General features: G+C 59.7%; 51 protein-coding genes and 3 pseudogenes (2 of these 54 only partly in view). 24 read left to right on the top strand and 30 right to left on the bottom strand.

The features are described 5' to 3' along the window. Positions 1 to 364 carry the final stretch of an SfnB family sulfur acquisition oxidoreductase gene (locus tag WM94_RS22565; RefSeq protein WP_061552141.1) on the top strand. It extends 875 nt beyond the left edge of the window, so 364 of the gene's 1,239 nt are visible here — the last part of the coding sequence; its start codon lies beyond the left edge, outside the window; its stop codon occupies positions 362 to 364. A gap of 89 nt (positions 365 to 453) precedes the next feature. Here WM94_RS22565 and WM94_RS22560 read toward each other — a convergent pair whose 3' ends face one another. The 4 genes from WM94_RS22560 to WM94_RS22545 form a co-directional block, all read right to left on the bottom strand. Further along, positions 454 to 1,230 (bottom strand): ABC transporter ATP-binding protein, encoded by a 777-nt coding sequence (locus WM94_RS22560; protein WP_061552140.1) that lies wholly within the window; start codon positions 1,228 to 1,230, stop codon positions 454 to 456. Positions 1,231 to 1,356: 126 nt separating this feature from the next. After that, positions 1,357 to 2,277: a homocysteine S-methyltransferase family protein gene (locus tag WM94_RS22555; protein ID WP_061552139.1), complete on the bottom strand. Its 921-nt coding sequence runs from the start codon at positions 2,275 to 2,277 to the stop codon at positions 1,357 to 1,359. Beyond that, on the bottom strand, positions 2,274 to 3,320 hold the full coding sequence (locus WM94_RS22550; RefSeq protein WP_061552138.1) for a glycine betaine ABC transporter substrate-binding protein: 1,047 nt from the start codon (positions 3,318 to 3,320) through the stop codon (positions 2,274 to 2,276). Before WM94_RS22550 ends, WM94_RS22555 begins: the two co-directional genes overlap by 4 nt. Before the next feature lie 8 nt (positions 3,321 to 3,328). After that, entirely contained in the window at positions 3,329 to 5,359 is a 2,031-nt protein-coding gene (locus WM94_RS22545; protein ID WP_371264041.1) for an ATP-binding cassette domain-containing protein, read from the bottom strand. Positions 5,360 to 5,990: 631 nt separating this feature from the next. Here WM94_RS22545 and WM94_RS22540 point away from each other — a divergent pair. Both WM94_RS22540 and WM94_RS22535 read left to right on the top strand, forming a co-directional pair. Beyond that, the gene (locus tag WM94_RS22540) at positions 5,991 to 7,409 is read left to right on the top strand and encodes a DUF2252 domain-containing protein (RefSeq protein WP_082810614.1); all 1,419 of its coding nucleotides are present in this window, start codon (positions 5,991 to 5,993) and stop codon (positions 7,407 to 7,409) included. A 58-nt stretch (positions 7,410 to 7,467) separates the two neighbouring features. Beyond that, positions 7,468 to 8,577 (top strand): hypothetical protein, encoded by a 1,110-nt coding sequence (locus WM94_RS22535; RefSeq protein ID WP_061552137.1) that lies wholly within the window; start codon positions 7,468 to 7,470, stop codon positions 8,575 to 8,577. On the opposite strand, the gene WM94_RS22530 is transcribed toward WM94_RS22535, so the two are convergent. The 3 genes from WM94_RS22530 to WM94_RS22520 are packed head-to-tail and all read right to left on the bottom strand — an operon-like array spanning position 8,574 to position 12,049. Then, the gene (locus WM94_RS22530) at positions 8,574 to 9,488 is read right to left on the bottom strand and encodes a transporter substrate-binding domain-containing protein (RefSeq protein WP_082810613.1); all 915 of its coding nucleotides are present in this window, start codon (positions 9,486 to 9,488) and stop codon (positions 8,574 to 8,576) included. The genes WM94_RS22535 and WM94_RS22530 overlap by 4 nt on opposite strands. Then, a complete protein-coding gene (gene potE, locus WM94_RS22525) occupies positions 9,485 to 10,816 on the bottom strand; it encodes a putrescine-ornithine antiporter (RefSeq protein WP_039612910.1) in 1,332 nt (443 codons plus the stop codon). The genes WM94_RS22530 and potE overlap by 4 nt, the downstream gene beginning before the upstream one ends. A 39-nt stretch (positions 10,817 to 10,855) precedes the next feature. Next, a complete protein-coding gene (locus WM94_RS22520) occupies positions 10,856 to 12,049 on the bottom strand; it encodes a sodium:proton antiporter (RefSeq protein ID WP_023662718.1) in 1,194 nt (397 codons plus the stop codon). A 271-nt stretch (positions 12,050 to 12,320) separates the two neighbouring features. On the opposite strand from WM94_RS22520, the gene WM94_RS22515 reads away from it, so the two are divergent. After that, the gene (locus tag WM94_RS22515) at positions 12,321 to 12,896 is read left to right on the top strand and encodes a phosphoribosyltransferase family protein (protein ID WP_061552136.1); all 576 of its coding nucleotides are present in this window, start codon (positions 12,321 to 12,323) and stop codon (positions 12,894 to 12,896) included. Between the two features lies 1 nt (position 12,897). On the opposite strand, the gene WM94_RS22510 is transcribed toward WM94_RS22515, so the two are convergent. Continuing rightward, the gene (locus tag WM94_RS22510) at positions 12,898 to 13,788 is read right to left on the bottom strand and encodes a universal stress protein (RefSeq protein ID WP_061552135.1); all 891 of its coding nucleotides are present in this window, start codon (positions 13,786 to 13,788) and stop codon (positions 12,898 to 12,900) included. A gap of 69 nt (positions 13,789 to 13,857) precedes the next feature. Between WM94_RS22510 and WM94_RS22505 the strand changes: the two genes are divergently transcribed. Next, on the top strand, positions 13,858 to 14,847 hold the full coding sequence (locus WM94_RS22505) for a universal stress protein (RefSeq protein WP_061552215.1): 990 nt from the start codon (positions 13,858 to 13,860) through the stop codon (positions 14,845 to 14,847). 218 nt (positions 14,848 to 15,065) lie between these two features. Beyond that, the gene (locus tag WM94_RS22500) at positions 15,066 to 16,025 is read left to right on the top strand and encodes a ribose-phosphate pyrophosphokinase (protein WP_061552134.1); all 960 of its coding nucleotides are present in this window, start codon (positions 15,066 to 15,068) and stop codon (positions 16,023 to 16,025) included. A 15-nt stretch (positions 16,026 to 16,040) separates the two neighbouring features. Here the strand turns inward: WM94_RS22500 and WM94_RS22495 are convergent, their stop codons facing one another. From WM94_RS22495 to WM94_RS22485, 3 genes are all read right to left on the bottom strand, one after another. Further along, a complete protein-coding gene (locus WM94_RS22495) occupies positions 16,041 to 16,931 on the bottom strand; it encodes a universal stress protein (RefSeq protein ID WP_061305639.1) in 891 nt (296 codons plus the stop codon). A gap of 128 nt (positions 16,932 to 17,059) precedes the next feature. Next, positions 17,060 to 19,336, bottom strand: a complete 2,277-nt coding sequence (locus tag WM94_RS22490; protein WP_061552214.1) for a heavy metal translocating P-type ATPase — start codon at positions 19,334 to 19,336, stop codon at positions 17,060 to 17,062. A 5-nt stretch (positions 19,337 to 19,341) separates the two neighbouring features. Next, positions 19,342 to 19,596, bottom strand: a complete 255-nt coding sequence (locus WM94_RS22485) for a hypothetical protein (RefSeq protein ID WP_024086880.1) — start codon at positions 19,594 to 19,596, stop codon at positions 19,342 to 19,344. Positions 19,597 to 19,953: 357 nt separating this feature from the next. Here WM94_RS22485 and ftsH point away from each other — a divergent pair, with 357 nt between their 5' ends. Beyond that, on the top strand, positions 19,954 to 21,795 hold the full coding sequence (gene ftsH, locus WM94_RS22480; RefSeq protein ID WP_061552133.1) for an ATP-dependent zinc metalloprotease FtsH: 1,842 nt from the start codon (positions 19,954 to 19,956) through the stop codon (positions 21,793 to 21,795). A gap of 27 nt (positions 21,796 to 21,822) precedes the next feature. Then, positions 21,823 to 22,248, top strand: a complete 426-nt coding sequence (locus WM94_RS22475) for a potassium channel family protein (RefSeq protein ID WP_003256841.1) — start codon at positions 21,823 to 21,825, stop codon at positions 22,246 to 22,248. Positions 22,249 to 22,388: 140 nt separating this feature from the next. Here the strand turns inward: WM94_RS22475 and WM94_RS22470 are convergent, their stop codons facing one another. Beyond that, a complete protein-coding gene (locus WM94_RS22470; RefSeq protein ID WP_061552132.1) occupies positions 22,389 to 22,943 on the bottom strand; it encodes an Hsp20/alpha crystallin family protein in 555 nt (184 codons plus the stop codon). 194 nt (positions 22,944 to 23,137) lie between these two features. On the opposite strand from WM94_RS22470, the gene WM94_RS22465 reads away from it, so the two are divergent. Beyond that, complete coding sequence (locus WM94_RS22465; RefSeq protein WP_061552131.1) at positions 23,138 to 23,863, top strand: hypothetical protein; 726 nt, start codon at positions 23,138 to 23,140, stop codon at positions 23,861 to 23,863. On the opposite strand, the gene WM94_RS22460 is transcribed toward WM94_RS22465, so the two are convergent. Beyond that, positions 23,838 to 24,569: a helix-turn-helix domain-containing protein gene (locus WM94_RS22460; RefSeq protein ID WP_061552130.1), complete on the bottom strand. Its 732-nt coding sequence runs from the start codon at positions 24,567 to 24,569 to the stop codon at positions 23,838 to 23,840. The genes WM94_RS22465 and WM94_RS22460 overlap by 26 nt on opposite strands. A gap of 234 nt (positions 24,570 to 24,803) precedes the next feature. On the opposite strand from WM94_RS22460, the gene WM94_RS22455 reads away from it, so the two are divergent. The 3 genes from WM94_RS22455 (at position 24,804) to WM94_RS22445 (ending at position 27,352) form a co-directional block, all read left to right on the top strand. Then, positions 24,804 to 25,262: a hemerythrin domain-containing protein gene (locus tag WM94_RS22455; RefSeq protein ID WP_023663333.1), complete on the top strand. Its 459-nt coding sequence runs from the start codon at positions 24,804 to 24,806 to the stop codon at positions 25,260 to 25,262. Between the two features lie 57 nt (positions 25,263 to 25,319). Beyond that, positions 25,320 to 25,889 carry a GNAT family N-acetyltransferase gene (locus WM94_RS22450; protein WP_061552129.1) on the top strand — a complete coding sequence of 190 codons (570 nt, stop codon included), beginning with the start codon at positions 25,320 to 25,322 and terminating at the stop codon, positions 25,887 to 25,889. 95 nt (positions 25,890 to 25,984) lie between these two features. Further along, positions 25,985 to 27,352: an erythromycin esterase family protein gene (locus WM94_RS22445; RefSeq protein ID WP_061552128.1), complete on the top strand. Its 1,368-nt coding sequence runs from the start codon at positions 25,985 to 25,987 to the stop codon at positions 27,350 to 27,352. Positions 27,353 to 27,397: 45 nt separating this feature from the next. On the opposite strand, the gene WM94_RS22440 is transcribed toward WM94_RS22445, so the two are convergent. The 4 genes from WM94_RS22440 to WM94_RS22425 all read right to left on the bottom strand — a co-directional run bounded on the left by WM94_RS22440 (position 27,398) and on the right by WM94_RS22425 (position 31,122). Continuing rightward, a complete protein-coding gene (locus WM94_RS22440) occupies positions 27,398 to 28,111 on the bottom strand; it encodes a phosphoribosyltransferase (RefSeq protein WP_003256832.1) in 714 nt (237 codons plus the stop codon). A 62-nt stretch (positions 28,112 to 28,173) separates the two neighbouring features. Further along, entirely contained in the window at positions 28,174 to 28,782 is a 609-nt protein-coding gene (locus WM94_RS22435; protein ID WP_023661505.1) for a hypothetical protein, read from the bottom strand. 55 nt (positions 28,783 to 28,837) lie between these two features. Continuing rightward, the gene (locus WM94_RS22430) at positions 28,838 to 30,205 is read right to left on the bottom strand and encodes an MBL fold metallo-hydrolase RNA specificity domain-containing protein (protein WP_023661504.1); all 1,368 of its coding nucleotides are present in this window, start codon (positions 30,203 to 30,205) and stop codon (positions 28,838 to 28,840) included. Between the two features lie 2 nt (positions 30,206 to 30,207). After that, positions 30,208 to 31,122: a universal stress protein gene (locus WM94_RS22425; protein WP_061552127.1), complete on the bottom strand. Its 915-nt coding sequence runs from the start codon at positions 31,120 to 31,122 to the stop codon at positions 30,208 to 30,210. Between the two features lie 186 nt (positions 31,123 to 31,308). Between WM94_RS22425 and WM94_RS22420 the strand changes: the two genes are divergently transcribed. Then, the gene (locus tag WM94_RS22420; RefSeq protein WP_061552126.1) at positions 31,309 to 31,857 is read left to right on the top strand and encodes a GNAT family N-acetyltransferase; all 549 of its coding nucleotides are present in this window, start codon (positions 31,309 to 31,311) and stop codon (positions 31,855 to 31,857) included. A gap of 27 nt (positions 31,858 to 31,884) precedes the next feature. Here the strand turns inward: WM94_RS22420 and WM94_RS22415 are convergent, their stop codons facing one another. Continuing rightward, positions 31,885 to 32,811 carry a universal stress protein gene (locus WM94_RS22415; protein WP_039612897.1) on the bottom strand — a complete coding sequence of 309 codons (927 nt, stop codon included), beginning with the start codon at positions 32,809 to 32,811 and terminating at the stop codon, positions 31,885 to 31,887. A 372-nt stretch (positions 32,812 to 33,183) separates the two neighbouring features. Here WM94_RS22415 and WM94_RS22410 point away from each other — a divergent pair, with 372 nt between their 5' ends. Genes WM94_RS22410 through WM94_RS22400 form a run of 3 tightly spaced genes read left to right on the top strand, consistent with a single transcriptional unit; the run spans position 33,184 to position 35,479 of the window. After that, positions 33,184 to 33,432 carry a hypothetical protein gene (locus WM94_RS22410; protein WP_031324572.1) on the top strand — a complete coding sequence of 83 codons (249 nt, stop codon included), beginning with the start codon at positions 33,184 to 33,186 and terminating at the stop codon, positions 33,430 to 33,432. 2 nt (positions 33,433 to 33,434) lie between these two features. Next, positions 33,435 to 34,256 (top strand): helix-turn-helix domain-containing protein, encoded by an 822-nt coding sequence (locus WM94_RS22405; protein ID WP_015270120.1) that lies wholly within the window; start codon positions 33,435 to 33,437, stop codon positions 34,254 to 34,256. Further along, entirely contained in the window at positions 34,241 to 35,479 is a 1,239-nt protein-coding gene (locus WM94_RS22400; protein ID WP_061552125.1) for a DUF4010 domain-containing protein, read from the top strand. Before WM94_RS22405 ends, WM94_RS22400 begins: the two co-directional genes overlap by 16 nt. Before the next feature lie 124 nt (positions 35,480 to 35,603). Here the strand turns inward: WM94_RS22400 and WM94_RS22395 are convergent, their stop codons facing one another. Further along, a complete protein-coding gene (locus WM94_RS22395) occupies positions 35,604 to 37,232 on the bottom strand; it encodes a mechanosensitive ion channel family protein (protein ID WP_082810612.1) in 1,629 nt (542 codons plus the stop codon). 361 nt (positions 37,233 to 37,593) lie between these two features. Here WM94_RS22395 and WM94_RS22390 point away from each other — a divergent pair. Next, a pseudogene (locus WM94_RS22390) lies at positions 37,594 to 38,918 on the top strand (SDR family oxidoreductase). Between the two features lie 200 nt (positions 38,919 to 39,118). Next, positions 39,119 to 39,337 (top strand): general stress protein, encoded by a 219-nt coding sequence (locus WM94_RS29570; protein ID WP_003256807.1) that lies wholly within the window; start codon positions 39,119 to 39,121, stop codon positions 39,335 to 39,337. Between the two features lie 301 nt (positions 39,338 to 39,638). On the opposite strand, the gene WM94_RS22385 is transcribed toward WM94_RS29570, so the two are convergent. From WM94_RS22385 to WM94_RS22365, 5 genes are all read right to left on the bottom strand, one after another. Next, positions 39,639 to 41,159, bottom strand: coding sequence for an FAD-dependent monooxygenase (locus WM94_RS22385; RefSeq protein WP_061552124.1), 1,521 nt, complete (start codon positions 41,157 to 41,159; stop codon positions 39,639 to 39,641). A 161-nt stretch (positions 41,160 to 41,320) separates the two neighbouring features. Continuing rightward, positions 41,321 to 42,844 (bottom strand): histidine ammonia-lyase, encoded by a 1,524-nt coding sequence (hutH, locus tag WM94_RS22380; RefSeq protein ID WP_061552123.1) that lies wholly within the window; start codon positions 42,842 to 42,844, stop codon positions 41,321 to 41,323. Between the two features lie 12 nt (positions 42,845 to 42,856). Continuing rightward, positions 42,857 to 43,690: a glycine betaine/L-proline ABC transporter ATP-binding protein gene (locus tag WM94_RS22375; protein ID WP_003256804.1), complete on the bottom strand. Its 834-nt coding sequence runs from the start codon at positions 43,688 to 43,690 to the stop codon at positions 42,857 to 42,859. Continuing rightward, positions 43,687 to 44,538 (bottom strand): proline/glycine betaine ABC transporter permease, encoded by an 852-nt coding sequence (locus WM94_RS22370; RefSeq protein WP_038409409.1) that lies wholly within the window; start codon positions 44,536 to 44,538, stop codon positions 43,687 to 43,689. The genes WM94_RS22375 and WM94_RS22370 overlap by 4 nt, the downstream gene beginning before the upstream one ends. A gap of 75 nt (positions 44,539 to 44,613) precedes the next feature. Then, on the bottom strand, positions 44,614 to 45,582 hold the full coding sequence (locus WM94_RS22365) for an ABC transporter substrate-binding protein (protein WP_061552122.1): 969 nt from the start codon (positions 45,580 to 45,582) through the stop codon (positions 44,614 to 44,616). A gap of 199 nt (positions 45,583 to 45,781) precedes the next feature. Here WM94_RS22365 and WM94_RS22360 point away from each other — a divergent pair, with 199 nt between their 5' ends. Next, complete coding sequence (locus WM94_RS22360; protein ID WP_015270113.1) at positions 45,782 to 46,696, top strand: LysR family transcriptional regulator; 915 nt, start codon at positions 45,782 to 45,784, stop codon at positions 46,694 to 46,696. Positions 46,697 to 46,718: 22 nt separating this feature from the next. On the opposite strand, the pseudogene WM94_RS22355 reads toward WM94_RS22360, so the two are convergent. From WM94_RS22355 to WM94_RS22340, 5 genes and pseudogenes are all read right to left on the bottom strand, one after another. Further along, a pseudogene (locus WM94_RS22355) lies at positions 46,719 to 46,883 on the bottom strand (EAL domain-containing protein); the annotation flags it as partial. A gap of 300 nt (positions 46,884 to 47,183) precedes the next feature. Beyond that, entirely contained in the window at positions 47,184 to 47,543 is a 360-nt protein-coding gene (locus WM94_RS22350; protein ID WP_039612879.1) for a cupin domain-containing protein, read from the bottom strand. Beyond that, positions 47,540 to 48,133 (bottom strand): GNAT family N-acetyltransferase, encoded by a 594-nt coding sequence (locus WM94_RS22345; protein WP_061552120.1) that lies wholly within the window; start codon positions 48,131 to 48,133, stop codon positions 47,540 to 47,542. Before WM94_RS22345 ends, WM94_RS22350 begins: the two co-directional genes overlap by 4 nt. A 567-nt stretch (positions 48,134 to 48,700) precedes the next feature. Then, a pseudogene (locus tag WM94_RS29565) lies at positions 48,701 to 49,082 on the bottom strand (Rid family detoxifying hydrolase). Positions 49,083 to 49,107: 25 nt separating this feature from the next. Beyond that, positions 49,108 to 49,719, bottom strand: a complete 612-nt coding sequence (locus WM94_RS22340) for a trimeric intracellular cation channel family protein (RefSeq protein ID WP_061552119.1) — start codon at positions 49,717 to 49,719, stop codon at positions 49,108 to 49,110. Between the two features lie 161 nt (positions 49,720 to 49,880). Between WM94_RS22340 and WM94_RS22335 the strand changes: the two genes are divergently transcribed. After that, positions 49,881 to 50,999 (top strand): PLP-dependent aspartate aminotransferase family protein, encoded by a 1,119-nt coding sequence (locus WM94_RS22335; protein ID WP_218188725.1) that lies wholly within the window; start codon positions 49,881 to 49,883, stop codon positions 50,997 to 50,999. A 57-nt stretch (positions 51,000 to 51,056) separates the two neighbouring features. Further along, complete coding sequence (locus tag WM94_RS22330) at positions 51,057 to 52,358, top strand: hypothetical protein (protein ID WP_061552117.1); 1,302 nt, start codon at positions 51,057 to 51,059, stop codon at positions 52,356 to 52,358. A gap of 28 nt (positions 52,359 to 52,386) precedes the next feature. Here the strand turns inward: WM94_RS22330 and WM94_RS22325 are convergent, their stop codons facing one another. Next, positions 52,387 to 53,319 (bottom strand): LysR family transcriptional regulator, encoded by a 933-nt coding sequence (locus WM94_RS22325; protein WP_061552116.1) that lies wholly within the window; start codon positions 53,317 to 53,319, stop codon positions 52,387 to 52,389. A gap of 547 nt (positions 53,320 to 53,866) precedes the next feature. On the opposite strand from WM94_RS22325, the gene WM94_RS22320 reads away from it, so the two are divergent. From WM94_RS22320 to WM94_RS22310, 3 genes are all read left to right on the top strand, one after another. Continuing rightward, a complete protein-coding gene (locus WM94_RS22320) occupies positions 53,867 to 55,372 on the top strand; it encodes a PLP-dependent aminotransferase family protein (protein WP_061552115.1) in 1,506 nt (501 codons plus the stop codon). 111 nt (positions 55,373 to 55,483) lie between these two features. Then, on the top strand, positions 55,484 to 56,554 hold the full coding sequence (locus WM94_RS22315) for a sugar phosphate isomerase/epimerase (protein ID WP_061552114.1): 1,071 nt from the start codon (positions 55,484 to 55,486) through the stop codon (positions 56,552 to 56,554). Positions 56,555 to 56,587: 33 nt separating this feature from the next. Then, a protein-coding gene (locus WM94_RS22310; RefSeq protein ID WP_023660577.1) for an MFS transporter crosses the window boundary here: on the top strand, positions 56,588 to 56,882 show its start. 971 nt of this gene lie beyond the right edge of the window; only the first 295 of its 1,266 coding nucleotides appear in the window; its start codon is at positions 56,588 to 56,590; the stop codon falls past the right edge of the window.

Below are 56,882 nucleotides of genomic sequence, written 5' to 3'. Positions count from 1 at the left end.
TGACCCTTACATACTCCAGCAACTGGGCGATCTGCAGATTCGTCTGCGCGCTGCCGAGGCAGTGCTGGACCTGGCGGCGGATGCCATCGACCAGGCGCTACGCGAGCCCAGCGAGGAGAGCGTGGCCGAGGCCTCCATCCGCACGGCGGAAGCAAAGGTGCTGACCACCGAGGTGGCCATACTCGCCAGCAACCGCCTGTTCGAGCTGGCCGGCACCCGCTCGACCCTGGAGGAATACGCCCTCGACCGTCACTGGCGCAATGCCCGGGTACACACCCTACACGACCCCGTGCGCTGGAAATACCACATCATCGGCAACTACCTGCTTAACGGCATCAAGCCGCCGCGCCATCCCTGGAACTGAAGCCGCCCCTGGCCGCGCTCAGGCGCGGCCAGGGCAACCTCTTGGCCACAGGGATGGATACTGCGTGGTCGGCAAGGTGTCGGCGCCAATCAGCCAGCCTTGCCACCGAGGTAGAAATGCTGAATGTCCTCCCGCGCCGCCAACTCGGCGGCAGGGCCCTCACCCACCACCCGGCCGTTTTCCAGGATGTAGGCGTAACGGGCATGGCGCAGGGCAACGTTGATGTTCTGCTCGGCGACCAGAAAGCTCATACCTTCTTGGGCGTTGAGCTGGGCGACGATGGCAAAGATCTCCTCGACGATGATCGGCGCCAGGCCCATCGAAGGTTCATCGAGTAGCACCAACCGAGGCTTGGTCATCAAGGCACGTCCAATGGCGAGCATCTGCTGCTCGCCGCCCGAGGTCAGCCCAGCCTGCGCCTTGCGTTTGGTCTTCAAACGCGGGAACCAGGAGTAGATGCGCTCCAGCTCCTGCTCCAGCTCGCACCGCTTCGGGTTGCGCAGAAAGCCGCCGCTGCGCAAGTTCTCTTCTACGGTCAGGTGAGCGAATACATGCCGCCCCTCCAGCACATGGGCGATACCCCGGCACGCCAGAAGATGCGCCGCCACCCCGGCAGTGTCCTGCCCTTGGAAACTGATATCGCCACGGCTAACTTGCGCGCGGTCAGCATGGACCAGCCCTGAGATCGCTTTCAGCGTGGTGCTTTTGCCGGAGCCGTTGGCACCAAGCAACGCGACGATGTCGCCCTGCCCAACCTCAAGTGAAACTCCAGCCACGGCAAGAATCGCGCCGTCGTAGATCACTTCAATGTCGTTTACCGCAAGCAGCAACTGGCCTACGGTTCGTGCAAAAATCGCATGGTTCATGGATGCTTTGCTCTTAGAGTGCCCTTGGCGCCCATCTATGATCATGTAGATGGCGAGCCATTCCTTTGGCTCGCACATTCTGTCGGTGCATCATCGTGCCAGTGCCGTCCTACAACCAGGCCGACCTCACGGCTTTTCCTCATGCGTCTGCAGATGAACATTGATCTGGGCGATATGTTCCGGACCAATGCCACAGCAACCACCAATGATCGTTGCCCCGCCTTCTACCCACCGCTGCGCCCATTGGAGGTAAGCCTCCGGCCCAAGATCGGCACGGATATCAAGCAACGTGTCATTGGCCTGGGCGTCTTCACGTACCGGAGGAAAGGCATTGGCATAGACACCTAGCGGTAACTCGCGAGCCTGCGCCTTCAGCACCCGTAGGGCACTATGGAGCGCTGCGGCCATGCTCTCAGGTTGGCTGCAATTGAAGAGCAATGCGCTGGCCCCCAGCTCAATAGCCAGAAGAACAGCCTGCTCCACGCTTTCACCCGAGCGTAGCAAAGGCGGCGTATCTTCGGTGTCGGGATCAAGCAGCGTGAAGGACAGCCAGAGCGGCTTGTGCTCGCCGTCCAGCGCGGCATGCACGGCGCGAGCTTCGGCCAAGGAGCTCTGGGTTTCTGCCAGCCAGAAATCCACATGCGGCGCCAGGCCGCAGATCAGTTCACGATGGATGGCCTGAGCACGGATCGGATCGAAAAGATCCGGCCGATACGACCCCAGCGCAGGCGGCAAAGATCCAGCAACCTGTACCGAAGTTTCCGCCTCGTCAGCAGCACCGCGGGCGAGTTGCCCGGAAAGCTTGGCCAAGGTTCGACCCGAGCGGGCAAAACGCTCCTCGCCAATATGAAACGGCACCACTGCATAGCTGTTGGTGGTGATCACCTTAGCACCTGCCTTAATGAACGCTCGGTGCACTTGGGTTACGTACTCAGGCGCTTCGAGCAGAGCCAGGGCTGACCATTCCGGCTGCCGGAACGGCGCACCGATGCGCTTGAGCTCTCGCCCCATCCCACCGTCGAGTAGAGTCCAGGCATTCTGAGTCATTGAGCGCTCTCCTTGGTGTCAGAGGTACTCAACCAGCGATCGACGGTCGCCTCGTTGGCGGCGACCCAGGCTTTGGCCGCAACTTCCGCTGGCTGTTTTTCGCGTTCGATCTTCAGGATCAAGTCGTTGAGGGCTTCCGGATCGATACTCACGTTTTCCAGGAAAGCGGCGATCCGGGGGGCGCGTTTCTGCAACGCTGAAGACGCGAGAATGTGAACCTTCGCGTCGGGGTAAGCACAGGTCACGTGGCTCTTGTTCAGCCAGTCGGCATCGACGGTTGGACTGATGAATTTCCAGCAGCCATCAGCCTTGTACAACGGGTCGCCCTTCTTGTTGTCCTGAGCGTAACCGTCGAACGGCGGTTCATCGAGACGGCGAAGGTCATAGGCGGAGAAGATCCAGTCTGGCGTATAGGCATAGAAAATCACCCCGCGCTCGGCTTTGTAGGCAGCATCAAGCTTGGCGTAAGTCACCGAGGCCTCTGTGGAGACCGACTCGAAGTTGCCGTCGAAACCAAAGTCCTTGGCTTTGATCTGGCCAATGTAGGTCGACTCCCAGCCGGCAGGGCCGACCAATAACTGGGACTTGCCACCACCCAGCGGGGCGAACAACTTGGCGATCTCCGGCTTCTTCAGGTCATACACCGACTTCACGTTGTACTTGTCCTGAATGTAGCCCGGAATGTAAAAGCCCTGCACACCGACATAAGGCTGTTTGTTGGGAATCAGCGAACGGGTGCCCCCAGTCACGTACTTGGCGAAGGCCGCCGATTGGTTAGGCAGCCAGATGTCGGTTAGCACATCGACCGAACCGTCGCCCTTGGCGGCGGCTGCGAACAATACTGGCAGATCACCCGCCAGGTAGGAGACATCACCATCGAGACGACTGGAGATGATGTCGCCGAGGATGTATTGGATGGCGATAGCGCCGGTCCAGTTCTGCTCGCCGATCACGATCTTGTCCTTGGCGAAGCTTGCCGTAATAGGCACGATCGTGCCTAGCAATAAAACTCCGGCAAGGGCGCGGGAAAGGAACCTGGTCATGGAAGATATTACTCCTCAGTAGAATGATGACGTTTGCGAAGGGATGCCTGGATGATCCGATCGGGCACCAGGGCACAGAAAACAATGGCAATACCGGCAAGGACGCCCTCTCCCCCCTTGATGTTGCGCAAGGCGGTCATGACGTCGTAGCCCAGCCCGCCGGCGCCGATCAGCGCGGCCACGACGACCATTGACAAGCTCATCACGATGGTTTGGTTGACTCCCAGCAACAGCGAGCCAGAGGCCAACGGTAACTCGACTCGGGTAAGCGTCTGCCAGGGCGTCGCGCCATGAGCAATCGCGGCCTCTACGGCCTCCCTGGGTACCTCCCTGATGCCCAGTGCCGTTAGGCGAATCATTGGTGCGAGGGCGAATATCACCGTAGCTATCACTGCCGGCGTCTTGCCAACGGAAAAAAAGGCCACCGCTGGAATCAGATAGACAAAGGTCGGCAATGTCTGCATGACGTCCAGCAGCGGCGTGATCAAGCGCCGCGCGAGTGACTTCTTGGCCAACAGAATGCCCGCCGGGATGCCGATCAACAGTGACAACAGCACCGACGAGCCAACCAGGGCTATGGTGGAAACCGTTCGCTCCCAGAAGCCGAACAGTCCGATGTAGCCCAAGGCCAACGCACTGGTCAGTGCCAGGGCCACACCGGCAGAGCGCCAAGCCAGGTAGATCAAAGCTGCCGCAGGAACAGGCCAGGGAATCCAGCCCAATGCGCCCTCCACACCTTCGATAACGGTACGCACCGCGACTATCACCCCGATGAAGACGCTCTCGAAGGCCTGTTGTGACCAGCCGATAATCCGGTCAATCGCGCCAGCGACCGCTAGCATGCTGTCGCGGTCTGCGGGAAAGTGCAGTAGTGCGCCCGCCGCATCCGGCGTCAGCCCCCGCCAAAGAGTCAGCGCCTGGCTCAATAGCAAAAGCGCCAAGGGCAACGTTACTCCATGGGAATCGCGGCAGTGACTACGCAGGCTCAGCCAGGCACTGGCCATGTGGTTGACGAGCAGCGCTGCAAATGCGCCGGCCAGCGTCCACCTACCCCCCTCTCGCCAAGCGCTGGCGAGCCCAGCCAAGGCGATAAGCTCGACCAGTAGCGCAAGCCAGAACAGGCCATTTCGTCCGGCTACCGCCAGGGCCGCCGGCCCCAACAGTCCCTGGCGAAACCAGTTGACCGCCACCGGCTCTTCGTGGGCTAGAAACGGCGAGACGTTATTTGTCTCGTATCCAGTTGACGACACGGCTGGACTGATATGCGGCCGTTCGTCGAAGAAGTCCGCCACCCCTTCATCCAGCGGGTGTTCGAGTAACTCATCAGGCGTGCCGACCTGTACCAACTGGCCATCACGTAGTACGGCGATGCGGTCAGCCAGGCGCAGCGCCTCTCCCGGATCGTGGGTCACCAGCAAGGTCGTGATGCCGCGCTGACGTACCAGTTGCAGGAAGCGTCCCTGTAAATCGCGGCGAATGGTCGGATCCAACGCACTGAAGGGCTCATCCATCAGCAGAATGCGCGGCTCGGTAACCAGCGCCCGGGCCAGCCCGACGCGTTGCTGCATGCCGCCGGACAACTCATGGGGAAAGTGCTCGGCCCAGTCCCCCAGCCCCACCGCCTTTAGCTGCAGTTGTGCAGAAGCACGCCGCGCACTTTCCGGCTCACCTCGTAGTTCCAAGGGTAAGGCGACGTTGTCAAGCACGCTGCGATGTGGCAATAGTCCAAAGTGCTGGAACACCATGCCAACGCGCTGCGAACGCAACTGACGCAGCGCAGTCAATGTCAAATCACCCAGCACCTCGCCATCGACAAGCACATCGCCGCTGCTTGGTTCTATTAACCGGTTGACATGACGCAGCAGGGTCGACTTGCCGCTCCCTGAGGTGCCCATCAGGCAGAGCACCTCGCCACGGCGCACAGCAAGGCTCACTTGTTCTACAGCGTTCCTTGCCGCTCTCCGGCCCCCTTCGTAGCGCTTGGTCACTGCGCGAAACTCCAGAGCGATATCGGTGGTCTCTGCAGAACCGAAGGACACGCTTCTACCATCCGCCACGTTTCGTGGGGCGGCTTCAACTAGGTCATTGGTAATCGGTGGGTATACTTCACTCACGTCGGCACCTGGGATTGATGAGATTCCAGGGAGCGAGAGCAGTCTTCATGCCAACCGACCAGAACCCACGTATTCTGGGGGTTGCCAGCTTTTTTACATTGGACGACATGATGCTGATGCAACATCGCTGTAGCACCGCTGCTGTGTGAGCAACAGTAAGATGGCGTAACCCGCCTAACAAGAAAGGTTGGTGAAACTGCTATTCATCAGTTTTGTATCCAGGCTACTGAGTACCAACGATTCTCGAAGGCCTGCTATGTGAACTTGCGGTGCGGAGTTCCCCACTACGATAGCTGTCAGCAATCGCCATTCTCGATCCTGCATCCTGCTGGGGAAATCGAGGGCATTTCTGGGGGTTGATACAACGCTTGTTTGAATGCTGGGCCAGCACGGTCGAAATCCGAGTCTGAGCCAGCCCATCGTGTCTTTGGGATAAGTGAATTACTGCTACGCTTTTCAGAAGCTGTCCGGGAATATTCGACGCCGCATTAGTGATTCATCACAGACGAGTTCCGTTGTCGGTCGGGCCCACCCTTTGCTCATCCAAGGTGCCGACATGGCTGAGTTCAAGAAGCGTTCAACCAAACGGTTGTCCAGGGTAATAGACGACATCCGTGAAGATAAGAATTTTCACTCGCTCAAGGAGAGACTGGAGGCCGGCAAACGTCTACGAGATGTCGTGCCGCGGGCGGCTCATGCAACTTGGAAATGCAAGCCCAGGCAGCGTGATCCTGTCGGTTTGCTCGAACTGTCCAACCGTGACCGACATCCGGCACTGGTGCCTGTGCGTTACGGGCGAATGCTGCGCAGTCCATTCACCTTCTTGCGCGGCTCGGCCGGCCTGATGGCACGCGACCTCGCCACACTGCCTTGCACCGGCATACGCGTCCAGGCGTGCGGCGATTGCCATCTGCTCAATTTTGGCTTGTTCGCCACCCCTGAACGCAACCTGATCTTCGATATCAACGACTTCGACGAGACGCTTCCTGCACCTTGGGAGTGGGACATCAAACGGTTGGCGGTCAGTTTTGCCGTCGCCGCCCAGGACAATCGGCTGAACGATAAGGAGGCAGGACAGCTGGCCATGGCCTGCGTGCAGGCCTACCGCAAACGCATGCGTGAATTGTCGGAGATGAGTCCGCTTGACGTCTGGTACGACCGCTTGGACGCTCAAGCGATCATCGACATGGCACCCAGCATGAAATACCGCAAAGCGCGGCAAGAGTTGATAGCCAGGGCCAGAACGCGCATTGGGGACTACCTGTATCCCCAGATCAGTGATGAAGTGGGCGGTAGGCGGCGCTTGGTCGACCAGCCGCCAATCCTGTTCCATATCCATGAAGCCGGTTTTGCCAAGCGCGTGAAGCTGGCTCTTGAGGATTACCGCAGTTCATTGCTACCCGAGCGCAGATTTCTCTACGACCGTTATCGCCTCGAGGACTTTGCAGTAAAAGCCGTAGGCATCGGCAGCGTGGGCACGTTCTGCTTCGTTGGCTTGTTCTTTTCGGCCGAAAACCATCCGCTACTGCTGCAATTCAAGGAAGCCTGCCCATCAGTGCTGGCGCCCTATGCCGGCAAGAGCGAATTTGCCAATCAAGGTCAGCGCGTGGTTACCGGCCAGCGCCTTTCGCAGTCCGCCAGCGACATTTTTCTGGGCTGGACCGAAAGCAGCAAGGGCCGGCAGTTTTTCGTCAGACAACTGCGCGATATGAAGATGTCATTGCCGGTGGAAGGTGCGTCTTTCGAGCAGATGAACATGTATGCGCAGGTGTGCGGCATGACATTGGCGCGGGCGCATGCCAAGTCAGGGGACGCAGCACTGATCAGCGGATATCTCGGCAAGTCGGACGCCTTCGATCAGGCCCTTGGCAAGTTTGCCCTGGCTTATGCCGAGCAGAATGCAAAGGACTACGCGGCGCTGGTCAACGCCGAGAAAAAAGGCAGGATAAAAGCGTTTCGCGAGGAAGACGATTGAGCACTGCCATGGCCTATGCCCGGGAGTGCCCCAACTGCATTTATCTGGATTCAAGAAGATGAATGAAAATCGTGTTTCCACTGCGCATTCAAGCTCCTTCCGTTTCAACAGAACCGCTCTCGTCGCGGCCACACTGATGTTGACCGCCTGTTCCACGCTCGGCCCCTCTACTATCGAGCGCGATAGAAGCGATTACGCGACCGTCATAGCCACGACCTGGAAAGAACAGACCCTGTTGAACATCGTCAAGTTGCGCTACGCCGATGCCCCTGTGTATCTGGAGGTGTCATCGGTGATCAGTTCCACGGCCATCCAAAGCCAGGTAAACCTTTCCGCAAGTTGGTTCAGTGGTTCACCAGCCGAGGGTAACAGCCAGACATTGGGCGCTTCGGGCCTTTATACGGATCGTCCTACCATCAGCTACACACCGCTATCCGGTGAACGCTTTTCCCGCTATCTGCTCACGCCGCTTTCGCCAGCGGCGATATTCTCGCTGATTCAGGCGGGCTATCCGGTCGATCGCGTGCTGCACCTGACCACGCGTGCTGCAAACGGCTTGTACAACAGGTCTACCTCCCCGTCTCGGCTACGTTCAGCAGACCCCGAGTTCTATGCGGTGCTGGATGCACTTCGGCGGATTCAGCGTTCGGAAAAGCTGGGTATGCGGATCAGTCAACGTGCGGGGGCTGACAGTGAGCTGCTGCTGATTGCCGACACCAGGTCGGAGATCGTCGAAAAAGACCGCCAGCTGGTGCGTCAGTCGCTGCACCTTCGACCCGATGCGGAGGTACTGCACCTCACTTTCGGCTCGGTGCAGCGGAACGATTCCGAAGTGGCCTTGCTGACACGCTCGATGTCGGAGATCTTCTCGGAAATTGCCGCCACCATCGACGCCCCCCCCATCCATGTGCAAGAAGGGCGGGCAAACCCCGCGCCCGCCCTTCCTGTGGTTTCCAGCGAGTGGGACGCGCCACTGGTGCGTATCTTCTCAAGCGAGCACAAGCCAGATAATGCCTATGCGGCCGTGCGCTATCGCGATCACTGGTTCTGGATAGACGATCGCGACCTGAGGTCCAAGTCCGAGTTTCTGTTCATCCTTGTGCTCTTGTCCCTTGCCGAAACCGGCGTCGCGCCGGAAACACCAGTCATCACCATCCCCGCCAACTAGTCCGGCAGCGGATACAGGCTTTGCAGCAAGCGGTCCTGTGCGGACTGTGGACCTAGGTAGCGAACGAACAGCGCCTCACCTTGCGGCCCCGAAAGGGCCTGGCTCAAGGCGGTATCCACCAACAAGCGAAAATCTACATCTCCCCTTGGCATCGACAACGCCACCCGGCTCATGACGAACAGGTGATCCGGAACCCACAGCTGGTCGCGTTCGGCTTGCCGGGCCTGGTGGGCCAGCAGGACCACCCTGTCTCCGAGGAACGCGTCGACCTTGCGGTCGGCCACCCGCTGAACCCCCTCCTCGTACGTCGACACTTCCTCGAGCGTGGATTGCAAGCCAAGCTGGCGAATCCGCTCATGGGCCCAGCGGCTGCTCAAGGTGCCACGCAATACGGCAAAACTGTGCTTGCTCAGCCCTGCATTGATCGTCGCGCGCCAGCGCGGGCCGGTATTGTCCGTGCTACCGCTGAGGGGGCTGAGCAAGCTGGCAGGTGCATCGCGCCTGACCAAAGCCGCGAGGCCGGAGGTAAACACCGGAATGGAAAAATCCAACGTGCCTCGCCTGGTTTTGGTTTCAACCATCGGTGTACACAGCAGGTCGACCTGCCCGTTGCCCACGGCCCGAACAGCCTCTGGCTCTGCCAGTGAGTGCCAGCGCACCTGCAAGCCAGCGAGCCCTGGCAATTCCCGAATACGTGCGACGACTGCTTGGCAAAGGTCGATGGAATACCCCTCCGGAGCCTGATCGCTGCCTGATGAGAAGGGTGCGAAACCCTCCATGAATCCGAGGTTCAGCACCTGCTCCTGGCGTAACCGGCCCAACGTGTCGGCAGCGGCGACGGTGCTGTCCGCTGACGCGCACGACAGCAAACTGACAAGACACCAACCGGTCACTTTCGATCCGCGCTTCATGGCGCACCTCCGATCATGTCCAGCGCCTTGACGAAACGTTTGGCAATGAAGCCGAACAGCAGGTAACCCAGCGCCATGATCAGTGCCGCACCGAATACGGCTTCCAGGCCCGAGGCGTACAGTGCGTAGAAGCAATAGCAAACCGCGACCACCATGATTGCGCTGTTACGGCGAAAAATGGCTGCCTGTACCTGGGCCTTGTACATGATCACCAACAGCCCGGTCAGCGAGGTGATGTAGGGGATGATGTTGGTCACGGCAGCCAGGTTCACCAGTTTGCTGAACTGGGCGCTGGCATTGGGCGAGAGCGTCGACAGGGCAATGAGGCTCTGCAGCACCGCGCAGGTCAGCATGCCCGCCAGTGGCACGCCACGGGCCGTGGTGCGTGTAAACAGCGTTGGGAAAAGCCCCTGCCCGGCGGTGACCCTGGCGGTTTCAGCCAAGGTGAACTGCCAGCCAAGCAACGAACCGACGCAAGCGATCACCGCCAATGCCATGATCACGTTGCCGACGGAGTCGTTGAACATCTGTGCATAGACCATGGCGAAGGGCGCGCTGGCGTTGGCAAGCTCCGGATTCGGCACGATGCCCTGGATGACACTGGTCGAGAGGATATAGATCACGGCCGCGCCCAAGGTGCCGAGCAAGCATGCCAGAGGCACATTGCGCTTCGGATTTTCCACCGCGTCGGAGTTCTGCGCAGCTGATTCCATACCCAGAAACGCCCACAAGGTCAGTGGAATGCTGTTGGTTATGGCCTGAGCCACCGGCATTTGACCTGGGTTCCAGGCGTCCTGGAAGGTTGCGAGGCTGAACCAGTACCAGCCGATCAAGCTCAAGCCGGCAACCGGGACGATGACACCCCATACGCTGACCGCGCCAATACGACCGGTAACCTCGGCGCCACCCAGGTTGGACAAGGTGGTAAACCAGATCAACGTCACCGCTCCTGCCAGTAGCGGCCCGCCGCCACTGCCAAGCCAGGGAATGAAAGGCGTGAGGTAGCCCACGGCGGAAATGGCGATGGCCACGTTGCCAATCATCAGTGACAGAAAGTAAAGGTAGGAGCACAGAAAGAAAGCAGACTTGCCATGGGCTTGTTCACTGTAGGCAGACATGCCACCCGATTGCGTGCAGTAGATGCCGCATTGCGCGAAACAGTAGGCGATAGCCATCGAGCCTATGGCCGTGATCACCCAGGACAACAGCGAGACAGCGCCGATCTGCGCCATGCTCGCCGGCAGCATGATGATGCCGGACCCCATCATGTTTACCGTGACCAGTGTCGTCAGTCCGACCAGGCCCATTTTCTTTGCTTTTTCACGCATGGCGCCAACCTCCGCGAAAGCCTGTCGAAGAACCGATCGTCACTTTCCAACGCTGCGTCCCAACCGACGGGCCCCAGGTGCAGCGCTTATGCCGTGCAATACCACGCTGAGCACGACGCAAGCGATAGTCGTGGCGATGATCGTGCTGCCCTCTTGCAACCGTGCATCGAGTACCAGCACAGCGAAAACGATAGACGCTAGACCACGCGGCCCGAACCAGCCAATGAACAGACGGCTATCGGCAGTCAGTTCGCTCCCGGCAAGGCTGACCCAGACAGGCACCATACGCACCAGCGACAGGCTCAGCAGCGCGTAGAACCATACCGAGGGCGACAGGATTTGCGAGGCCTTGGGCGCAACGTAGGCACCGAACACCACCCAGGTCAGCAGCGAAAGCGCTTCACCGCAGGATTCGCCGGTCTTGAGCAGCAGTTGCGTTTCCCGATTGAACAGGTACCCCGTAAGCAATCCTGCGCAGAATGCCGCGATGAAACCGCTTCCGCCCATTGCCTGGGCACTGGCGAAACTCAGCAACGCCAGGGCGGGCATTACCAGTTGTTGCCATGATTCCACCTGCAGGCAGCGGCGCTGCGAAAGACGCAACAACCCTCCCACCATCAGCGCCAGCACAGCCCCCGTCAGTGCGCCGATACCCAACTCCTCAAACAAGAAGTATCCCCCCAGGGCAAAGGGCATCGTCGAGCGGCTCTCCATCAACAATGCCAGCAACAAGAGCAGCACCGGCACGCAAATGCCATCGTTCAACCCGCTTTCGACATTCAGGCTTTCACGCACGCTGGCTGGCACGAGGGGGTTGGTCACCACTGCCTTGCCAAGGGCGGCATCGGTGGGGGCCAGGATTGTCGACAACAGGGCCATTTCCAGCCAGGGCATGCGTGGAAACATCAGCCACGCAGCTAACCAACCGGCGACCAGGGTCAGCGGCAAGCCGATCGCCAGCAGGCGCAGCGGCAGGCTCCGGTTGCGGCGTAACTGAGCCAGATCAGCATGGGCAGCATCGCTGAACAACACGATCGCCAGGGTAAGCTCGGCCAGTAGCCGAAGGTCATGGCGGTCCAGGGAAAGGTTCAGTAACCCGAGCCCGGCCGGGCCGGCCACCAGGCCCGCCAGCAGGAACAACAGGGGCCCGTTGACGGGCCTGGATTCGAGCGCGCCGGCCAGGTTGGCGTAAAGCACCAGCAAGGCAGCCAGGACAGCCAGATTCTGATACATGACAACCCACCGTGATCGACACGACTGTATAAAAACGCTACCACTGCGTCCGTGGCGCGGCGATCCCAAAGGCTGCAGAAGTTATCTTAGGTCAACAGTTGAAGTAATTAACCTGCAAGACCGCTGCGCATCGAGCGGTGCCAGCCCCAATGCCCTCGACATCGACCGCAAGCATTGTCATGGAACTGACCTGTGCTTGGCTTTTATCAAGTCCAATTGGCGGTGGCAGGGTAATTTGCCAATGACCATTGGCCGGCTACGGACAAGAATCATGAACCGCCCCGCTCCCTCACGCGTTCGCCTGTATGACGAACAAGATCTCGATAGCGTGCTGCGTACAATGGCGTATCAGGCGCTGGCGCTGATGCCTGCGCAGCCCCTGGTACTGGTGGGAATTCAACGCCGAGGTGAGCCTTTGGCGCGGCGCCTGCAACTGCACTTGCAGCAACTGACCGGTAGTGCCGCGCTACTGCCGCTCTACCCGATCAAGGTCAAGCGTTACGCCGACGACCTCAGCCTCCTGCATGCCCATACGCAGCTCACCGAGAACCCTGAGCTGGCCAACCTGAATCTGGCCGAAACCACCTTGTTGGTGGTCGATGACGTGCTGTACGAAGGGCACTCCCTGCTGCGCACCTGCGCTTACCTGGCTGAGCTTGGGGCGCGACGGGTACTCAGCGCGGTGCTCGTTGACCGTCACGCCTGCCGCCAACCCGTGCATGCACACATCGTGGGCATACACCTGCAAGTCGCCGAGCAGGACATCGTCGAATGTCATGTGCCGCCTTTCGAAGCGGATTTCAGCGTGGAAGTGATTCGCCACGGCCGAGCCGGCGATACCGCCTGAATCAATCGGCTGACGGGGGCCTGACTGTCAGAACGCTGCACGGGGCATGATTGACGAGCCGTTCGGTAGTATCGCCGATCAGCTTGGCCCAACGTCTGGGCTGCACCACGCCGACCACCACCACATCGATCTTCAGCGTGGGGACGAGAGACTGAATGACGCGTAGCGGCGCACCTTCGATAAAGTAGCGCTGCGCATAGGGAATGCCATGGATATCGGCCAGTTCATCGAATGGTAGCTGGAGTGACTCGCGCACTTGCTCCGCCCATGGCGCTGCCAGGTCGGGATTGGCCAGCATGGCCAACGGCAGATCGTAGACCGACAGCAGATGGACCTGGCCGTTGCATGGGCTCGCCAGTTGCCGGCCTGCCTCCACCAGCGCATGGTTCAGCGCTTGCTGCGCAAGGTCCGCCTTGGCCACATCCACGGCCACCAGTATGTTCGCGGGCATGGCGCTGGCCTCGGCAGGCACGAGCAGCAATGGCACCTTACTGGTATGCAGCAACACATGGTCAACCGAGGATTTGTCGTTCAGGCCAGGTACCCGACTGGCGGGTAGCCCCTTGATCACCAAATCAGGCGCAAAGCGTGCAATACACGCCGGTACGAGGTCACGCGCCATGGAGCTTTCCAGCGCTTCGAAGGTGGTGTGCAACCCTGCGGGCGCCTGCTCGTCGAGCAATGCCTTGAGCCCGGCACTGAAATGCGCGAACGCGGCTGAAGGTTGTGAAACTTGCTGCCCTGGCTCGGGCAGGCCAGGCTCAGTGGTGGCGTGGATGCCCAGTACGTGCAACAAGGCACCTGACGCTCGAGCCAATGCCATGGCCCGATGCATCGCGGCATGGGCCTGGACCTTGGTCATGACCAGAAGAATCCGGCGGTACGGGCTCATCAGCCACCTCCTGGCGCGAATATGGGGTGCCGCACCGCTGTCATTATCGAAGCTGCCGCTCAGCCAATCTTGATAAATATCAAGGCCATCAAGCCCCGGTGCGTCACCCTTGGCCTGTACCGGTGGGCCTTCATCGAGGCTGCCATCGCCGTGGAGGCCATCATGAACGCTTACTCGCGACTGCTACTGATCTGCCATCCAGACCTGCACCCCTCGCCTGCCCTGACGCGTGCTCAGGCGCTGGCCAGTACGACAGGCGCCACCTTGCACCTGGTGGTGCTCAGTCAACTGCCCTCACGCCTGGCCACCCTGGACCAGGTGCTGCGCAGTAATGCCCGCAAGCAGGACGCCGAGCACCGCAAGGCTTGGCTCGCCGACCAGGTGAAGGCGCTGGGCGAACTGGGCATTACCGCCTACGCCGAGACACTGGACGATGAAGACCCGCTCAAGGACTTGATCCGGCTGGCCCAACTGCACCGGGTGGAGATGGTGATCAAGGACATCAGGCACGAAACCGCCTTGAGCCGTGCCCTGCTCACCCCCTTGGACTGGCAACTGCTGCGCCGTTGCCCGATCCCGATGCACCTGGTGGCCCAGGCTGAAACCAAGCTGCCAGCGCGCATCCTTGTCGCCGTGGATCTTGTCGAGCACGACCCGGTGATCGACAGGCTCAACGACCACATCCTGCAACGGGCACAGGCACTGGCACAGCGATGCAAGGCGCAACTGCACCTGCTGCAGGCCTATGAACCCAGCACCAGCTTCGTTGCCTATGCCGCCGCACCCGTGGCCTGGACTGACAAGCTGGTAGAGGAAATATCTGGTCGCGCGCGCGAGCGCATGGCGACGTTCGGCGGCCGCTACGGCATCAAGCCAGATCATCTGCATCTGGTGAGAGGCGCTGCCCGTAACGTGGTCAGCGACTACGCGAACAAGCATGGCTTCGATGTGGTGGTGATGGGTACGCTCTACCACGAGGGGGTAAGCAAGGTCGTTGGCAGTACTACAGAGCAAACCCTGTACAAGGTTCACTCCAGCATTCTGGCGATCCACGGTTGAACGATCACCTGCCTGGTTTCACAACCTCCAGTTTGTCACTGTGGCTTTTCTGGTATTTGTCCATTGGCGTACTCTCCGTGCAGGGTATAGGTGCGCAGGCCTTGGCATGCTCTGACCTGCCCAGTGTCCGCCTGCTGGCTATGCTCGACTTGATAAACGTCAAACCCCACAGTCCAACTCAGCTTATGTTGCTATGTACGACCAATGGAGCGCAGGGCATGAATGACACACCGCCGTTACTGTTCGCCCTGCGAGGCAGCCAGGCCTATGGGAATGCCGTGGCGCAACGCCTGGGCTGGACACTGTCAGCACATGAAGAGCGTGACTACGAGGACGGAGAACACAAATGCTGGCCTGGCGAATCGGTCGACGGTCGATCGGTCATCGTCTTTCACTCGCTCTATGGCGACGCGCACCACAGCGCACACGACAAGCTGTGCCGGTTGCTGTTCTTCTGTGGTGCGCTCAAGGACGCCGGTGCCAGCCAGGTGACAGCAGTCACGCCTTACCTGTGTTATGGCCGCAAGGACCGCAAGGTGGAGTTTCAGGATGCGACCATCACCCGCCATGTGGCTTGCCTGATGGAAAGCATCGGTGTCGACCGCGTGGTGGCGCTGGACGTACACAACCCCAGCGCCTTCGACAACGCCTACCGAATCCCGAGCTGGAACCTGCAATGCACCAAGCTGTTCGCCCAACACCTGGCCCCGCTGCTCGGTGAGCAGACAGTCACGGTCGTGTCGCCGGATATTGGCGGCATCAAACGCGCCGAGCAGTTTCGCCAGGTTCTGGCGGACCTGCTCGGGCGCCCTGTATCTGTGGCCATGATGGAAAAGCACCGCCAGCAGGCGGGCCTGAGCGGCGAACACCTGGTGGGTGACGTGGCAGGTAGCACTGTCATCGTGTTCGACGACCTGATCAGTACGGGGCAGACGCTGCTGCGCGCAGCTCAGGCCTGCCGGCAGGCCGGAGCCAGCCGCATGCTGGCCGCTGCCACCCATGGCCTGTTCACCACTGGTGGCGAGCTATTCGACAGCGGGGTATTCGAACGGGTACTGGTGGCCGACAGCATCGCGCCCTTTCGCCTGCCCGTGCGATGCCAGCAGCAGCTGGATATCGTCGATACCAGCGCCCTGGTCGCCGAGTTGCTTGCCAACCGCCGGGGCTGGGGCGCATGAACCCCAGGCATGGCCCTACACCGCCAGGATATTGCAGGGTATCTGGTACAATACATGCTCCGTGGTGCTGCCGAACAGTCGGTCCAGCCCACGGGCAAGCGGCCTGCCCATGACGATCACGTCCACCGGGTGGGTCTCGACATATTCACTCAGCACCGCGACCGGGCGGCCCAGCAGGAAGTGCCTGCGTTCGGCCGGCGCACCGTAGCGGTCGGCCAGCGCCTTGAAATCGTCCTCCAGGGCATGGCGCAAGGACTCGCCGACGTCGCCAATGGCCCAGGCGCCATATCCCATGTCGCCCATGTAGGCCATGGTCAGGTCACAGGCGAACAGCAGGTCCAGTTGCGCGCCGGTCTGCAAGGCCAGCGCATTGGCCTGCTGGACGATGCTGTTATTGCGCGCCTGGCCCTCGGGCGATTGATCGGCCACGTCCACCGCCGCGACGATCTGGCGAGGCAAGGCTGGTCTGGCGGCGCCCAACAGGTAGACCGGGATCGGGCAATGGCGCAGCAACTGCCAGTCCAACGGGGTAAAGAAGGCCCGCTTGAGCACCGGCTCGTGCTCGACCTGCTTGAGCAGTACATCCGGCTGCATCTCCAGGGCATGTTCGAGAATATCCGCCTGCAGATCGCTGCTCCAGGCGACTTCCGTCGTCACTTGCACACCCGAGGCTCGTAGCACCTTGGCCTGGGCCTCGAGCTGGTCTTGCTGGGATTGCAGGTAAGCCTGCCGCTCGCTCCGAGGGTCACCTGTCTCCAGGAACCTGAGCTTGTCCAGCGACTCCAGCAAACCCACTATGTGCAGGCTTGCCGAACTTGACCTGGCCAGGGCGGCAGCCTGTTCCAAGGCACAGCACTGGCACAATGCCGGGCGCAGGATCAGCAACAGGCGTTGATAGTGGCTCATGGTAGCCTCCAATGATCGGGATCGGGGGTTGCATCAAAGGTGCTGGCTTTTCCGGGATATCGGTCATGGTTGCCTCGGGGGGAGTTGAACGCTTGATTTTTATCAACCCTGTCAGGCGCTGAATGCTCTCAGCGGTGATCCAAATACCGGTAAAGGGCTTCTTCCTGGTCGAAATGCAACTTGGCCAAGGTGTCCAGGCGTATCAGCTGGTGCTGGATGTCATCAGGGCTCGCTGCCGCCCGGTTGAAATCCTGGCTCATGCGGGAAAGAAGATGGATGAGGCGGAAGATTTCCCGGTGGGTATGGCTCATCGCCGAGAGCGGATCTTCGCCCTGCATGAAGCGGCTCAGCAGCGGATACAAACGACGCTCGTCATCGCGCTCGTGGCGTTCCAGAAGGTCATGCAGGCCGGTGACCAGTTTGCCCAGGTCGTCCCGCGCCTGCTCGATGGGGCGTTTGGCGAAATCGCAGGCCATCTGGCTCAGCTCCGTCAGCAACCCGTCGAGTTGCCGATGCTCATCCTGCAACCGATCCAGGTCCTCGACGGCAAGCCCGCTGCGTCGCCCGGGCGTCAAGGGGCCCAGCGCACGCAAGGCGTTGACGATGATCAACAGGTCGATACCTTCCTGCAACACCGCCCCCAGCAGCGCGGGCAGGTAGCCGGCGGCGGCAACCAGCATGGCCAGCAACGACAGGCTCATGCCCACCCATACCCCCTGACGGGCGATGTACACGGCGTACCGGGCGATATCCAAGGCATCGACCAATCGATCGAGACGATCGACCAGCAACACCACACCGGCCGCCTGGGCAGAGGCCGTGACGCCAGAAGCGCCCATGGCAACCCCGACATCGGCCGCCGCCAATGCTGGCGCATCGTTGATGCCATCGCCGACCATCAGCGAGGGCGCGATGCGGCAGCCCTCCTGCACCAGGCGAATCTTGTCGACTGGCGAGAGCCCCGAGCGAAGCTCATCGATACCCGCCGCCAGCGCAACCATTTCCGCCGTTTCCGGGCGGTCACCGGTGAGCATGACGACCTTTTCGATCCCGCGCGCCCGCAGGCGGCGCAGTGTCTGGGGGGTTTCCCGGCGCAAGTCATCGGCCAGCCGCAGTACCGCTTTCAACTCACCGTCAACCGCCACGAAACTGCCGCTGTTGGCCAGGTAGTCCAGTTGCTGCAAACGTGCCTGTGCCCACTGGCCATCGTCCTTCTCGCTCTGCACATAGGCCAGGGCGCCCAAGCGTACAGCCTTGCCTTGAACGATCCCGGCAAGCCCCTGGCCGGGGCTTTCCTGCACCTGCTCGGGCGCGGTCAGCGTCAGGTTGCGCAGGCGGGCAGCATGAACGATGGCCTGGGCAATCGGATGGGTCGATGACTGGGCCAACGAAGCGGCCAACTGCAGCATCTGCAACGGCGCGCCTTGCCCCTTCAGTTCGATCGACTGCAACTGGGCATGACCACTGGTCAAGGTACCGGTCTTGTCGAGGAACACCTGGCGGATGCCGGCCAGGGCTTCAAGCACCTCGCCGTCACGCACGAGTATGTTGCGCCGTGCAGCCCTCGAAATACCTGAGATGATGGCAATTGGCACCGCCAGTATCAGCGGGCAAGGCGTGGCGACCACCAGCACGGCAAGCACTCGCTGCACATCGCCACTGGCCCACCACGCCAGCGCAGCAATGAGCAATGTCAGCGGGATCAGCGCCAGCGCATAGCGGTCGGCCAGGCGCATGAAAGGTGCCCGTGACTGACGTGCCGCTTCGGCCAGCTTCACGATGCCAGCGTAGGTGCTTTGCGCCGCGGTATGCGTGGCCAGCAACAGCAGCGGCGCACCGGTGTTGGTCACCCCACTGGCCACCGGCTCACCGGCATGGCGGGTAACCGGTAACGATTCGCCAGTCAGCGCAGCTTCGTCCAGGGTCGCCTGCTCGGATTGCAACCACCCGTCCACCGGCACGATCTCACCCAGGCGCACCAGTACACTCTGCCCAGCGCGGACTTCGTCCACCGGTACCTCACGCAAACCATCCTGCTCTTGAATCCAGGCCCGCTGAGGGGCCCGGTCGATCAGTGCCCGCAACTCGCGCTCGGCGTGACGCAAGCTGAGAGTCTCCAATGTACGGCCCGAGGCAAGCATCAGCGCAACCACGGCGCCTACCAGCATCTGCTCAAGGGCCAGGGCCGCGCCAATCGACATCAGCGCGATCAGGTCAATGCCCGCCTCACGCCTGGCCAGGCGCCGGGCCATTTCCACCGCCAGCACCGCTGCCATGATCGCGCTGCCGGCGGCCCAGATCAGCGCAGCCCAGGTCGGCTGTTGCGCCGCATAGGCCAGCCCTCCGAGCAGCAAGGCCAGGACGCAGACCAGCAACAGGCTTGGGTCCAGCCATCGACGTGACACGGCGGTCACTTGCGCTTGGCCTGCTGCAGCAACTGTTGGACCTGTTCCTGGGCCTGGGTCGCTCTGCGCAGTGCCTCGTTGGCGGTCTGCTCGACCAGGTCGATGCGGTAGCACACCTGGTCGGCCCGCAAACGGGCGGTAGCCGCGTTGTTCTCGGCCGACTCCAGGCGCGCGTCGTATTCTTCAGCGTGCCAAGGGGTACAGCCCGAAGCCGATGCCAGCAGCAGACTGGACAATCCGGCAAGCAGATAGCGTTGCATGTTGGTGCCCTCGCGCATGCCCAAGACACCCTCAGTATCGGCATCGCCACTCAGCGCAGCCTGACATTTATCAATCTCGCCCAGCGTGCGATAGCGCGCCGGTTTTGACCTTTGTCAATCACGTAATACCGCTGGGGGGTAGAAACATGGGCTGAGGGCATCTCAGCACACCTTTACAACGGATAGCGAAGACCACCCGAACTACCTTTATTTGCGCGACACCGTCAACGGTGGGCTGGAAGCCAAGGTGAATTTGCTTCGCGAACGGAAATTGGTCGAGCGCGCTGCCTGGACGTGAGCAAGGTCGAAGACTACTTGTTGATCGCCTGACCCGGCTGCCCACCACGAGATATGGTCATGAACAAAGATCAGCCCTGGAAGCTGTACTTGCTGGCGATCGGGCTTTCCGTGCTCGCCGCCATTCAGTTCGGCCTATTCGACCGTGCGGCCGTGCAGACCATCTCCTATAGCCAGTTCATGCAATTGCTGGAGCAGCAAAAGGTCAGCGACCTTCGGGTCGAACACGACCGTATCCTGGGCAAGCTGCAGGAACCCATCGCAGGTCGCTCGATGTTCTCCACGGTGCGGATCGACCCGCAACTGAGCGAGCAACTGGGCCGCACGGGCGTGACCTTCACCGGAGTAGCCGAGGACAGCAACCTGGCTGCCATGGTGGGTTGGCTCATGCCGCTGATAATGATGCTGGCGCTGTGGTTCTTCCTGTTTCGTGGGGTAACCGATAAACAAGGCCTGGGCGGTCTGATGGGTGTGGGGAAGTCGCGCGCCCGGGTCTACGTCGAGCGTGACATCAAGGTCACCTTCGCCGATGTGGCGGGCATAGACGACGTCAAGGGCGAACTCACCGAAGTGGTGTCCTTCCTCAAGAACCAGGCGTTCTATGCCCGTCTGGGGGCGCATGTGCCCAAGGGCACATTGCTGGTCGGCCCCCCGGGCACCGGCAAGACCCTGGTGGCCAAGGCGATCGCCGGCGAAGCGGCGGTACCCTTTTTCTCGATCTCCGGGTCCGAGTTCGTCGAGATGTTCGTTGGCGTGGGCGCGGCGCGGGTGCGCGACCTGTTCGACCAGGCCCGACGCGCCGCGCCCTGCATCATTTTCATCGACGAACTGGACGCCCTGGGCAAGATGCGTGGCATCGGCAGCCTGGGTGGCAATGACGAGAAGGAACAGACGCTCAATCAACTGCTGGCCGAACTGGATGGCTTCGACCCACGCGAAGGCGTCGTGCTGCTGGCGGCGACCAACCGCCCTGAGATACTGGACCCCGCGCTGCTGCGAGCCGGACGGTTCGACCGGCAGATCCTGATCGACCGGCCTGACCGCAAGGGTCGCCTGGCGATCCTCAAGGTGCACCTGCACAAGATCGTCTACAAGAACGACCTGGACTGCGAACGCATCGCCGACATCACCCCCGGCCTGACCGGCGCCGACCTGGCCAACCTGGTGAACGAGGCCGCCATCGTCGCCACCCGACGTGCCAGCCAATGGGTCGAGCTGCAGGACTTCACCGCTGCCGTCGAGCGCCTGGTGGCAGGCGTGGAGCGCAAGGGCAACGTGCTGCGCGACGATGAACGCCAGGTCGTGGCGTACCATGAGATGGGCCACGCGCTGGCCGCAAGCAGCCTGCCGGCGATGGACCCGGTGCACAAGGTGTCGATCATCCCCAGGGCCGCTGGCTCGCTGGGGTTCACCCTGCAACGGCCGACCGATGACCGCTACCTGATCAGCGCGCAGATGCTCCGCGACCGGATCGTCGTGCTGATGGCCGGACGAGCCGCCGAAAGCCTGGTATTCGGCCAGGTGTCCACCGGGGCTGCCGACGACCTGGGACGCGCCACCGACATCGCCCGCCAGCTGATCACCCGCTTCGGCATGAGCACGGAACTGGGCCAGGCAGTGCTGGAGCGCCAACAGGCCAGTTACCTGGGCGAATCGTTGTTGCGCCAGGAGCGCAAGGACTACTCAGAGCAGACCGCGCGCGAAATCGACCTGGGTATTCGGGGCCTGCTGGAAGACGCTTACGCCCGTGCCCGGACCTTGCTCGAGCAACGACGCGCCGACCTGGACACTGGGGCACGCCTGTTGTTGGCCAGGGAAACCATCACCCCGGAAGAATTCCCGGCGCTGCTGCCGGTGGCCAAGGACCCTGCCACCTATAATCTGGTCGATGCGGCCAAATGACACTCCGATCCAGTCCGAGTACCGACCATGCTCACCGTCACATTGATCAACATGCTGGTGGTGATCCTGGTGGTGATCATCCACTACGAATGCCTGCTGCGCCTGAACGACTGGCTACCGCGGCTGAAACTGTGGAGCCGATTCCGGATCGTCGCAGGCGTATTCGGCGCGCTGCTGGCTCATGCGCTGGAGGTCTGGTGTTTCGCCCTGGTGTATTACCTGATGATTCACGCCGAAGGCTGGGGCACGCTCAGTGGCAACTTCGACGGCAGCTTCCTGGATTGCGTGTACTTTTCCTTCACTACCTACACCACGATAGGCTTTGGCGACATCGCGCCTAACGGCCATCTGAAGTACCTCACCGGCCTGCAAGCGTTGACAGGCCTGGTGCTGATCACCTGGACCGCGTCGTTCCTGTTCCTCGAAATGCAGAAATACTGGAAAGCCAAATAGCGCCTGTTCAGGCGTCTGGGTGTGGCGTCCAGTGCTACAAGTGGACGGCTTGCGAAGGTCACCTGGGGCAGTTGGTTGGAGCACCGTTGCGCTGTAACACGAGAAGGGAGCGTCCATGCTCCTGAACGCGGCCGGGTCGCTCATTTGGTGATGGGAATCACTTTCTCGGGGTGAATCGCTTCTGCACGCTTGGGCAGATGCACCAGCAGCACGCCCTTGGCGAACTGTGCATTGATCTTTTCCGCATCTACTTCACGGGGTAGCTGGAAAACCCGCTCGAAGCTACCGTAGTGCCGCTCTGACAAGTGGTACTCCTTGCGTTTTTCGTCAACCTCTTCCTGCTTCTCGCCGCGGATCACAACGTTGCCATTGACCAGCTTGATCTCGATGTCCTTGTCGTCCACACCAGGCAGTTCGGCGCTGATGCGAAACTCATCGGCCAGTTCGCTGATATCCATCGCCGGCATGCCATGGCTGAACAGTTCACGGCGCCAGAATGGCTCGACATCGAACGGGGTATGGCTGAACGGCATGCGCAATGGCCGGCGACCGAAATCGTCGAACAGGCTGTCGATCTGACGCCGCAACTGCTGGAATGGGCGCCACAGGTCCGATGGCTCGGTACTTGGCGGCGTAGCCTTGGCAGGTTGGGTGGTTGCGGAAGTGACAGGTACTTTCTTCGCTGTTTCGGACATGGCGACCTCCTCTAATGAGTAATGCCTCCCTGGGAGACGCCTCGATATTGCGCTGGCAGGCAAGCCCCCGTTTGACCTTTATCAATCAGGATGCGGCCACCATCCTCTGTCGGTTTGATCCTGATCAAAGTGTTGCCATCGCAGGGGCTTAGCTTATATGGAACGTGGCCCGCCCAAACCTGTTCGAGGCGCATATGGACCAGGATGACAGTGAGTGTGTCCGTTTGCTGGAAACATTGCCGGGGCCCGGCATACAGTACCTTCGCCTGATGCTGTGTAACCCGCAACGCAGCGAGGCGATGCCAGGCCAGTATTGCCAACTGGCGAATCAAACCCAGCGCTGGACCTGCAACTACATCAGCATGCCTGGCGCAGCAGGTCGGTTCATGGTCGCCACCCGCAGCGTCCTGGCATTGAAGGTCGGAGATCTGCTGGAGTACTCAGGCCCGCTGGGCAGCGCATGGCCGGTGCCCTTGCAGACTGTGCGACTGCTGGCTATCACTCACGGTGAGGGGGTTTTGGCGCTACTTTGCACACTGGATGAGGTTCGCTGTTGGCTACCTTGGGTAGAGGTGAGGCTGTTGCACGAAAGCTTTGAGCAGGAGCACCTGCCCGCTGAATGTAAGCCATGGATCTCAGCGTTTACCTCGGTGCCGCGCAACAGCAGAAGCGTTTGGAGTCAACTGACTGAACAGCTGGAGGATTTCAAGCCGGACACTGTCTACTGCTGCGCGCCATCCTTGGTGGCAAGGCATGCCGCGCGCATCTGTTGGCAAAAAGGTGTCCCGATACAGCGTATCTGGTTGCGGGCAGACCATGTGTCGCGTCCATCCTGGAATTGTCAATTTCCTCTGAATGGGCCTGTGCAACGTTATGACAGGATTCTCGAGGCCCTCAATTCGCCTCCTCCATCCGACTGAGCTTGAGCAGGCCCTGTTGATCGATGAGTCGGACTTCCCGGCCAACGCATTGCAGGAGCCCAGCCTGATTGAACCGGCTGAACAGCCGGGAGACAGTTTCCAGGGTAAGGTCCAGGTAGTTTGCGATATCTCCTCGCGACATGGGCAGATTAAGGACGTCTGCACGCAAACCTCTTTCTTGATAACGCGCCGCCATGCCCAACAGGAAAAGCGAAAGGCGCTGCTCGGCTCGCCCGTGGCAGCAGCGCAGGTGTTCGTCCTTGCCTTGAATACCCAGGCTGAGCATGTGCAACAGTTGATAGCGCAATCCGGGTATCTGCCCCGACAGATCAACCAACTGGTCCAGCCGGATCGAGCAGACCAGTGAAACGTCCAGCGCTAACGCATTGCTCCGATAATGACTTGCCCCGATAGCGTCCAGCCCCAAGATTTCGCCCGGCAGAACGAAGCCGGTGACCCGCTCGTTGCCCTCGGAATCAATCAGAAAATTCTTGATGACCCCTGAGCGCAGGGCAAACACATGCCCCATGGGCTCATCGGCCTTGAACAGATATTCGCCCTTCTTCAAAGGGCGGTTACGGCGAATGATACGCTCCAGCTTTTCCACTTCATCGACGCTTAGGCTGGCGGGCAGGCAAAGTCGGCTCAAAGAGCACGCAAGGCACTTTACCTGGGGCTTTATACCCATATCTTCAGGGCCTGACATGACAATGTCTCCGCTTTTTCTTGCGGGCTCTATAAACGCTAGCCGCTTCGCCCGAGGTTTCTGAGGCAACTGACCAAGGGTCATGGTGGTGCCCCACTAAAGCTTGATCAAGATCAAGTCAGGCCAATGCGCTGCCCTCATGCTCGACTTAGACAGCCTTCAACCCGTGTTCCTGTCTGAAGGCCCCTGGGCCTTATAAATCTGCATTGTCTGGTAACGTGAAGAGGATGTGTCATGAATACCTTACTGAACGAACTTCACGCCTATCATCATGACATGGCCAATAAGATAAGCCAGATCAGGAAGTTGCTGAAAAAGCTAAAGCATGAACCCGATGCCACTGATGACTGTAAGCTTTTGTTCGAAATGTTGGAGGCCTTGCACAGCAATGCAGAGCGGCACCACCATGAGAATGAAGAAATCATTCGGCGAGCCTTGCTGGCCACGGAGGCGCCGATCCACCCGCGGATCCTGGATATCGAGCGAGATCACCAGGCATTTGCGCGCATTGCTGGGCAATTGAAGACATTAGCGGCTACGGCAAAAGACACGAAAGTTATCGCTGACACTGTCGATGACTATATCGAAAAATATTACGACCACATGGAGTCGGAGGAAAACATATTCTTTCCAGCTGCAGAAAAATGGCTTTCAAACAGTCAATGGCTGGAAATAAAACATCAATGGCATTAACTGGAGTACAAATTCAAGCGCCCAACCGCCCCATCTCAATCACACGAGGATACTGCCATGGCTTCTGCTGATACTTCCCGTCAACATACCGCGCCCTCGTTTCCCAAGCCTGCGGGCGAACATTGGATCGAAGCCCTCAACAATGGCACCCATGTACTGATCAGGCCGCTGCAAGCCAAGGACCGGGAGCGCGAGAGGGCCTTCATCGAACGGCTGTCACCGCAGTCGCGGCATTTTCGCTTCCTGTGCCAGATCAAAGAGCCCGGTGAGGCGATGCTCGACCAGTTGATGGCGGTCGACCAGGACCGACAAGCGGCTTATGTCGCCCTCGCCCATGTGGACGGCGAGCTGCAGGAGGTGGGCATATCGCGTTATGCCGCCATTGCCGGCAAGGATGAATGCGAATGCGCCGTGACAGTACTCGACAGCTGGCAGCACCATGGCCTGGGCCGCCTGTTGCTCAAGCACCTGACTGATCATGCCCGGGCAAAGGGCCTGCGGCAGATGTACTCGATCGACTCAGCCGCCAACCTGGCGATGCGCGACCTGGCCAAGGCGGCAGGATTCACCACCACTACCGATCCGGATGATCCGGCCCAGGTCATCCATCGCCTCAACCTGACCTGAAGCGCCGCTGCGCCAGCGCCTGGGGCAGCCACCGTGCTGCCCCGCCCGCTGCAAGCCCCACGACCTCCGGCCCTATCCGCACGAGGAGGGTATCCATGAACGGTAATTCGCGGAAACTGATGGAAAAGCTCTACGGCAAGCAATACCAGGTCGACAGCGCTGAGATCGCCCCCCTGCTGCATCAATTCGCCGAACCCTTGCCTGACCTGGACTCCCCCGCTTTCGCTGCGCTGTTCGACCGCTACGCCGACGCCCGTGTGGTGATGCTGGGCGAGGCAAGCCATGGCACCAGCGAGTTCTATCGCGCCCGCGCGGCAATTACCCGCCGGTTGATCGAACAGCACGGCTTCAACATCGTGGCCGTCGAAGCCGACTGGCCGGATGCCGGGCACGTCGACCAGTACGTGCGGGGCTTGGCCCATTCGGCATGGAAGCGCCATATTTTCAGCCGTTTCCCAACCTGGATGTGGCGCAACAGCGAGGTCAAGGCATTCGCCCACTGGCTGCATGGACACAATCGCCTGCTGGCCGTCGAGCGCCGCGTGGAGTTCAGAGGCCTGGACGTCTACAGCCTGCGCAACTCCATTCATGAAGTGCTGGCCTTTCTGGACCGGGCAGATCCGCACCTGGCCCGCGAAGCGCGCCACCGTTATGGTTGCCTGACGCCCTGGCAGGATGACCCGGCCCTGTACGGCCACTTCGTCGAGCGCGGTGGCGTCATGCCGTGCGAGCAGCCTGTGGTAGAACAACTGAATGTGATGCTGGCCGAACAGCTGTCGGGCCTGATCCGCAATGACGAAGCGTTCTTCAATGCCACCCAGAACGCACGGGTGATCATCGCTGCGGAGCAATATTACCGCGCGATCTACCGAGGCTCGACCGCCTCCTGGAATCTGCGCGACCGGCATATGTTCGATACCCTGCGCGCACTGCTGGAACATCGCGGGCCACACGCCAAAGCCGTGGTCTGGGCACACAATTCCCACATCGGCAGCGCAGATGCCACGGAAATGGGTTGGAAAGGCCAGTTCAACATCGGCCAACTGTGCCGTAAAGCCTTTGGCCAGGAGGCTGTGCTGATCGGCATGACCACTGACCGCGGTCAAGTGGCCGCCGCCAGTGACTGGGATGGCGACATGCTGATCAAGGACGTCCGCCCTTCGCGGTCGGACAGCTGGGAGCACCAGTTCCGCCTGGCAGGCGTACCGGCTTCTTTGACCGACTGGCGAGACCCACAGCGCAAGGAGTTGCGTCGCATCTTGTCCATGCCACTGCTCGAGCGCGCGATCGGCGTCATCTACCGACCGGAAAGCGAACGGCTGAGCCATTACTTCGAAGCAGTGCTGGCCGAGCAATTCGATGCCATGCTCTGGATCGAACAGACCCAGCCGGTCAACGCCCTGCCACTACCGAAACAACAGCACCTCGAACCGGAAGACGAAACCTATCCGTTCGGTGTCTGAATATCCGGCCTGCAAGCCTCAAGAGAAGAGGCTTGGGGGCCGCGACTAGCGAGCATGGTCATCTTCAGCCTCCCCGGCACGCGCTCTGGAGGACTCCGCGAGCCCGGCCTTGTCCATCAGCGCGATGACTTCTTCGTCCGACGTCTGGGGAAAGTCCTGGTACCAGTAGCCGACCGAAACCATCCGCTCAGGCACCAGCGGGCAGACCACCTCGTCTACTTCGCCCCACATGGCCTCCAGCGTTTCCGGTGGCGCGACTGGCACCGCGACTACGATACGCAAAGGGGACAACGCTCGTGTCGCCTGAATGGCCGCCATCATCGAGGCCCCGGTTGCCAGGCCATCATCAACCAGGATTACGGTCTGGTCCTTGAGCCGAAGCGGTGGTCGGGTACCTCGATAAGCGCGCTCGCGACGTATCAGTTCCTGGGTTTCCCTGGCAACCACGCTTTCCAGCAAGGTGCGATCGACCGGGTAAGCCCGCAGTGCATCGTCGTTGAGAATCTTCACCCCGCCCCCGGCGATCGCACCCATGGCATATTCAGGGTGCGACGGTATTCCAAGCTTGCGCACTACCAGCAGGTCAAGGCGAACCTTGAGGGCGGTAGCGACCTCGTAAGCCACCGGCACGCCGCCTCGTGGCAAGGCGAGCACGATCACATCAGCCCGTCCGGCATATCGGCTCAACGACGCCACCAGGCAGCGACCGGCTTCAGCACGGTCGGGGTACAGGGTGCGACGAGCAAGATCATGCGACATGGAAACCTCCCGCGCCGCGACGGGCGCCTGTCGTTTCAGCTACTGGCAAGCACTACCGCCATTCAAGGCAGCGTCGCCCGGGCCTCTTCAGGCAGCAGGTCGAACTGCTCGAGGCAGCGCTGTTCATCGTCTGCCGTCAACGCCTTGTATGCGCTCACTTCCCGCATCGGCGTATCGAACAAGGCCAGGCGTATCACCCCATTACGGTCCAGAAACGTTTGCGCCAGGCAGGTACACACCGGCTTGCCGACCAATGCCGTGAGCTTTTCATCCTCAGGGGTGTTCACCCGGGCCTGCAGGCTGTCTGTGCAATTCTCCACGATTCGGTCCACCGAGCGCCCCGCCAGCCAAACCGTGCCGCCAGCGAGCAACGCCAGGAACAGCAACATGCCCAAGAGCACGTTCGACTCCTGGGTGACCGAGCGCAGGAAGGCAAGCCGAGCCTGCCAGCCCGTGGCCTGGCCGTTGAATATGGTCTTGCCTACCGTGCGTTTCACGCCACGCTGCACCACCCACCCCAACGCCACGCACAGGGCGAGCAAGGCCAGCAGCATAAGTGGATGTTGCATCGGCAGGCGCCAGTTCGGGTTCAACGACCGGTAGGCAGCGATCACGACGAGCAGTGCGAAGATTGCCACGATAAACCCCAGGCTACCCCGTGGCCGATGCATCCAGGCCCGGAGTTTCGCCCTTGCTTGTGTATCCATGACAGCCTCCCGGCCCAGGCTAGCGCACTGGGTCAATAGCAACCGTTTCGTGGTACTCGGGTACGTACACCTGCCAACCGAGCTCGATGCTGATCCGCCGCCGCAGCGTGTCGGCGGCGTGCGGCTCACCGTGGATGACATAGGTCTGGCGTGGCGGGCGGGCGAAACCGCGCAACCACTCCATGATCTCGTCGGCATCGGCGTGCGCAGAGAGATTATCCATCGCATGCACCTGGGCCCGGATAGGCACGTCTTCACCGTGCAGGCGGACACTGCGCGCACCGGCGACGATGTCGGCACCGCGCGTACCACCGGCCTGGAAACCAGAGAACAGAATGCTGTTGCGCGGGTTGGGTGCCAGTGCCTTGAGATGGTGCAAGACTCGTCCACCGGTCGCCATGCCACTGGCGGCGATAATGACCGCGGGCTCACGCAGCTGATCCAGATGCCGGGATTCATCGACGGTACGGATGATATGCGTGCCCCTGCACATTTCGGCGCATTCCGCCAACGTCAGGCGATGCTCGCTCCGGAACTGCTGGTAAAGGGTGGTTGCGTCTGTAGCCATCGGGCTGTTGAGGTAGACCGGAATGTCGGGTATCAGGCCATCGCGCTTGAGCTTGTACAGGTAATACATCAGCAACTGGGCCCGGCCAACCGCGAATGAGGGCACCAAGGTGATGCCGTGGCGCAGGAGAGTCTGGTTGATGACCTGGGCCAGAAACTGCTCGGTCGATTCGCTTGGATGCTGGCGATCGCCATAGGTGGACTCCACCAGCAGCACGTCTGCCGTCCTGATCAGTTCCGGCGCGCGCATGATCGGGTCTTGTGGCCGGCCCAGGTCGCCAGAGAAGACCAAGGTCTGGCCGTCGACCTTGATCTGTACCGTCGCCGCGCCGAGTATGTGCCCAGCCGTGCGCAACAGCAGCTCCATCCCTGGCGCAATCATGGTCGGGTGATGCAACTCCACAGGGCGCAACAATGCCAAGGCACGCTTTGCATCCTGTTCGGTGTAAAGCGGGCGTGCCGGCGAATGCTTCGAGTAGCCGTGCCGGTTGGCATGCTCTGCCTGCTCTTCTTGCAGCCGGGCACTGTCGAGCAACAGGATTTCGGCCAAGGCACAGGTGGCCGGTGTTGCGTAGATCGGCCCGGTATAGCCTTCCTTCGCGAGCACCGGAAGATAACCGCTGTGGTCGAGGTGGGCGTGGGTCAGCACCACGGCATCGAGCGCGCGCAGCGCCGCCGATAGCGGTTCCCAGTTGCGCAGGCGCAGTTGCTTGTAGCCTTGGAACAGCCCGCAGTCGATCAGCACGCGGCTGCTGTCGCGGGTCAACAGGAACTTGCTGCCCGTCACGGTCCCGGTACCACCGAGGAATGTCAGTTGCATGGCTAGGACTCCAAGGTTTCGGCCGCTTGAGGGTGAACCGCAAGGACGCTGCACGGCGGGCGGCTGACGATGCGTTCAGTGGTGTCGCCGAGCAGTTTGTCCAGGCCCTTTGGCTGCACGACGCCCATGACCACCGCGTCGATATCCAGCACAGCGACTTGCTCGCGAATCACCTGAACCGGGCCACCTTCCAGGAAGTGGCGGCAATCGGCCGGGACCCCTTCGGCATCCGCCAGGGTGTCGAACGGCTCCTTCAAGGCATTGCGCATCTCATCGATCCACGCCTGGGTAACGTTCATGTCCGAGGCGAACACGCCCGCCAGGTTGTAGGCCGAGAGCAGGTGCAGCTGTGCATCGCATTGCAGTGCCAGCGCCTGCGCTGCACGAATCAGCCTGCGGTTGAAGGACGCCTGGTCCTCGGGGGTTTCGCTGAAGGAGGTGTCCACGGCGACCAGCACGCGCCGGGGCAGCGACACCGCCGCCTCCGGTACGAAGTGCGTGATGCCCTTCAAGCCCCGCATCAACGCGCAATCCAGGGGCGTGCTGAACAGGCGCACCATGGTTGGCGTCACTTCGCTGTCCTTGATGACCATATCGGGGTGCAGTTCGCTGATGTAGTCGATGGCCTGGCTGCGGATGTCATCTGCCTGCAAGGTGTCGACCGTCAGAGCGATGCCGCTGCCACGGTGACGCTCGACCAACCCCGCCAGCCGCAAACCGTAGTGGTCGAACTGACGCTGGATATCGGCCTCGTTCAATCGCTCTTCGCGCAGCAGGTGCTCCTGCGTTGGTTCGAACAAGCCCAGTACATGCACACTGGCACCACTGACATGCGCCAGGGCCAGGGCCCGGCGCAGCGCGGCCGAATGCGGATCGAGCTCGGTGAGCAGCACCAGCAGTTGTCGATATTGACCCATGGCGAACCTCCGGGCTTGCGCGGCTGGCGTGATGATGTAGGCGATTGTCCGAAAGCAGGCCTGTTCGCGCTTGATGCAGATCAGAAAACCACCATCCGAGCCGGAACTTGACGATTGTCAGAACCGGCGCCGCCCAGCACGGTACAACAGCTCTGGCAAGCATCGACCAGGTGTCCGGGAGGCGACATGAACAGGCAGCAGACTGAAAAGCCAGACGCGTGCGAGTATTGGATCGACAAGCTTTCTGATGGCTCTGCCGTACTGATCCGCCCCCTGCGCGAGGAAGACCGCGAAAGGGACCGCCGCTTTCTCAGCACGATCGCCTACGAGGCCCGGCGTTTCCGCTTCATTGCCGGGCTCTGTGGCGGTGTGCCGAGCCTGGATGCGCAGCATATGCCGGTGGATCATCACCAGTGCGAAGCCTACGTTGCCCTGGTCCATGCAGATGGCCAGTTGCGCCAGATCGGGGTCAGCCGGTATGCCAGTGTTCCCGGCAGCCTCCAGTGCGAATGCGCGGTAGCCGTAAATGAAGAATGGCAACGCAAGGGGCTGGGCCGGCTGCTGATGCAGCACCTGATCGCGGCCGCGAAGCGCAATGGCTTCCACTGCATGATCTCCAGGGACCTGGCGAACAACTACGCCATGCACCGGCTGACCAAGACCCTGGGGTTCACCTCCCGCTACCTGGGTGGCGATGTCAGCGAAATCCTTCACGAACTCGATCTTCACACCTGAAAGCAAGGCCCTTTCGGGCCTTGTCTCTCAGCCTTGGGAATGCTCTGGTGATATCACCAGCACGCTGCTGGACAACCGATGCAATACCCGCTCCGCAGTGCTACCGATGAACCAGCCAATGCCGCGATGGTGGTAACTGCCCATGACCAGCACATCGATATCATTGTTGTCCATGAACAGCGCCAGCACCTTGGCCGGGTCTCCCAGCCGCAGGTGGCGGTGTTCGGCGGCGATACCGTTGCGTTCGGCCAGTGCCTGGAATGCCTCGCTTTGCGCCTCGTGCAGCGTCTGGGCGAGGTTGGAGTCGAACAGAAACGAATGCTCGCGGCTGCCGCCTGAGTCCAGGTACATGGACCCCAGGTCGTAGGCATATAGCAGTTCGATCTGGGCGTTGCACTGTAATGCCAGTTTCAGCGCTTCACTGATGATCTGGTCGTTGAACCCCTCAAACTGGTCCTCGGGGCGGGACAGGTCCACGGCAGCCAGAATCTTGCGCGGCAGCGCGTGGCTGGCCTGATGCACCAGGTGCAGGGGGATGCGGGTTTCCCGCAGCAACTGAATGTCGAGCGAGGTGAACATCGCCCGCGCCCACCAGGGCTCATGCTCGAAGGCCTTGATCAGCATGGCGAACGGCTGCTCGCGCAGGTGGACGAGGATCTCGTCCAGCGGATGCTGCACCCATACCACTTCGGTGGTGACCGTGACCCCGTTACGGCGCATCGAAAGCGCTTGGGTTTCAAGCCATCCACGGTGTTGCTGTACATAACCTTCACGCATCACAGCCAGTGCCTGGTCGTTGACCAGGCCCGCCGTGGCAAGGCCTTCGAGATAGTCGAAAGCAACGATATGCAGGGCCATGCCCTTGGCCTTGGCCAGCGCAGCCGCACGGTCGTAGACCGGGGTGCGCCGCATCAGCGGCGAGGCGATCAGCAGGAGTCTTTGCGGGTTGTCCATGGCGCACCTCAGCGGTTGGGAAGTGTTTCTGGATCATCCATCACCCGCACCTGGCAGATTTGATGTTTATCAACTGAACCACTGGGCGGACAAACGGCAACGCCCGCTGCGCGGAAATTTGATGCTGGTCAAAGATCCTGGCCGTTAACGGCGCAATCTGACCCTACACCAACAACAATCATCGAATGCCCCGGAGGCTTGCCATGGCGCTCATGAAAACCATCGAGTGTCGCCTATGGTCGTTCGCCAACCGGCGCGATAGTGCGATGAAAATGGCCATCACGCCCTGAACACCCCTGTTGCCGGCAGGGATGCCTTCGTTTTCGCATGGATTTGCAGTTGGTTTGCTCATGCATGCTTTTGGAGGCTTCCATGAACATCTACGTCGAAAATAGCCCTCAGCAGAACCGCTGGTGGGTCCGCATGGACGACTGCCGGGTGAGTTTCGTTACGTCCGCCGAAGCGCAAGCCTTTGTCGACCGGTTGAATGCGCGCCTCAACGCGCCCCACTCGCGGGACATGCTCGCCGACTGGTCACCACGCCCAGGTATGGGCAGCGTTGGCAAAACCAATGCAGGGATGGCAGCCCAGGCAGGTCTCCGATGCGCGAAGGAGGCCTGAAAATGACTGGCCTACTGAAAGTGACCTTGCTCGACCAACCTGCAGCGTCGAGCCCGGCAACACCGATTCACCTGAAACCGCTGACGACCCTGTGCACAGAGTGCCGTGTCAGCGGGCTGTGCCTGCCCACCGGTCTACCCGTGCATGACAACAGTTGCCTGGGCGCACTGATCGGCCCGCGCATGCGTATTCGCAAAGGCGCCGCGCTGTTCAACGCCAACGATCCGCTGACGACGCTTTATGCCGTGCGCTGTGGCAGCTTCAAGACCAGCCTGAACAGCGCCGAAGGCCAGGGAGTGGTGATCAATTTCTGGATGCCGGGCGATGTACTTGGGCTCGACGCCATCGCCACCGAACATCACGTATGCGATGCCATTGCCCTGGAAGACAGCGAGGTGTGCCCTGTCCCCTATCGCCGGCTGCAGGCATTGGCGCGTGACTTTCCCGTCCTGCAGCAAAGCCTGAACCGTTTGATGAGCCGAGAAATCGTGCGTGAGCATGAGCGGGTGCTGATGCTGTGCAACCTCACCGCCGAACAGCGCCTGGCAAGCTTCCTGGTTGGGTTGTCACAGCGCTTCGTCAGCCGCGGTTACTCTGCCCACGGCTTCATGCTGCGCATGTCCCGGGAAGACATGGCTTCGTACCTGGGCCTGCGCCTGGAAACCGTGTGTCGCTCAGTCGCCCGCATGCGCGCGCTGGGCATCGTCAGCATGCGTGGCAGGCTTGTCGAGATACTCGATCTGCCAGCCTTGATAGCCCTTGAGCAAGGCGGCGCGGAAGTCAGCCCCAAGGACACCCCGAAGGCGCCATGCTCGACGCGGTAAATGTCAGCCACGGTGCCGTCGCGCTGGGCATCGGCATGCTGGTGGGGCTTGAGCGCGAGCGCAAGAAAGGCCGCAATGAAGATCATGCCGCTGCTGGCCTTAGGACCTTCGCCATCACCGCCCTGCTGGGCTACGTCAGCATGTTGCTGGCCGGGCCGGTGCTGGTCGGGGTCGCCAGCCTGGGCCTGGTTCTGATGCTGTGCATGCATTACCGCAAACACGCCGACAAAGACCCCGAAGTCACCAGCGAAATCGCCCTGCTACTGGTGCTGACGCTGGGCGCACTGAGCCTTGACGAGCCAGAACTTGCCACGGCGGTCGGCGTGGTGCTGACCGTGCTGCTGGCACTGCGCCACGAGCTGCACCATTTCGTGCTCCAGCAGCTGAGCGAGGAAGAGCTGCGCGATGGTTTGATGCTGCTGACGGTAGCGCTGGTGGTGCTACCGTTGACACCGGACAGGTTCATGGGGCCGTATGGCGCACTCAACCCTCGCACCATCTGTACGCTGGTCGTCCTGCTGATGACCGTCGGTGCACTGGGGCATATCGCCTTGCGTCTGGTGGGCCCACGCTACGGCTTGCCCTTGAGCGCGATCGCCTCAGGTTTCGCCTCCGGCACGGCAACCATTGCGCTGCTTGCCCATGAGGCACGTCGGCAAGTCACAGCCGTGAGGCCCTTGGCCGCCGCAGCCGTACTGTCGAACCTCGCCAGCATCGCGCAATTCGCCCTGGTGCTAGGCATCGTCGACCGACACCTGTTGAAGCCTTTCGTGGCCTCGATCGGGCTCGGTACCGTGGGTACGGTGGTTTACGGCACTTTGTTGCTTGCGCCCTGGCGCAGCGACCAAGGCACTTCAACAGCGCATCAGGGCGATGGTGCCTTCGATCTCTTCACAGCCCTGATCATCACCGTCGCGCTGACCGGAATCGCCTTGTTCTGTGCATTTCTACTTCACCATCTGGGCCACAACGGGGTCAGTATCGCGGCCTTCATCAGCGGATTGGCCGATGCTCACGTAGCGACAGCGTCGGTCGCCTCACTGGTCGTTGCCGGTAGACTCGGTGTAGATGGCCTGGTAGTACCCGGTTTACTGGCATTGACCGGCAATACATTGACCAAATGTATTCTGTCCCTCGGTAGCGGCGGCTGCAGCTTCGGGAGATACCTTGTTCCCGGCCAACTGGTCATCCTCGGTGCAATGTGGCTGGGGCTTTTGATATGAGGTTGTATCAGCAACCTGAGAGGCGTGCCCGCAACGAAGCCGGCCAGGAAGGCAACGGCCAGGCCAACGCGGGTTCGGGAGCACCGTCGGCAGCATGGCGACCCCGTGATCGCCGGTTATGACGCTATTCCCCCTGCTGGCCAACATCAGGTTTCCGCGCAGGTGCCGTGAACCAGCGCTCGTGCGGCACCCACTTTTCCTGCGCGGGGTCGCCCAGGTAATGCGGCGACATGATCTGCACCCCGTACTCGTTGAACACATCCTGAATGTTGCCGTGCAACAGGCTCAGCAGTTCTGCCCGTGGCCGTGGCTCACTCGGCACCGCCTGCGCCACCAGGCGATACTCGGGGTAGAAATCCGAAAGCCCGGTCTGAAACACCTGCGGCCTGGGTTTTTCCAGTATGCCGTCGGTACGCTTGGCCGCCTCCACCAGCATCGCCTCCACTTGGCGCCACGGCGTGTCGTAACCGATGGTGACCACAGTATCGACGATGTAGCCCTGCCCCTGTACAACACGTGAAAAATTGCGTGTCACCGAGCCGGTGATCATCGAGTTGGGCAAGGTCAACACTTCGCCCAGTCCAGTGCGGATCGTGGTGTTGAACATGCCGACTTCGGTCACCGTGCCCTCGTGGTCACCTACCCGCACATACTCGCCAGCCTTCAAGGTGCGTGAATAGGTCAGGATCAGGCCTGCTGCCGCCTGCCCGACAATGCTGGAGGCGCCGAGAGAAATCATCAGCCCGAGCAGCACTGACAGCCCCTTGAAGGCGTCGGTGCCGGAACCCGGCAGGTACGGGTACGCCATCACCAGGGCGAACAGCCAGATGGCAAGTGAGGTCAGGCGTGTGGTTGGCTGCAGGGTTTCCTCGGTCAGCCACTTGAGGGTGCCCGGCCGGGCCATGCGCTCCAGCAGGCGCCGACTGAACCCACTGATACCGCGGGCGATGAAAAAAATGATGATGGCCACGGCGATGCCGGGAATTGCCTGCAAAATGCCGTCGAGCAGATAACGTAACAGGTCGATCAAGTGGACGTTGAGGCTTTCCCCCCAAGGCCGGGTGTAGGGGAATTGCGACAGCACGAAGCTCAGCCACTGGTAGCTCAGCAACAGTACTACGCCCCAGTGCAGCAGCCGCAACAGGCGTTCGATCACGGTGTAGACCAGCTGCATGTCCAACAGTGGCATCTGCCCGAGCCGTATCTGCCGGGCGCGCTCGCGCATCAGCTGCGGCAACAGGCCTTGGAGCTTGCGCCGGGCCAGGTTGGTGCCCTTGATGAGCACCACGTAGATCAACGTGGCCAGCACCGAGTAGCCTGCTGCCTTGAGCAGAAAGCGCAGGCTGCGGGCCTGACCGGTCTCGTCGACCACCAGGCGCAGCATAGCGGCTGCCTGCTCGGCGGCTTCGCGAGTATCGCCACCGGCCAGGCCCAGGTCCTGCGGCGCAATGATGAAGGCACGCCGCCCTCCCAATAGCACCAGGTGGCTATTCAGGATGGGGTCGACGCTGACCTTCAGCTCATCAGTCCCGCGCAAGGCCTCTTCGATCACGGCTGTGGCCCGTTGCACCCGCGCCGCCGGCGTTTCCCCCAGCAAGGTGGCGTGGAAGATGAAGATGCTGCGATTGGCGATGGTCAGCTCGGCCGGTTCACCGGGCACGCCATCTGTGGCACTGCCTGCAACGTCGATACCATGCCCAACCATGGGCTGCAGGGTGAAAAGAATCAACAGCAGGCAATAAAGGCGCTTCATCATGAAATCCCCGGGCCCCTATGGCGAAAACCATGCAGGTAGTGATAGCACAGCGTTTACTACCCAGGGCTGAGGAACCAGCGGAAATACGGGCGCGGCGGTTCAGGACATCATCCTGTGACACACGGATGCAGCGAAGCACCGTTTGGTACCACCGGACTTGTTGGTCTGAACTTTGCCGTCCGCCCTGGCTTCCCCTGCATATCCAACACGCAAAGATGCGCCTGCCGGGGCAGGTGCCAACGAGCGCTTTGGTATCCGGAGCGTTGCTGGCCCGCGCGGCGTCAAGCGCACCGGGCCTGCTTCTGACTAGCACAGCAAAGGCTGGCATTTCCGAGGTCCAACTACAGGGGTTCGCAAAATGATCGATCAAGCGACAGGTATGAAACCAGGTGAACGCTATCGCGTGGAAAACGTGGAGCGGGCTCATCAGTTCCCTGGCTTCTTTCAAGACGGGAAGTATTATCTCGGCCCTGAGCTTTTGACCGCCGTGGGGTGGATCGAAGGCACGCGCTTCATCTACGACAGCGTGGATGCCGAGGGTGAACCCGTGTTTCCGAACCGGCAGGCTGGCACGATTGAAGGGCTGAGGTTGACCCTGGTCGATGGCACCGCTCTTGAGCTTTCTCGGATCGAGGCCAGCGAAACGATCGCGCCACTTGACGACCACAAGAAATCTGGCACAGAACAGGAAGCGCCCCGCGGGGGCGTTCAGAGCAGAGGACCACTGCGCGGCAAAGTCGTGGTGATCACTGGCGCTTCCAGCGGTATCGGCCGGGCCGCCGCGCACGCATTTGCCTGCAAGGGTGCTCGCCTGGTGCTCGCTGCGCGCGATGAAGAGGCGTTGTTCGAGGTACTGGATGAATGCACCGACTGCGGTACCGATGCCATAGCAATCACGACCGACGTCACCCACAACGACCAGGTGCAAGCGCTGGCCGCACAGGCAGCAGAGTTCGGCCACGGGCGAATCGATATCTGGATCAACAACGCCGGCGTTGGGGCGGTCGGCAATTTCGAAGAAACACCGCTGGAGGCCCACGAGCAGGTCATTCAGACCGACCTGATGGGTTACCTGCGCGGTGCGTTCGTAGCCCTCCCCCTCTTCAAAGCCCAGGCAGCGGCATCCTGATCAATACGCTGTCACTGGGCAGCTGGGTGGCCCAACCCTATGCAGCCGCGTACTCTGCGAGCAAGTTCGGCTTGCGTGGCCTGACCGAGGCGCTGCGGGGGGAATTGACGGAGTTTCCTGATATCCATGTTTGCGATATCTATCCGGCCGTCATGGACACACCGGGCTTCCGAGACGGCGGCAACTACACAGGCCATGCGCTGACGCCTCCGGGCCCTGTATATGATCCCGAACTTGTGGCGAAGGCCATGGTGGCCTGCGCAATCTCACCACGCGCTCACACCACGGTCGGTGCCACGGCCCGCCTGGCGCATCTGGCCAGTTACCTGGTACCAGGCCTGCCTCTGTTATCGGGGTGGCTGACGCGTCGGGGGATAAACCGCAGTCCCAAAGCCGAAACATCATCTGGCAACCTCTTTGAGCCGCCGAGTGGCAGGAGGAGTGTCGACGGAGGCTGGAGGAAGCCAAAAGACAAGACGCCTCTACTGATCGGCGCAGCGGCGCTTGGAATGATCGTGGGTTTTGCAATCACCCACTCACGACGCAGGAGCTGAATGACCGTGCCGTCAAAGTCGATGCAAGCCAGATCCTTCCCAAAGGTTGGCGAACAAAGCTCTGCTGCACCACAGGCGCCCGCACGGGTTCTTTCGCGCAACCCGTCGGGCCGAGCAAAATGCAGTAGAGCAAACGCCCCCCTGCCTGGCGTCCGAGTTGAACACAGACTTTCCTGTGTGACGACATGAGGTGAAAGATCATGGCTGACAACCAAAGCAATCGTGGCCACCAAGGTGGTACCGCCCAGAACAATCCAGGCAATTTTGCCAATGACCGTGAGAAGGCGTCGGAGGCAGGTCGCAAAGGCGGACAAAGCTCTGGGGGCAATTTTGCCAACGACAGAGAACGCGCCTCTGAGGCTGGACGTAAAGGCGGACAGAACAGCCACGGCGGCGGTCGTGGCAGCGAAAATCGCTAACTTGAAATGAGCTCGGCCAGGGTGCACGGCGCCCTGGCTTTTTTTTCTGGATTTAACCGCAGTGGCCACCAAACGCTCTGCGTCGGTTTCAAGCTACAACGAAGCAGTGAGCCGCCCCTTCCACGCTTCGTATCTGGCAAGCAGCGGTTGAACGCTCAATCCGTGCAGCAGAATGCTCAGCGCCATCACCGATCGTTCCGCTGCATGTGGTTAACGCATCTTAGGCAGTACCCGAGAATTTCCCGGCATCGATAGTTCATGCGCTGTCGACCACAACCTGCACAAATCTGGCATGCGATGCTCATCGCATCATCCCCTGCTCCTCGAAATACTGACTCAAGGCGGTCGCCTCCCCCTCAGGATCAGCCAGTGCGACATAGTTGTCAGGCCGCAACAGGTAAGCAGCATTTCTGGCAACGCCGGCTTTCTCGTACGCATGCTCCCAAGCGAAAACATGCAGTGCAATACCGTGCCTTGCGCACCATTGGGACAAGTCGGCCTTGGCTTCGCCGTAAACATGCACCTGCCACTGAATGGCTGCCAGTGAAGCGTAGTTGTCCTCGGTGCCCACAGGCAGCCAAGGCAGGCGATCACCACCCTGAACGCCACCAGCCTTGCCCTGGCTCAGCGGGCTTTCGCGGTAATCGAGGGTGGTTTGCGAAACCACTCGGAACAGGTACTCACGGACGTTTTCGCTCTTGTATGCAACGCTCGCGAAGAGCGGCGCGATGCGAGTACGTACAAAGTCGGCAAATCCGCCCTGAGCGGTAACGAAGGTGAACAGTTTGTCAGTTGTCTCCACCAGCGTGCGGGCAAATGCCTGGCGTTCGATCTGGTAGCTGTCGAGCAATGTGTCGGGCGCCTTCCCTTTCAACACCGCGGCAAACTTCCATGCCAGGTTGATCGCGTCCAGAATGCCGGTGTTCATGCCCTGCCCGCCCGCCGGGCTATGCACATGCGCAGCATCACCGAGCAGAAACGCCCGGCCACGGCGGAAATGGTCCGCAACGCGATGGTGAACACGGTAGGTGGAAAACCAGTTCACGGCGGTAATCCTGAGGTTCAAGCCGTTGATGGCGTCATGACCAACGTCCTCGAACGTCAGATGTTCAGGATGCTCGGCTCGCTCATCACGCACGGTGCCAATCAAGCGGTACTGGTCCTTTTCGCCATAGCACAAGAGCAGCACAAAATCGGATTTGTCAAAAGCGATATGCCCCTCACCTGCCGGCTCGACGCCATTTACCCTGACATCCGCAACATAGAAAAGCTGTTTGTAGGTGCCGCCCTCGAAACCGCCGCCGATCCCTTGCCGAACAAGCGACCGAGCGCCATCGCACCCCGCCAGAAAAGCCGCAGTGAAGGACTCTTCTCGCCCATCAGCATGTTTCAGCAGGGCCGTGACATGGCTTTCACCCTCCTCGAAGGACAGCAGTTCGGTCTGCCGTTCCACATCCACCCCGAGTGACTGGAGCTGCTGCACCAGCAGGCGCTCATGGCGGTCCTGGGGGTAGATCAACACGAAGGGATACGCTGAAACTTCTCTGCCTGCGTCGCCCAAGGGGATACGCGCCCTGTGCCGACCGCGTGCCCACATGTTCATGGCAGGGGTTTTATAGCCAGCCTCTATCACTGGCTCGGCCAGGTCGAGCTGGCGATAGAGCTCCAGCGTGCGGGCTTGAACAGCCATTGCGCGAGAAGCTTCGCCAGGACCACTGCTCTTGTCGACGATCCTTACGGCAACGCCTTGCCTGTTGAGCCAAAGAGCAAGAACCAGCCCGGTCGGACCGGCTCCGACAATGAGAACGTCGGTCTGCGCCATGATCTCACCTCGAACATCAATGACCCTGGAATCATGAATGTTCCTGGGCGCGCGCAAAGTCAACGTTTTATTGGTCGTTCGCAATCAAGGGGGCATTTGCCCCCCCGATTGCATAGGTCCTGCCCCTCACGAGCCGAAGCCATGAGTGGCCCTTGCATCGGTCATAGCAGCTCGGGGAATGCAGCGCCAAGCAGGCCCGGATCCTTCAGGATCGATGCGCTGCTGGCGATATCCGGGGCCAGCCAACGGTCCTGGGCATACGCCGGGACCCGTTCGCGCAACAACCGCCAGGCAACGTTGGTACCCGCGCCAAAGCGCTGCTCCTTGAGGAACTCAAATGCCTGGGCCGCCAACAGGTATTCGATGGCGAGGATCTGCGTGCAGTTCTCCAGGGCGCGGTGCAGCTTCAACCCGGCATTGGTGCCCATGCTCAGATGGTCCTCCTGCAGGCCGGAGGTGACGTAGTTGTCGACGACTGCCGGTTGTGCCAGCTGACGGTTTTCTGCACACAGTGAAGCAGCCACGTACTGGACAATCATCATCCCCGAATTAACTCCCGGCTGGCTGACCAGGAAAGCCGGCAAGCCGCTGACCAACGGGTTGATCAGGCGATCGAGACGACGCTCGGCAATCGCCCCGATCTCGGCCACCGCGATGGCCAGCAAGTCGGCCGCCATGGCCACCGACTGGCCGTGCGGATTCGCCTGGGAAACCACCCGATACGACTCGGGCGTACCCAGCAGCATCGGGTTGTCGGTGGTGGAGTTGAGTTCGGTTTCGATCTGCCGCGCAGCGTGGTCCAGCTGGTCGCGGGCGGCGCCATGAACCTGCGGAATCGAGCGAATGCTCAAGGCGTCCTGGGTGCGAATGCCTTGGCTGCTGGCAATGATTTCGCTGCCGTCGAGCAGGCGCCGCAGGTTACTGCCCACGCGCTGCATGCCGGGGTGCGGTTTCATCGCGATGATTTCAGGGTCGAAGGCATCGAGCTGGCCGCGCAGGGCCTCGAAGCTCATGGCGCTGATAACGTCCGCCCATTGGCTCAACCGCGTGGCATCGTCCAGGGACAGGCAGCTCAGGCCGGTCATGCAAGGGGTACCGTTGACCAGGCACAGGCCATCCTTGGCACCCAGTTTGACCGGCGCCAGGCCGACCTCGGCCAAGGCCTGCTGCGCCGGCATGATCTGGCCGCGATAGCTGACCTGGCCGACGCCCAGCAAGCTGATGCTGATATGCGCCATGTGGGTCAGGTACCCCACCGACCCCTGCTTCGGCACCTGCGGCGTGATGCGCTGGTTGAGCAAGGTCAGCAGCGCCTCGACCACCTTGCGCTGCAGGCCGGAACGGCCCTGGCAGAAATTGATGATCGCCGCGCACATGATCGCCCGGGTCTGTTCGTCCGACAGCGCCGTACCCACGCCACAGGCGTGGCTGAGCAAGGTGTTGTGCGACAGCTGGCTGAGTTGTTCATCCTGCAACGAGACATTGCACAAGGCGCCAAGCCCGGTGTTGACGCCATAGGCGCGGTCACCGCTGGAAACGATGCGCTGGACAATCGCCTGGGCGTTCTCGATCCGTGCCCAGGCCGATGGGGCCAGCTCAAGCTTCGCTCCATGCCGGGCCACTGCCACCACGTCCTGCCAACGCACTGGCGCGTCGGCGATGATGATTCTTTCGGCAAACGACATACACCCGGTTCCTTAAAGCGAAGCTACGCGACGCTGCACGAAACGATCTACATATTCGTCCGCAGGCTGGTAGAGGATTTCTTTCGGCGTGCCGACCTGCACCAGGCGACCGTCCTTGAGAATGGCAATCCGGTTGCCGATGCGCACCGCCTCGTCCAGGTCGTGGGTGATGAAGACGATGGTCTTGTGCAGTGTCTTCTGCAGCTCCAGCAACTGGTCCTGCATTTCGGCGCGAATCAGTGGGTCGAGCGCACTGAAGGCTTCGTCCATCAGGATGATGTCGGTGTCGGCTGCCAGGGCGCGGGCCAGGCCGACGCGCTGACGCATGCCGCCCGACAACTGGTGCGGGTACGACTTTTCGTAACCCTTGAGGCCCACGGTGTTGATCCAGTGCAGGGCACGCTCTGCACACCTGGCCTTGCTCTCGCCACGGACTTTCAGGCCGTAGGCGACGTTGTCCAGCACGGTGCGGTGCGGCAACAGGCCGAAGCTCTGGAATACCATGCTGATCTTGTGCCGGCGGAATTCGCGCAGGGCGTCCATGTCGTACTGCAGAATGTCTTCGCCATCGACCAGGATCTGGCCGCTGGTCGGGTCGATCAGGCGGTTGAAGTGGCGCACCAGGGTCGACTTGCCCGAGCCCGACAGCCCCATGATCACGAAGATCTCGCCGCTGCCGATGGACAACGAGAGATCGTTGACCCCGACCACGCAGCCGGTTTCGGCCAGGACCTGATCCTTGGCTTTTTGCTGGCGGATCAGTTTCAGGGCATCTTCGGCGCGAGCACCGAATATCTTGAAGACATTCTTGACTTCGATCTTGTTCATTGTCTGTTTGGCGCTCATTTGCCCACCCCATGCCGTGGTCGGCCATAGGCCTGGGTAATGCGGTCGATCACGACCGCCAGAATCACGATGGCCAGGCCCGCTTCGAGGCCGCGGCCCACATTCAGGGTCTGGATGCCGACCAGGACGTCTTCACCCAGGCCGCGGGCACCGATCATCGAGGCGATGACCACCATCGACAGGGCCATCATGGTGGTCTGGTTGATACCGGCCATGATGCTCGGCAACGCCAGTGGCAGCTGCACACCGAACAGTTGTTGCATGCGATTGGCACCGAAAGCGTTGATCGCCTCCATGACCTCGCCATCCACCTGGCGAATGCCCAGGTCGGTCAGGCGAATCAGCGGCGGCGCGGCATAGATGACGGTGGCAAAGATCGCCGGCACCTTGCCCAGGCCGAACAGCATCAGTACCGGGATCAGGTACACGAAGCTGGGCATGGTCTGCATGATGTCGAGCAGCGGCATCAACACCGCCCGCAGGCGATCGTTGCGCGCCGACAGCACACCCAGCGGAATGCCGACCAGGACCGATATCAGCGTTGCGACCAGCATCAGCGCCAGGGTCTGCATCAGCTTGTCCCAGAGGCCGACCGCGCCGACCAAAAAGAGCAAGCCGACGATCACGGCAGTGGTCACGACTTTGCGGGTGGCGTGCCAGGCGATACCAGCAACAACGGCCAGCATCAGCCACCAGGGTACTGCGCGCAGCAGGCCTTCGAGGTTGACGATGGCCCACAGCAGGGTGTCGGAGATGTGCCGGAACACGTCACCGTAGTTGGTTACAAGCGCATCGACCCAGCCATTGACCCAGTCGGCAATGGAAAACGTGAAGTTCTTGGGAAACATGGAATTCTCTCAAGCAAATGCATGAAACGGACTGTCGCGTGCCTTGTCCGGCAGAAGCCGGACAAGCCCATACGCTCAGAGTGCCGCGTCCACCTTTTTGGCTGCGTCTTCGCTGACCCAGCTGTGCCAGACCTCGGGGTGCTCCTTGAGGAACAACTTGGCCAGTTCCGGCGACTCGATGCGATCTTTGCTCATGCGTGCCAGGTTCTGGTTCAGCAGGTCGATCGGCAGATTGACCTTTTCCAGCACCGCCACCAGTTCCGGCGCCTGCTCGTGGAAGGCCTTCGACAGGCCCACTTTGATGGTCAGGGATTTATCCACGCCTGGCTTCTCGTCCAGCTTGACCAGGTCGACCAGGCCCATCAGCGGCGTCGGCGACCAGTAGTAGAACAGGATCGGCTCGCCACGCTTGTAGCTCGACAGCACGGCGGCATCCAGTGCCGGGCCGGTGCCCGGGCGGAAGTTGGTGTAGCTGCTTTCCAGGCCGTAGTGCTTGAGCATCTCGCTGTTGTCCAGCTCGCAGGTCCAGCCGGCCGGGCAATTGTAGAAGCGCCCCTTGTCCGGCTCTTCCGGGTCCTTGAATACCTGGGCGTATTGCCCAAGATCGGCGATGGTCTTGAGGTTCGGTGCCTTGGCTTCGAGTTTGCGCTTGGGGTCGCCTTCGATCACGTAACGCGGCACATACCAGCCTTCGACTGCGCCAACGACCGGCGCGCCGACGCCAACAACCTTGCCGGCGGCCGCCGCCTGGTTCCAGACCTCGCTGCGCCCTACCCACTCTTCGGCAAACACCTGAATGTCGTTGCTGCTCAGGGCGTTTTCCATGGAGATGGAGTTACCCGGCAGGCTGTCGGTTTCACAGCCATAACCATTTTTCAGCACGAACTGCATCACGTCCGTGAGCAGCATCCCGCTTTCCCAGTTCAATCCGGCGAATTTCACCGGTTTGCCAGACTCGCACCAGCCGGCCGCCTGGCTGGCACCAGCGGCCGCCAGCAGCCCGAAAGATAGTGTGGTGGTCAGCAGAGCCTTTGTAATTTTCATTGTGACGCTCCCAAACAAGAACATGGATTGCAGTAGTCGAGGGCATCCGGCCCAAAGAGGGTCGCCAAACTGGCTGATCAGCCTTGCAATCGGCATCGGCGTGGCACCTGTGATCGGTTGCCACTGCACAGAGGAAATATTTCACAACCTCAAAAAAGGATAAAATAATATGTCCTGATGTATCACAACGGAAAAACCTATGAAGTTCACACTTCGACAACTGCGCTACGCGCTCGCAGCGGCCAAGCACGGGAACCTCACGACTGCCGCCATGGAGCTTCATGTTTCGCAGCCCTCCATTTCGGCGGCCATCAGCGAACTGGAAGAGGTGCTGGGCCAATCGATTTTCGTGCGCCAACGTGGCCTCGGCATATCGCTGACTCCGTTCGGGCGTACCGTCATGGTCCAGGCCCGCCGCGTTCTGAGCGAGGCTCGGACCTTTGCCGAGATCAATGCCAATGCAGGAGAGTGTGTCGGAGAGTTGGTGGTCGGATGTTTTGAAGACCTGGCGCCCTATTGCCTGCCACAGATCGTGCGACGGATGCAGGAGTCCTGCCCGAGGGTCACGGTCGATATGCGCGAAGGCAGCTTCGATTATGTGGGCAAGCGGCTGAGTGAGGGCGCGATAGAGCTGGCAATCACCTACGATCTGGGCCTGCCGCCGAACACTCAATGCACCCAGTTGTGCCAGCTGACCGCTCAGGTACTGCTGGCTGCCGATCACCCGTTGGCCAAGGAATCGCGCGTCAGCCTCAAAGCGCTATCCGAATACACACTGGTAGTCACCGATCAGGTCCACAGCTGGCAGCATGTGCTGGATCTGTTCAGCTTCTACGATCTTTCGCCCGCCGCTGTACACCGTGTGCGCACCTTCGAGATGCAGCGTAGCCTGGTCGCCAACGGGTTTGGCGTGGCGCTGATCTACACCCGGCCATTTGGTGACCGCAGTTATGATGGTCAAGCGCTGGTATGTCGGCCGACCGAGGAGAAATTGCCAACGCACAGCATCGTGCTGGCGCATGATCAACGCTATCCGCTGACGCCTTCGGCTGAGGCTTTCAAGGAACTGGCGGTGGCATGGTTCGCGGAGCGGCCGTCGTTTGCATCCGAATGAAACTGCCCTCCTCTGCGAGGCGTCATTGCGCTAACGATATCTGGTCTTTCATCATCCCCATCAGTACCTCGTTTTCCAGCGGTTTGCTGAGCAAAAAGCCTTGTACTTCATGGCATTGGTCATCGCTGAGCAAGGCCAGTTGCTCGGCGGTCTCGACACCTTCGGCAGTCACCGTCATGCCCATTGCAGCAAGGACGTCCATTGGTTCACCATCGCGGCCTAGGGTCTCCCGGTTGACCGGGCAGCAGGACTGGAGGTCGATGGAGCTGACGATCGGTGGTTGGCAGTTTGAGGCGGACTCAAGGTCCTGAGGCTGTGCTGAGCCCCTTTCGCGACACAAGGCCGTCCCCACAAAGGCTCAGTTCCATGCGCGACAGCGCAGACATGAGGTTCAGAGGACTGTTGTGGCCTGCCAAAGAACATTCGAGCGCCGCCAGCAGGCAAGCATGCTAACTGACCCTGCGCTGCGCTCGATGAAACGCGAGTCTTAGTTCGCGGGCAAGAGGATCACGAAGTTCTTTTTCATGTCTTCCAGCACGGTCCATTTGCCTTTGGCGCCCGGTTCGATAATGAACGTGTCGCCAGCGGCCAATGTGATGGGAGCGCATCCCTCAAGCTCGATGACGCAGCGTCCACTCAGGACATGGCAGAACTCCCAAACTTTGTAATCGATGCGCCACGCTCCGGTGCTGGCTTCCCATTCTCCGGAAATGCGACCTTGCTGTTCGTCGTGATAGTACTTGGACGTCAGCGTATGAGGGGTGCCTTCAAGGACCTCTTCAAAAAAAGGAAGGTCACGTACCGGCTGGATATCCAGTTCGCGGAACACGGTCAGTTTCTTGTTCATGGTTTTTTCTCGAGCACGTTGTGGTTAGGGCGGTACATCAAATAGGCTTCACCGGTCACGCCCAGCATCGGGTGCGGGACGATCTGGCAGGTTTTTACAATTTGAAAACCGTGACGCTCGTAGAAGCGGCGTGCACCGTGGTTTTCTGCATAATCGATCAGGCATAGCCCATTCAGGCCAGACTCCTCGGCGCGCTGCTGGGCGTGGCGAAGAAACTGGACGCCCAGCCCCTGGCTGCGCCAGGCTTCGTCCAGGGCCAGGCTGGATATGTACAAGGTATCGGGTATTTCCATGTCGGAATAAGGCGCCAGGACCGGGTCTGTCTCGACAGGCCTGTCAGGGGTCTCGCGCAAGGCATAGCTATGCATCATGCCGATGACGCGCCCTTCGAAAGTGGCCATCAGGCAGTTCTTATAGGAAAAGTCGCCCTGCTCCCTGACATAGCGAGACGCGCCGACACTCAGCAATGCTTGTCCAGGTGCGGCAAGCTTGCTCCATATGTAATCGGCCATACCTTCCGATGTCAGTTGAAAAAAGCGCGCAATATGGTGCGCGTCCGAGGCTTGAGCGGGTCTGAAGTCGACAGACATTTACAGTGCTCCCATGGGATCGGGTAGTTAGTTTTCAAGGATTACGCCTTTGACAGGGTGGCAGGGTAAGCAGGTTTAGCGGTTCCCATCATGCTCTGGGCGAACACCGTCAGCACGGCGTGCGACGCCGCCCCATGCTTGGAGGCACCTGGCCGAACAAAGGCGCATGCCTGGGGAATCGATCGTGCAGTTGCAGGAGTTGCTGAGGCGAAAAGCGGGGCGACCTGTGCTTCCATGACGGGATGGCCGGAATCAGAACAGGTTTGCCTCGGTATGGAGCTGTATGTCAGGTAAGGCAGCTATCGACCCGAAGCTGACCTTCGCTGAGGGCAGCAAAGGGTAAAAATATGACACAGCGAAACTTCATTCCTAACGGCATTCTATGCAGACTTTGTTGAAGCCATGCAGGGAATTAAGGCCAATGCTCATCTGTGCGTCCGTTATGCGGCCTGTATCGAATAGCGCCAGACTCTAAAATTTGAGATTAGTTACCGATGCGCATATAGCATGGCATAAAGGCGTAGATTCGTGGCTACGCCTAATACATGGATTAACTAGGGCACAATGTTAGCTCCTGACCAGCGCGATCATTTCGATTTCTACTTCAGCCCCCAGGGGCAGAGCTGCGACACCTATTGCAGCACGAGCGGGATACGGCGCGGCAAAAAACTCAGCCATAACCGAGTTTACCAGCGCAAAACATGAAAGATCAGTTAAAAAAACGTTCACTTTAACCACGTCTTTCATCTCGGCGCCGGACTCTAAAATAAGCGTCTCGGCCTTTTTTGAAAGCTTGGCGGATCTGCGCTTCGATGCCCGAAACCAGCTGCATGGTGCTGGCATCCAAAGGCAACTGACCAGAGAGGTACAGCATGTCACCGGCCTTGACGGCATGAGAATATGCGCCGACGGCTCTAGGTGCGTTTTCTGACACTAAATGCTTTAGCATAAAACCCTCAGATTGGACATGTTTACTATCTTTCATCGCTATATTGAAACTTTGGCATTTCCCAGTGGAAGCGAATAGCCAAAAGCCGGAGAGCAAAACCTCCCAGGAAGGTGAGGAGAATCGCTTGATTATGTGAAAACCCTAAGTAGTCACAGGCGAAGTAGAACCAAGAAGCAACGAATGCAACACCGGCATAGAGCTCACGCCTGAACACCAGTGGAATATCATTGCAAAAGATATCGCGAAGTACGCCACCAAAAACACCTGTCACAACGCCACTCAAGGAAGCAATTAATAAACCGTGCCCCATATCGAGAGCGGTCTGGCATCCGATCAAAGTAAAGGCAATAAGGCCAACTGCATCCAGAACCAGAAATAGAGATCTCAAGCGTCTCATTAATGGTGCGATCATGACCGTGAAAAGTGCTGCAATACTGGTGAGAATCAGATACTCGGGGTGTTTCACCCAAGTAAGCGGATAATGACCGAGTAAAATGTCTCGTACCGACCCACCGCCTAGCGCTGTTACACAAGCCACCAGTATTACGCCAAACCAATCCATGCCTCTCCGTCCTGCAGACAACGCCCCTGTCATCGCTTCTGCGGTGATCGCCATTAGATATATGTAAAGAAGCATAGGTAGTACCTGAGTGTTCAGGTGGATAACTCTACCTTCTGACTTCATTCAAAAACATCGACATTCAATAAGCCACGCTTATCACCCTATAAGCACAGAATATTGATTCGTTCTAGGTCGGGGAATAGCCTCTGCCCACCCCTTCGAAACGAATGAAAAAAATGAAAACCCAACCGTTTAAAAGCCTCGTGCCAGCCATTCACCGGGCGTCCACAGTCGTCTTTGACAACTTCGCCGACTTTGCAAACCGTCGCGAGCGTCAGCCTGATGGTTTCAGCTACGGCCTGACCGGAACCCCGACGAACCGTGAGCTGGAGCAGGCAATCTCTATGCTGCACGGTGCAGCACATACCGTGGCTTTGCCTTCTGGGCAGGCCGCCCTGGTACTTGTCCTGCTGAGCTTCCTGAAGGCTGGCGATCACGTGATCGCACCAGACAACTGCTATGGGCCCACTCGCGAGTTCCTCGCCAACAACATTCGCTCGTTCGGTATCGACGTCACTTTCCTCCCAGATGGATCGCCACAGGCCATCGAGGACTTTGTCAAGCCCAACACCAAGCTGATCCTCGTGGAATCTCCTGGGTCGATCACCATGGAGATGCAGGACGTTCACAGCATCGTGCGGACTGCGAAGAAGCATTCCATCTTCACACTGATCGATAACTCCTGGGCGAGCCCCCTGAACTTCCAGCCCATTGCGCATGGGGTCGACCTGGTTGTCGAGGCGCTTTCGAAGGTAATCAGCGGGCACTCCGACCTCCTGATGGGAAGCGTCACGACCAACGACACAGAGCTCTACAAACGCATGCGTCTGCAGCAAGACCTACTGGGTATGTACGTGAGTCCGGATGATTGCTATCTGACCCTACGGGGCCTGGAGACTTATCCACTGAGGCTCGAGCACCAGGGCAAGAGCACACTCGCTATCGCCAACTGGCTGGAATCCCACCCGCTGGTTGAAAAGGTGTACTACCCAGCATTGGAAAGTGCTGAAGATCACCAGTTGTACAAAACCCTCTTCAACGGCCCAGGATCGCTGTTTTCCTTCTCGCTCAAATCAGACGAGCGTATTGGCAACTTCTTTGATGCCCTTCGCACCTTTGCAATTGGTGCAAGTTGGGGCGGTACACATAGCCTAGCTGCATATTACCCACAGCAAGTTATGGCTGGTCGGCAACACAATAAAATCAACAGTTCATTGATTCGGCTATCTATCGGCCTGGAGCCAGTAGATGTGCTCTTGGAGGATTTGGAAAAGGCACTCAATCAAACTCAGTAAGCTTTACCAAAAAAGCTTTGATCATATGACCACAAAAAGAACAAGAGACGACATAAAATGACCGAAATTACGATGCAGGCGGTAAAACCTGAAATCCGTAAGAAAAGCTTCACGAAAGATGATTTCCTTTGGGTTCTCGGCATCTATGGCTGCGCCGTCGGGGGAGGTTCGTTGTTCTGGCCTATCAGCCTTGGGCTGTCGGGCTTTTGGGCAATGCTTATTCTGACGCTAATCGCATTCCCGATTACCTACTACAGCTATCGAGTGCTTTGCCAGTATATTTCAAGTGGTACCGTAACAGCCGAATCCACCAGTAATATCGTCGACACTACAAGGGAATTGCTCGGGGATCGCGCCGTTAGAGTACTGAGTATTGCGTACTTCATGATGATTTTCCCATCACTTGTCGTCTATGCAATCACCATGTCGAACACCTTCATCGACTTCTTCAATACTCAGCTCGGTATCCCTGGGTTGAACCGCCCGCTGGTCGTAATCGGAGTTACGTTAACGGCGCTTCTGATCGCTCAAGGCAAAACAACCTTCGTTGTTAAAGCCATCGGGCTCATCGTATTCCCGTTCATTTTCTCCCTCATCTTCTTTGGCCTGATGGGTATTCCACACTGGAACACATCGTTCATGGTCACGGCGCATGACTATGGTGGAGTGAGCGGCATCATGGGCTCGGTGTGGTCGTCGTTGCCGATGGTGATCTACGCATTCAGCTTCACGCCAATCGTTTCGAGCTTCGTTGCGCACTACAAGAAGCATTATGGCTCTGAAGCTCAGCAGCGAATCGGACGTACCTTGCTGATCGCAATCGTTGTGGTCGTGGTGACTGTGGTGTTCTTTGCATGGAGCTGCATTTTCGCCCTCTCGCCACAGGAGCTTCAGGCAGCTCGCGGCGAGAACCTGACAGCCTTGTCCTACATGGCGAGAAAATTTGATAATCCGTGGCTGGCAATCAGCTCCCAGATCATCATCTTCTTCGCAGCCTTGAAGGCGTACCTGGCTCAGTACCTGGCTACCCGAGAAAGCCTGAAGGGCATTGCGAAAAACTACTTCGGCAGCAGCACCGAGTTTGTCGACGGTGGGATGATGAAGGCCATTATCCTGACGCTGGTCTTCGCGATTACCGTGATCCCCGCCATTCCAAACCTCGACATCATCATGTTGATCAAATACTTCATGGTGCCGGTCAGCGTATTTGTGGTGTACTTCCTGCCACAGTATGCGTTTTACAAGTCGCCGAAACTCCAACACCTGCGAGGCGGATTGGTTAACTACTTCGTACTGACCATCGGCCTGCTTTGTCTGTTCAACGGCGTACAGAATATCATCAAATACCTCCTGCACTAAACCCAGCAAAAGGAAACGGACTTCCTTTTCAATCCAACACGCTGAATCCAAGTAGATTATCCAAGCGCTTGATATCGCCTTCCAATTGGATCCTCAGTAGGCGTATCAGCTCCTTTGCTTCCAAAGACAGCCTTGAGTCTTTCCGAAAAATCAACTTTGACGTAAAACGCACTTCTTTATCAAGCAACCTTGCTTCTAGTTTGTCAGGCAGGTAGCTAGACGCCACAATAGGATGCGCCAAGCCGACGCCAACGCCTTGAGCCACCAGCTCACAAACCGTCAGGGCATAGGGGGTTTGTACGGCAATATCAAGTTGCTTTGCCGCAGCGCCCATATGTGCTTCAAGCTCTAGGCGCGTGTGATCCTCAGCGTTCATGGCCACGAACGGGTACTTTAGCAAATCAGATGTCGTTAGCTCCTTAACGTGTCCACCTATAAGGCCAGGTGGTGAAACAATTAATCCTCTAGCACTGCAGAAGTTGTACTGCTCACAATCTTTCGTTTCGATTTCGTTTGCAATTATGCCGAAGTCAATCTCACCAGAGTGTACCCGTTGGTAAGCGCTGGCTGAGCTGCATACCTCAAAGAACACCGGCACATCAAACTTCTGACGAAAGCGTGCAATGGCCATTGGAGCCAAGAAATTTCCATACGCGGGATGCACAGCAAGACGCAGACTCGACTTTACACTGCTTTTCAGCGACCGAAGTTTGTGATCAATCATCGCCAAGCCGTTGAAGAAAGTCTCAACCTCCTCCATTAAGGCATATGCTTCGCGGGTAGGAACCAAACGCCCGCGATTACGCTCAAACAACACAACATCGTACTTGCTTTCAAGCTTCTTTATTTGCTGACTTACAGCTGGCTGGGTAATCTCCAGCATTTTCGAGGCCATGCTTGTACTTCCGGCAAGCATTACGGCACGAAAAACCTCAAGCTCCCGATACATGTTGATTTTCATCGCTCATTCCTTTAAGAGGCGATTACATTAAACGCTGAATGCATGACAGGGTTGGCGACTCTATAATGGAAAAACATATTAAATTCAAGCAGCTATCAATTTTTCAGCGGCATGGCTAATTTTAGGTGAAAAGCAGTTACTGGGGTTAGTGAAATATTTTCGTGCTGATCAATTTCGGTTCCCTAAACACATAAAAACTTAGTTCGATTGCTAATCAAAAGTGGTGGAGTACCTCAAGTGAACGGTGGATATTGATCAGGCGTCGGGCATACGGAAGGTTACACACCTCCACCGTCCGTTATGGGACCAATTCTGGCAGTGCTGAACGGCTGCAATGGGCCGATAGCGGTCAGCCGTAACCGGCTGTTTGTTGGCCCAAAGCAGACGCTTTCCAGTTGACGTGAATCGGTCCTTTTCATTATCCAGCCCCGGAGGGTGCCGGACATCAACACCGGACAGATGACTTATCGGGTATCGCTCGCTACCCTGAAATCCCGTCGCCTGACGGTTCCCGGGTCAAATCCCGTTTCACCCAGACGAGCATGTCATGAAATCCCCCACAGGTTTGCTGCTGTCGGCTATCGAACTGGACCGTGCCAGTGCCATACCTCTGTACCGTCAACTGTATCTGCAAATTCGCAAACAGATTCTCAACGGCAGAATTCAGGGGGGCGTGCGCCTGCCGTCGACGCGGACCTTGAGCATCGAGCTGGGGCTGTCGCGAATCACCATCCTCAATGCTTTCGATCAGTTGATTGCCGAAGGTTTCCTGGCCTCGCGCACGGGTGCAGGTACGTATGTCGGTACTGAGTGGGAAAACCGGAGTATCGAGGACGAGCAACCGCGCCAGCCGCCGCGCCTGTCCGAACTGAGCCAGTCGATGCTGTCGCTGCGCAGCGATCATTTTCGCGGGGTGTCCTATGCCGACTGGGATCCGGCGACGCCGACCTCCTTCCTGCCCAGTCACAGCACCTATGAAGAATTTCCGCAAGCCATCTGGCGGCGCCTGATGAACCGTCATTTGCTCAAGCCGACCAAGGCGATTCTGGGTTATGGCGAGTTGCAAGGCTTGCAGGCGTTTCGCACAGCGATTGCCGAATACGTCTTCGATGCGCGGGGTATCGACTGCAATGCCGAGCAAGTGGTGATCGTTTCCGGCGCGCAGCAAGCGTTCAACCTGCTGGGCATGCTGCTGCTCAATCCGCAGGACAGTGTCTGGATGGAAGACCCTGGGCACATCGCCGCGCGAATTGCGTTGCAAGCCCAGGGGGCCAAGATCATTCCGTTGCGTATTGATGAGCAGGGGATCGATGTCCAGCAAGGCCTTGCCGAGTGCCCTGATGCGCGCCTGGTATTCTGTACGCCTTCGCGTCAGCATCCTTTGGGTGTCACCCTGAGTTATGTGCGGCGCCAGGCACTCATCGACTGGGCTGCGAAGCATCAGAGCTGGATCATCGAGGACGATTGCGACAGCGAGTTTCGCTACAGTGGTCGACTTCTTCCGGCACTGTATGCCATGGACCAGATGGCCAGAGTGATCTACGTCGGCACGTTCAGCAAAGTGCTCTTCCCGTCACTGAGACTGGGCTACGTGATTCTGCCGCAGGCTCTGGTCGAGCCCTTCTGCACCCTGCGCGCGGTCATGGATCGCAGCCCGCCCACACTGCTTCAGGCCACAACGGCCGACTTCATGAGCGAAGGCCACTTCCTGGGGCACATCCGCCGCATGCGTGCACTGTACAAGGCGCGCCAGCAGGCGTTGATCGAACAACTTGAAAAGCAGATCGGCAGCTTTTTCAGGATCACTCCGACGGATGCTGGCATGCACCTGATCGCCTGGCTGCCCCCCGAACTCAGTGACACTGAAATCGCCCGGCAACTGGCCCGACACAACATCCACACCTACGCCTTGAGCGACTACCGCATCAAGCGTGACCTGCCGCCTGCCCTGTTGATCGGTTTTGCCGGCACGCCCGAAAAGCAGGCCCGGGAGCGTGTCGAGGAGCTGGCCCAGGCTTTGCGCACGCTGGGTTATCTTCCGCCGACCACTTGATGCGTGGAAAGTGGCCTTATCAATTAATTGATAATGGATCTATCGAGAGTTCCTGGCTGGCGCGATAAAGGCTGCGCCGGTAGACCGGTGCCTGAACCAGGAACAACTCTAATGAACAACAAGATCCAGGAACGATTCAACGCCTTGCTGAGCCACAAGGTGGTCGAACACGTGGCTGCTCCAGTGCTGACAGCGGCACTGGCCCAGCGGCTGCTTGAGCGTCTCGGGCAATTGCGCCTGTTTGCCCACGCCTACCCGCTACTGACCAACCTCACCCACGGTCGTGTCACACCCGCGGACATGCTGGACTTCGCCTATCGCCACGAACTGCAAGGCCTGAGCCTGCACTTGCTCGACGGCGAGGAAAACAGCCTGAGCCAGATGTCGCCAGAGCAGCTCCAGGCGTTTGCCAGCAAGGCCAAGGCGCTGGGGCTGGATGTGCACCTGGAAATCAGCAGCACGCTGAAAAAGGATGTCGACCAGGTGATCGCCATCGCCAAGCAACTGGGGGTGCGCAACATCCGTGTCTACTCACGTTACGAGGGTCCGCTGTCGCGGGTCATGGACGTGATCGAGACCGACCTGCACTACCTCGCACAACAGGCCGATGCCAACGATCTGTACTTTGACTTCGAGCAGCATGAAGAACTCAAGAGCAGCGAAATTGCGCAGCTGCTCAACCGTGTCAACCACCCTCGCCTGCATGCCCTGTTCGACTTCGGCAACATGATCAATGCCTGCGAACAGCCTCTGCAGGCCCTGCACAACCTGGCGCCGCACATCCGCCAGGCTCACCTCAAGGGCGTACGCATCGTCCCCGAACAAAACGGCTTCGGCCATTACGGCGTGTTGCAAGGCAGCGACGAAGACGATCTGCCCAGCGCCCGCATGCTGTTCGAACTGTTGATGCTGGGCGAAGCAACCCCGCAAGTGATCGCGTTCATTCTCGAGCAGGAAAATCACTACGTGGCCCCGGCCTTCCGCCAGAGCCTCGAAGCAGCCGATCCATTCATTGCTTACCGGGAGATGAGCGAAACGCCGCTCCCGAAAGGCTACTCGCTCGAGCGCATGCTGGCCGACGAACACCGCTGGGCGAACAATCAGGTGGCCTATGTCCGAGGTTTGCTGGGCGAACTGCGCACCTTGGCTGAACTGACCCTGGCCGCTCCTTCCAACGCCTGAACCTGACGACCCGATTACGCCCGGAGAACAATAATGACAACTCAAAACAAGGCCAAATGGCTCAGATTCCTGATTCTCATCCTTGGTGGCGGCACCATTTACAAGCTGGCGAATCTCAAGGACGCCTTCTATGTCCCCATGCAGGAATTCATGGGCCTGAGCCACACTGAAATCGGCATGCTGTTGAGTGCCAACGCGATCATCGCGACTGCACTGTTCGTGGTTGGTGGCCTGCTCGCCGATCGCTACGACACGCGCAAACTGATCCCCCTCGGCCTGATCGGGACCGGGAGCCTGGGGTTGTACCTGGCGACCTTTCCGCCCTTCA

The sequence above is a fragment of the Pseudomonas sp. ABFPK genome (assembly GCF_001586765.1).
Taxonomy (GTDB): domain Bacteria; phylum Pseudomonadota; class Gammaproteobacteria; order Pseudomonadales; family Pseudomonadaceae; genus Aquipseudomonas; species Aquipseudomonas asiatica.
This window is presented reverse-complemented; position numbering and strand designations above follow the sequence as displayed.

Excerpts from the sequence above, each read along its gene's own strand:
- WM94_RS22560 (WP_061552140.1), bottom strand. The coding sequence starts at position 1,230 with ATGAACCATGCGATTTTTGCACGAACCGTAGGCCAGTTGCTGCTTGCG.
- WM94_RS22555 (WP_061552139.1), bottom strand. The coding sequence starts at position 2,277 with ATGACTCAGAATGCCTGGACTCTACTCGACGGTGGGATGGGGCGAGAG.
- WM94_RS22550 (WP_061552138.1), bottom strand. The coding sequence starts at position 3,320 with ATGACCAGGTTCCTTTCCCGCGCCCTTGCCGGAGTTTTATTGCTAGGC.
- WM94_RS22540 (WP_082810614.1), top strand. The coding sequence starts at position 5,991 with ATGGCTGAGTTCAAGAAGCGTTCAACCAAACGGTTGTCCAGGGTAATA.
- WM94_RS22535 (WP_061552137.1), top strand. The coding sequence starts at position 7,468 with ATGAATGAAAATCGTGTTTCCACTGCGCATTCAAGCTCCTTCCGTTTC.
- WM94_RS22530 (WP_082810613.1), bottom strand. The coding sequence starts at position 9,488 with ATGAAGCGCGGATCGAAAGTGACCGGTTGGTGTCTTGTCAGTTTGCTG.
- potE (WP_039612910.1), bottom strand. The coding sequence starts at position 10,816 with ATGCGTGAAAAAGCAAAGAAAATGGGCCTGGTCGGACTGACGACACTG.
- WM94_RS22520 (WP_023662718.1), bottom strand. The coding sequence starts at position 12,049 with ATGTATCAGAATCTGGCTGTCCTGGCTGCCTTGCTGGTGCTTTACGCC.
- WM94_RS22515 (WP_061552136.1), top strand. The coding sequence starts at position 12,321 with ATGAACCGCCCCGCTCCCTCACGCGTTCGCCTGTATGACGAACAAGAT.
- WM94_RS22510 (WP_061552135.1), bottom strand. The coding sequence starts at position 13,788 with ATGAGCCCGTACCGCCGGATTCTTCTGGTCATGACCAAGGTCCAGGCC.
- WM94_RS22500 (WP_061552134.1), top strand. The coding sequence starts at position 15,066 with ATGAATGACACACCGCCGTTACTGTTCGCCCTGCGAGGCAGCCAGGCC.
- WM94_RS22495 (WP_061305639.1), bottom strand. The coding sequence starts at position 16,931 with ATGAGCCACTATCAACGCCTGTTGCTGATCCTGCGCCCGGCATTGTGC.
- WM94_RS22485 (WP_024086880.1), bottom strand. The coding sequence starts at position 19,596 with ATGCAACGCTATCTGCTTGCCGGATTGTCCAGTCTGCTGCTGGCATCG.
- ftsH (WP_061552133.1), top strand. The coding sequence starts at position 19,954 with ATGAACAAAGATCAGCCCTGGAAGCTGTACTTGCTGGCGATCGGGCTT.
- WM94_RS22475 (WP_003256841.1), top strand. The coding sequence starts at position 21,823 with ATGCTCACCGTCACATTGATCAACATGCTGGTGGTGATCCTGGTGGTG.
- WM94_RS22470 (WP_061552132.1), bottom strand. The coding sequence starts at position 22,943 with ATGTCCGAAACAGCGAAGAAAGTACCTGTCACTTCCGCAACCACCCAA.
- WM94_RS22465 (WP_061552131.1), top strand. The coding sequence starts at position 23,138 with ATGGACCAGGATGACAGTGAGTGTGTCCGTTTGCTGGAAACATTGCCG.
- WM94_RS22460 (WP_061552130.1), bottom strand. The coding sequence starts at position 24,569 with ATGTCAGGCCCTGAAGATATGGGTATAAAGCCCCAGGTAAAGTGCCTT.
- WM94_RS22455 (WP_023663333.1), top strand. The coding sequence starts at position 24,804 with ATGAATACCTTACTGAACGAACTTCACGCCTATCATCATGACATGGCC.
- WM94_RS22450 (WP_061552129.1), top strand. The coding sequence starts at position 25,320 with ATGGCTTCTGCTGATACTTCCCGTCAACATACCGCGCCCTCGTTTCCC.
- WM94_RS22445 (WP_061552128.1), top strand. The coding sequence starts at position 25,985 with ATGAACGGTAATTCGCGGAAACTGATGGAAAAGCTCTACGGCAAGCAA.
- WM94_RS22440 (WP_003256832.1), bottom strand. The coding sequence starts at position 28,111 with ATGTCGCATGATCTTGCTCGTCGCACCCTGTACCCCGACCGTGCTGAA.
- WM94_RS22435 (WP_023661505.1), bottom strand. The coding sequence starts at position 28,782 with ATGCATCGGCCACGGGGTAGCCTGGGGTTTATCGTGGCAATCTTCGCA.
- WM94_RS22430 (WP_023661504.1), bottom strand. The coding sequence starts at position 30,205 with ATGCAACTGACATTCCTCGGTGGTACCGGGACCGTGACGGGCAGCAAG.
- WM94_RS22425 (WP_061552127.1), bottom strand. The coding sequence starts at position 31,122 with ATGGGTCAATATCGACAACTGCTGGTGCTGCTCACCGAGCTCGATCCG.
- WM94_RS22420 (WP_061552126.1), top strand. The coding sequence starts at position 31,309 with ATGAACAGGCAGCAGACTGAAAAGCCAGACGCGTGCGAGTATTGGATC.
- WM94_RS22415 (WP_039612897.1), bottom strand. The coding sequence starts at position 32,811 with ATGGACAACCCGCAAAGACTCCTGCTGATCGCCTCGCCGCTGATGCGG.
- WM94_RS22410 (WP_031324572.1), top strand. The coding sequence starts at position 33,184 with ATGAACATCTACGTCGAAAATAGCCCTCAGCAGAACCGCTGGTGGGTC.
- WM94_RS22405 (WP_015270120.1), top strand. The coding sequence starts at position 33,435 with ATGACTGGCCTACTGAAAGTGACCTTGCTCGACCAACCTGCAGCGTCG.
- WM94_RS22400 (WP_061552125.1), top strand. The coding sequence starts at position 34,241 with ATGCTCGACGCGGTAAATGTCAGCCACGGTGCCGTCGCGCTGGGCATC.
- WM94_RS22395 (WP_082810612.1), bottom strand. The coding sequence starts at position 37,232 with ATGAAGCGCCTTTATTGCCTGCTGTTGATTCTTTTCACCCTGCAGCCC.
- WM94_RS29570 (WP_003256807.1), top strand. The coding sequence starts at position 39,119 with ATGGCTGACAACCAAAGCAATCGTGGCCACCAAGGTGGTACCGCCCAG.
- WM94_RS22385 (WP_061552124.1), bottom strand. The coding sequence starts at position 41,159 with ATGGCGCAGACCGACGTTCTCATTGTCGGAGCCGGTCCGACCGGGCTG.
- hutH (WP_061552123.1), bottom strand. The coding sequence starts at position 42,844 with ATGTCGTTTGCCGAAAGAATCATCATCGCCGACGCGCCAGTGCGTTGG.
- WM94_RS22375 (WP_003256804.1), bottom strand. The coding sequence starts at position 43,690 with ATGAGCGCCAAACAGACAATGAACAAGATCGAAGTCAAGAATGTCTTC.
- WM94_RS22370 (WP_038409409.1), bottom strand. The coding sequence starts at position 44,538 with ATGTTTCCCAAGAACTTCACGTTTTCCATTGCCGACTGGGTCAATGGC.
- WM94_RS22365 (WP_061552122.1), bottom strand. The coding sequence starts at position 45,582 with ATGAAAATTACAAAGGCTCTGCTGACCACCACACTATCTTTCGGGCTG.
- WM94_RS22360 (WP_015270113.1), top strand. The coding sequence starts at position 45,782 with ATGAAGTTCACACTTCGACAACTGCGCTACGCGCTCGCAGCGGCCAAG.
- WM94_RS22350 (WP_039612879.1), bottom strand. The coding sequence starts at position 47,543 with ATGAACAAGAAACTGACCGTGTTCCGCGAACTGGATATCCAGCCGGTA.
- WM94_RS22345 (WP_061552120.1), bottom strand. The coding sequence starts at position 48,133 with ATGTCTGTCGACTTCAGACCCGCTCAAGCCTCGGACGCGCACCATATT.
- WM94_RS22340 (WP_061552119.1), bottom strand. The coding sequence starts at position 49,719 with ATGCTTCTTTACATATATCTAATGGCGATCACCGCAGAAGCGATGACA.
- WM94_RS22335 (WP_218188725.1), top strand. The coding sequence starts at position 49,881 with ATGAAAACCCAACCGTTTAAAAGCCTCGTGCCAGCCATTCACCGGGCG.
- WM94_RS22330 (WP_061552117.1), top strand. The coding sequence starts at position 51,057 with ATGACCGAAATTACGATGCAGGCGGTAAAACCTGAAATCCGTAAGAAA.
- WM94_RS22325 (WP_061552116.1), bottom strand. The coding sequence starts at position 53,319 with ATGAAAATCAACATGTATCGGGAGCTTGAGGTTTTTCGTGCCGTAATG.
- WM94_RS22320 (WP_061552115.1), top strand. The coding sequence starts at position 53,867 with ATGAAATCCCCCACAGGTTTGCTGCTGTCGGCTATCGAACTGGACCGT.
- WM94_RS22315 (WP_061552114.1), top strand. The coding sequence starts at position 55,484 with ATGAACAACAAGATCCAGGAACGATTCAACGCCTTGCTGAGCCACAAG.